Source organism: Gottfriedia acidiceleris (assembly GCF_004138285.1).
GTDB lineage: Bacteria > Bacillota > Bacilli > Bacillales > Bacillaceae_G > Gottfriedia > Gottfriedia acidiceleris_A.
On record NZ_SCFN01000032.1, the window covers coordinates 1 to 40,614 of the forward strand.

A 40,614-nucleotide genomic window follows, 5' to 3' on the forward strand; every position below is an offset into this window, starting at 1 on the left:
GGTGCAGCGCGAGCGCTGCATGGGTGGCTAAATGGCAGTTTAGTTCAATAAGAAAAGTTAGTTAACGTGTAAAAAATCACGACGTTTCTACCGTTTTTTTTATTTTCAACATGGAAGTAAAAATTACAATTTTCAAATAAAATTTTAATATTCCCCCAATAAATTCCAATATTTTTCTACTTTATCTAGCAAATTAATTCATATTATTCTTTTTTTAAAATTTAATTAGACAAAATAAAACCTTAAAATTTGTTTTTTTGTAGATACATTACGAAAAATGCTAATAAAGTTTATAAAGTTTTCCCCCAATGTACAGGAATTGAAGCCCAGCCTATAATGTGAATTGTATAAAATTAAATATTTTTAATGATTCATGTTGAAAGACAGTTCCGTGTATTAATTGTGAAGGTAAGTCATCAGCACGAAACTTTTACATTTTTACAAATATATTAATCTACTATTTAGATAGGAAAAGGGGAGGTCATATAATCGGAAAAGGAGAAACAAATTTTTTAAGGTTTGTTTTAAATAATTAAAGGAGTAGCTTTGGTAACTATTTTTCGTAAGTAATCGAGGGATAGCCTGGGGCGTAATTATGAAGAAGTTGATTTAGTTGCAAGCGCATCCACCTTTAAGGTGCAATATTCCTTTTTTCATTTAAATGCGCAGTAAAGACTGGAAGCATCACTTTGACACATGTTGAACAATCAACTTCTTACCAACTATTATTAACTTACTAATTATCGCCACCATCAACTAATAAACTACGTCAGAAATCTATACAGTTAACATTATAGTCTCAAAACAAATTACCCCAAAACATTTGCCTTTAATGAATAACAACCAATGTGTCTAGAAGGTGTCTAGAAGAATCAATTTTACTAGACAGACTCAGTCCCATGGGAGAGTAAGGATTAAGAATAATGTGTCTAGATAGTCTAGAAGTATTAAGGTAAACTTATTTATTTTAATAAAGATAATTGATGTAAAAGATGATGTAAAAACACAAATAAATTGATGTAAAAGGTTGTTAAAAGAAGTTAGATAGTAATCCTTAAAGGCATGTTTTTTGAAGGTTTTTAATTAAATGTTATTATTCTTAATATTACCTAAGAAATAACGATAAACTACAATAAATTAATTAAACCAAAAGAATTTAATGAAGAATTTTATATATGTGAGAAAATCTACTATAAAATTAGTAGGTTTTTTTATGGAAAGAAAGATTGAAGGATATCCAATACATTACTTTAGGAATGAAAGGAATCATTAATTATCGAATAGAATATGTATTTAAAAGATTATATGTGTTATATTGTTTTTTTTAAATTAGATGAGTTGTATGCTCAAATGCTTCGATAAATCATTTTAGTGTTTACTATTCCTTTATTGAAACGAGGATGCTCAGATTCAGCCCCATGGAAAGCGAGTTCCTATAGTGGAAATCAACATTCATCTTTAAATAGATACTAAGTCGCATTTTTAAATCTCTCCTACATAAAATAATAGTAAGGAGGTCATTTGAGATGGAAAAATATATTTTATCACTTGACCAAGGGACGACTAGTTCAAGAGCAATTTTGTTTGATAAAAAAGGTCAGATTGTACATACAGCTCAAAAAGAGTTTACACAATATTTTCCAAATCCAGGTTGGGTAGAGCATAATGCAAATGAGATTTGGGGTTCAGTACTTGCGGTCATTGCAACGTGCCTTGCGGAATCAAATATTCGTCATGACCAAATTAGTGCAATTGGGATTACTAACCAACGTGAAACGACTGTAGTTTGGGATAAACATACAGGGTCTCCAATCTATAATGCAATCGTTTGGCAATCAAGACAAACAGCTGAAATTTGTGAGGAACTGAAAATGAACGGTTATGATTCAATAGTTCGCGAAAAAACAGGACTATTAATTGATGCTTACTTTTCTGGTACGAAAGTAAAATGGATTCTTGATCAGATTGATGGTGCTAGAGAAAAAGCTGAAGCAGGAGATTTATTATTTGGAACGATTGATACTTGGTTAGTGTGGAAGCTTTCTGGTGGCAGGGCACATGTTACAGACTATTCAAATGCTTCTAGAACGATGATGTATAATATTCATGAATTAAAATGGGATAAAGATTTATTAAAAATGTTGGATGTTCCGGAGTGTATGCTTCCAAGTGTCCGTCCTTCTTCGGAAGTATATGCTAATACTGTAAGCTATCATTTTTTTGGAAGTGAGATTCCAATTGCTGGAATAGCTGGTGATCAACAAGCAGCTTTATTTGGTCAGGCCTGTTTTGAAAAGGGAATGGCTAAAAACACATATGGAACTGGATGTTTCATGCTTATGAATACGGGAAATCATGCTGTTAAATCAAATCATGGATTATTGACTACAATTGCATGGGGAATAGACGGAAAAGTTGAATATGCACTTGAAGGAAGTATATTTGTTGCAGGTTCTGCTATTCAATGGTTACGTGATGGTTTAAGAATGATTAAAAATGCTGTAGATAGTGAGAAATATGCTACTAGGGTAACCTCATCTGAGGGAGTTTATGTTGTACCTGCTTTTGTAGGTTTAGGAACACCATACTGGGATAGTGATGTCCGTGGCGCAGTATTTGGGTTGACAAGAGGTACATCTAAAGAACATTTTATCCGTGCTACATTAGAAGCTCTTGCATATCAAACGAAAGATGTTCTTACAGCAATGGAGGCGGATTCTACAATTTCTTTAAAAACGTTACGAGTAGACGGGGGAGCTGTTAAGAATAATTTCTTAATGCAATTTCAAAGTGATATTTTGAATGTACCTGTCGAACGGCCTGTAATAAATGAAACAACAGCCTTAGGTGCAGCATATTTAGCTGGATTAGCAGTTGAATTTTGGAAAAACCAAGAAGAAATAGCAGGTCAATGGCAAATGGATCGATGTTTTGAACAGCAAATGACAACTGAATTAAGTAATGAGCTATATTCAGGCTGGAAAAAAGCAGTTAATGCAACTTTAGCATTTAAATAAGTAACATACTTGAATATTTTTTAATTCGAAATTCTAGGACCTTCTACATGCAGCTGTAATTGTAGCGGTCCTTTTTAATTTTAGATTGTTTTCTTTTTATGACGGCTTTTTAAGACAACTAGAAAATTTGTTGAAGTGAGGTTTTACAATGGAAGAACAATTTTCGAGTTTGAATAGGAAAAAGATTAAGAAAACATTAACTGAAAAAGAGTTTGATTTATTAGTAATTGGTGGAGGAATAACAGGTTGTGGTATTGCACTAGATGCAACTACTAGAGGGATGAGTACTGCCCTAGTTGAGATGCAGGATTTTGCATCGGGTACATCAAGTCGTTCTACTAAGCTAGTTCATGGTGGTTTAAGATATTTAAAACAGTATGAATTTAAAATGGTAGCAGAGGTTGGTAAAGAACGTGCAATTGTTTATGAAAATGGTCCACATGTGACTACACCTGAACGGATGTTACTTCCCATATATAAGGGTGGAACTTTTGGTAAGTTTACTACTTCTATTGGCCTTAGATTATATGATTACTTAGCTGATGTAAAAAAAGATGAGCGGAGAAAAATGTTAAATCGAAAAGAAACTTTAGAAAAGGAACCATTAGTTAAAAAAGAGGGACTTAAAGCTAGTGGATATTACGTTGAATATCGAACAGATGATGCTCGCCTTACAATTGAAGTTATAAAAAAAGCAGTTGAACATGGAGCACAGGCAATAAATTATGTTGAAGTGACAGATTTCATTTATGAAAATAATAGAATTGTAGGAGCTAAAGTAATCGATTTAATAGCGAAAGTTCCTTTTACTATTCGGGCAAAGAGGATTATTAACGCAACCGGTCCTTGGGTTGATCAGCTTAGGGAAATGGAACGATTAGAAAGTGATAAAAATCTTAGACTAACGAAAGGGGTTCATTTAGTTATTGATCATAAAAAGTTTCCATTAAATCAGTCAGTATATTTTGATACGGTAGACGGTCGGATGGTCTTTGCAATTCCAAGAGATGGAAAGACTTATGTAGGTACAACAGATACATTTTTTGATCGAGATACCTCTAATCCAAAAGTAAGTAATGAAGATAGGGAATATATATTAAATTGTGTTAAGTATATGTTTCCAACAATAAAACTGGAAGATACTGACGTTGAATCAAGCTGGGCTGGAATTCGTCCTTTAATTTTTGAAGAAGGTAAGGATCCTTCTGAAATCTCAAGAAAGGATGAGATTTGGGAATCATCCTCTGGGTTAATTTCAATTGCAGGAGGAAAATTAACTGGATATCGTAAAATGGCAGAGACAATTGTAGACCTTATTTCAGTAGATAATAAAAATAGATTTAAAGAATGTCAGACTAAAAATTTACCAATATCCGGTGGCGATGTTGGAGGCTCTAAAGGTTTTAATTATTTTAAAAAACGATTTTCATCTGCAGGTATTGCAATTGGATTAAGTGAATCGGAATATAAAAGATTAAGTAGAATATATGGATCGAATATAGAGCATTTAATGAATATATCATTTAGTGTATTGAAAAATGATACTAATCTACCACTATCATTATTTTTACAACTAGAATATGGAATTCAAAACGAAATGATTGTAAAACCAGTCGACTTTTTTATTAGGAGAACTGGATTTTTATATTTTCAAATTGATCTTGTTAATAAGTATAAAGATGAAGTGATTCGTTATATGGCGAATAGATTAAGTTGGAATAAGTACCAAATTGTAGAATATCGTTTGGAATTAGAAGAGCAAATAAAAGTCGCTGTTACTGCTTATAATGAATGATTTTAAAAGCGATTAATAAAAGTAGTGAGGCCTTACGGTTCCTATGTAAAAACAGCATAAATAAAGAAACCCAGACTGACTAAGAGCGAACGTTGTTCAACAGTCTGGGTATTCTTATTTTTTAGATATGAATTTATTATCCGTAATCCAAAATCTCCATGGATAGTCCCTTGCCTCACCTGTGTTTTCAATTCCAATTCTAGGACCACTACTAATATGCTCTGGTTTAATTCCTTCTGTAATATACACAGGCGGCATCCAAATCGGTTTACCATATGACTCCATCGTAATATTTAATGCCTTTGTAAGCTTTCCTGGTCCATTCGTTAAATTAGAAATCGGCTGATTTTTTCGAAATTCGATCATTTTTTCAATCCCGTCCAAAGGTTCTAGTGCTCTAATTAATACTGCATTAGGTATACCAACTTCCCCGCAAACAACATTTATTAAAGTATGAGTATGCATTTGATAAGTATAGATGAATCCAGGCTCATGGAACATAATTTCAGTCCGCTTTGTACGTCGATTTTGAAAACTGTGTGCAGCCCGATCACCTGGCCCCATATATGCTTCAGTCTCTACGATTATTCCAGAAACTTCCATTTCATCAGTACTATGAACTAATACACAGCCTAAAAGCTCCTTTGCTAATTGTAAAGTTGGTTTAAAAAAGAAATCTTGTTTTAATGTCGAATTCATATAAAACTCCTCAAAATTTGTTTGATAAAAAGAGAAAATGTATTTTCTTGTCACCGTAATAAGATAATTTACCTATTCCTAATATTAAAGGAATGTTAAAAATAGATTAAATAGATTAAGTGAATCATTAGAAATTATTCATAATTACTCATTGTACAATACCCCTTAAGCTTGTACTATTTTAATTGTTATTAGAAGATTCTGAAAAGGGGTGTAGATTTATGGCAAGACCATCATACTGGAAGGTATTATCGAGTGTCTCACTTGCTGCAGCATTAAGTATGTCCATTTTTTCGACTGGAGTTACTTCAAAAGCAGCAATTCCTACTGAAAGTGATAAGCAATTAGTAGAAAGTCCTTATTTAGATTTAAACGTAGTTGATGAAGAAAGATTAGAAAAAGCTTTAAGAGACAGAGGCGTGATCAAAGAATCAGATAGCGCTGAAGTAGCTAATGAAAAAGTACAAGCATACATAAAGGAAAAACAAGGTGCATATAAAGAGAGAGTTAATGCACATTCAGATTCACAAATTGCTGATAAACAAAGAGCAACGTTAGAAAAACGTAAAGCTCAACTTTTATCACAATTAAATAAAGGCCATGAAAACTATAAAAAAGGCAAACCAACTGGTGTAGTAAAAGTTGATTCTGCAAAACAAGCTGGCTATAACGGCGGAGTACGTGAAGATAAAGTATTAGTAATCTTAACTGAGTTTGCTGATTTCAAACATAACAATATTGATAAACAAGATGGGTACATGTACACTGACGATTTCAGCAAAAAACATTACCAAGATATGCTTTTTGGAGATAAAGAGTTTACTTTAAACGATGGCTCTAAAATAAAAACGTTTAAACAATTTTATGAAGAACAATCTGGTGGAAGTTATACTGTAAAAGGTACAGTAACAGATTGGTTAACAGTTTCTGGAAATGCAGCTGATTATGGTGATGATAACCCAGCTGGAGGACATGATAATCTTGCACCAAAAGGGCCACGTGATCTTGTTAAAGAATCACTACGAGCTGCAATTAATTCAGGTATTAATTTAGCTGATTTTGATGATTTAGATATTTATGACATTGATGGAGATGGAAATATTAATGAGCCTGATGGATTAGTGGATCACTTAATGGTTCTTCATGCTGGAACTGGTCAAGAAGCAGGTGGCGGTAAATTAGGAGATAAAGCTATCTGGTCACATCGTTGGACTTTAAGTGGAGTAACTCCTTTCTCAGGAACACAAGCAAAAGTTCCATATTGGAACGGAATGATGGCTGCATATGATTACACAATTGAACCAGAAGATGGAGCAGTAGGTGTATTCGCTCACGAATTTGGTCATGATTTAGGATTACCAGATGAGTACGATACTCAATACACTGGAAATGGTGAACCAGTTGCTTCTTGGTCAATCATGAGTGGTGGTAGTTGGAACGGCGCAATCGCTGGTACAACGCCTACAAGTTTCTCACCACAAAACAAAGAGTTCTTCCAAAAAACAATTGGTGGAAACTGGGCAAATATGACTGAAGTAGACTATAAAGATATTAATGAAGAAGGTATAGCTGCTATTATCGATCAAAGTGTTACTAAATCAAACAATCCAGCGATCGTAAAAGTTAACTTACCTAAAAAAGAAGTAAAAAGTAAAATCCAACCTCAATTTGGTGCAAAGTACTACTATAGTACAAAAGGCGATGACCTTCACACTACTATGACTTCACCAAAATTTGACTTAACAACAGCTACAACTGCAACTTTCGCAGTAAAAGCAAACTATGAAGTTGAATTTAGTTACGATTATGTATATGTAAATGTTTTAGATGCAACAACTGGTGCTAAACTTGCAACAATTGATACGATTGGTGATGAAAACACTGCAGGTGGGCTTGAAACATCTAAAGGACTTTGGGTAGATAAAGTTTATGACTTATCTGCATTCAAAGGCAAAAATGTAAAAGTTCAATTTGAATATGTTACAGATGGTGGACTAGCTCCTGAAGGATTTGCTTTTGACGAAGCAAAATTAACTGTTGACGGTGCAGTTAAATTTACTGACGGTGCGGAAGGAACACCAGCATTTACATTAGACAAAGCAACTGTATCGAATGGTACTGACTTTAAAAATCACTATTACTACTTAGAGTGGAGAAACTATGCTGGCTCTGATAAAGCATTAGAATATGCTCGCGGAGTTAAGTATAATACTGGTTTAGTAGTTTGGTATGGTGATGATAGCTACACAGATAACTGGACAGGTGTTCACCCTGGTGAAGGTTTCTTAGGAGTTGTAGATGCTCACCCAGAAGCTATAATTGGTACATTAAATGGTAAACCATCAGTATCACAAAGTACTCGTTACCAAGTTGCTGACGCAGCTTTCAGTTATGACGAGTCTCCTGAATTCTACTTTAATTCACCATCTCGTGGGATCTTTGATTATGATGGACTACCTGGTGTAACAGAATTTGATGATTCACATAGTTACCAAAATACTTTAATTCCTGATGCAGGAAGAAAAGTACCTAACTACGGATTAAAATTCCAAGTAATTGGAGAAGCAAAAGATAATTCAGCTGGTGCTGTTTGGATTCATAAATAAGTTAAAGAATACGAGTCTGATATTATATCAGGCTCGTATTTTTTTATTTCAGACTGTTTAATAATGAGTATTTCAATTAGTCTCTTTTAGTAAAGTTAGTTGTGGTTGGTTTCTATTAGCCTGTTATGAGTAAGTAATTTTGAACTTTTAGCTTTTTAACATACTCATGAAGTGCAACTAGGCTTCTGTCTTCTCCTAAAGGCTCGCCAATCAGCGAGTTTTCTTTTTCGTGGTTTTTATGAACAAAATGGTTTTAATGGACTTTACGTATTTAACGTTCATAAAAACTTTTTTCAGAATTATTAAACTATAATACTTGTATAGAAAGCGTTTCCAAAAAAGGGAGGAACTATAGGTGAAATTTAAAAAGACTAGTTTGTTCGTAATGACTTCTTTAATCGTTGTAAGTCTCGCAGCATGTAAAAGTAGTAGTGTAACAACAGGAAGCAATAACTCATCTTATCCTAATAAGGCAATTTCGGTTGTAGCACCATCAGGAGCAGGCGGCGGATGGGATTTAACAGCTAGATCGTTCACTAAAGTATTAAGTGAAACAAAACTTGTTAAAGAACCTATGACTGTAGAAAATAAGCCAGGCGGTGGCGGTACAGTATTCATGGCTGAGTATGCTACACAGGATAAAGCCAATAATGAAAAATTATTCGTAAACTCACCACCTATTATTATTAACAACTTGAAAAAAGAGGGAAATAGTCCTTATGGCTATAAAAATAGTACACCTTTAGCTCAGCTAACAAAGGATTATGGTGCAATCGTTGTAAAGGCTGATTCTAAGTATAAAGATTTAAAATCACTTTTAGATGACGTTAAAAAGAACCCGAAGAATATTACTTTAGCTGGGGGATCAGCTCCAGGATCAATGGATCATTTAATCGGAATTTTACCAGCCTATAAATACGGTATTGATCCTACGAAAATTAAGTATGTATCCTATGATGGTGGTTCAGAGGCAATAACAGCTTTATTAGGTAATAATGCGGATGTCATTTCGACCGATGTCTCTAGTACGCTTGAGTTTGTTAAATCAGGAAAAGTTAAAGTTTTAGCAGTAACTTCACCTGAACGTTTACAAGGAGATGTGTTGTCTGAGTTTCCAACGGCTAAAGAGCAAGGCATTGATGCTGAGTTTATCATTTGGCGTGGGGTTTTTGGACCAGAGAAAATGTCTAAGGATGCATACTCATATTGGGAAAAAACAATTTCAAAATTAGTTGAGACAAATGAATGGAAAGAAGAAGTAGAAAAGCAAGGCTGGCAGCCGGAATATAAAGATGGTAAAGAATTTGATTCCTTCTTATCAGAACAAGAAACGCAAGTTCAAGATTTATTAAAAGCATTAGGAATGAGTAAATAGTTTAAATAAAGAAGGGGGGAAAACACTCCTTCTTTTCCATTACTGAACATAAAGAGGTGAGATACATGAATAAAAAATTTGATCGATTAGCAGCTATCATTTTTCTTATTACAGGTATTACTTTTATTTTAGAAAGTCGGAGTATAGCAGCCACTGCTTATGGAAGTGTAGTTGGTCCGAACGTTTTTCCATTTATACTTGGCTGTGCGCTTTCTTTATTAAGTTGTAGATTATTTTACGAAACATTTTTTTATAAGGGAAAAGAAAAGGAAGCAGTTCAATATAATTATAAACAATTTTTTATCATCCTAGCTTCAGCTATTCTTTATGCACTTTTACTTGAGAAAATCGGTTTTATTATTAGTTCGTTTGTATTCCTAATTGTTGCAATTCAAACAATGGAGCGTGGAAACTGGATAAAATCACTTTCGATTTCCATAGGCTATTCACTCATTATTTATTTTATTTTTGTTGATGTTTTAAAAGGTACTTTACCTGTTTGGTCAATTTGGTTTTAAGAAAAAAGAAGGGAGAGTTATCAATTGAGTACTTTTCAATATTTAATGCAGGGATTTGAAACTGCATTTACATGGTACAACTTATTGTTTGCTTTTGCCGGAGTATTAATTGGTACAGCAGTAGGGGTATTACCTGGTATTGGGCCAATGAGTGGGGTCGCATTATTAATACCTGTTACTGCTTCGGTAACTGGTTTTTTAGGACCTGAGCAAGCTGCAGGGAGTGCAATTATTTTATTAGCAGGTGTATATTATGGTGCTATGTATGGTGGTTCTACTACATCAATTTTATTAAACACTCCAGGAGAATCTTCCTCGGTAGTGACGACTTTAGATGGTTATCAAATGGCTAAAAAAGGTAGAGCGGGAAGTGCTTTGTCAATCGCAGCATTGGTTCATTTGTAGCAGGGATTTTTACTCTTATTGCACTGATTGTATTAGCAAAACCATTATCGGCATTAGCAATTAAGTTCGGTCCAGCCGAATATTTTTCATTAATGCTTCTTGGTTTATGTGCAGTAAGTGGACTAGCAGGAAAGTCGGTAACAAAAGCATTAATTATGACGATCTTCGGACTACTACTAGCTACAATTGGAATTGATTCCGTATCGGGAGTTTCTCGTTTTACATATGACATTCCATGGCTATATCAAGGGTTAGAATTTTTAACAATAGCGGTAGGACTATTTGCTCTAGGGGAAGTATTTAAAACAATTATTGAAAATGAAGTTGAAGATGGCGAGATGGCAAAGATTAATAATTTATTACCATCTAAAGAAGAATTAAAAGAAAGTGTAGCACCGATTGCTAGGGGCTCCATTTTAGGATTTTTCGTCGGTTTACTACCGGGAGCAGGTGCTATATTAGCTTCATTTTTTGCTTATATTTTAGAAAAGAAAATTAGTAAAACGCCAGAAAAGTTTGGAACTGGTACAATTGCTGGAGTTGCATCTCCTGAGTCAGCAAATAATGCCGCGTCTGGCGGAGCGATGATTCCTTTATTAACTTTAGGGATTCCAAGTTCAGGAACAACTGCAATCCTAATGGGTGCATTAATGATGTATAACATACAACCGGGACCACTGCTTTTCGATGAACATCCTGACGTTGCATGGGGGTTAATTGCGAGTATGTTTATTGGTAACGTAATGCTCATCATCTTAAACATGCCTTTAGTAAAAATATTTGCAAAGATTATCCAAACGCCGAAGAAATACTTATTGCCACTAATTGTAGCCATTTCAATATTTGGTGTTTATGCCGTTCAAGTATCTGTTAATGATTTACTTCTATTAATAGCATGTGGTATTTTTGGATATTTCCTTTCAAAAAATGATTTTCCAATCGCACCACTAGTATTAGGAATCGTTTTAGGTCCAATGATTGAGAATAATTTAAGAAGAGCTTTAACTGTATCAAATGGTGATTATAGTATTTTCTTTACTCATCCTATTTCATTAGTATTTTTAATAATTGGTGTACTTTGGATCCTCATTCCAATTATTATTAAATTAAAGGGTAAGGAAGTAGTTATTAATGTAGAAGCTTAAATTTCTAAAAAAACTCCTTTAATAAAAGGAGTTTTTTGATTATTATAAAAATATAAGGAGAAATTTTATGCGTTTACATTATAAGTTAATCATCTTTATTTCTGTTCTCATTTTAGTTATTAGTAGTGTTTTTGAAATAGTATCTCAAGAAATGTTTCTAAAAAACCTTAAACATGAAAAGGGATTAAAGGCTTTAGCTATTTCTCAAACAGTGGCAAATATGCCAGAAATTCGTGAAGCATTTTTAAGTGAAAATCCATCAGGAATCATTCAGCCAATCGTTGAAAAGATTCGAAAGAAAGTTGGAGCGGAATTTATCGTTGTTGGAAATAAAAATGAATTACGTTATTCGCATCCAAATCCATTACTAATTGGTCAGAAAATGGTTGGAGGAGATAACGATAAAGTATTTAAAGGACAGGAAATCGTATCGGAATCGACTGGTACACTCGGCCCTTCTTTAAGGGGAAAAACTCCTATTTTTGATGATAATGGCAATGTAATTGGAGTTGTTTCTGTAGGCTACTTAATAAAAGATATCGATCATGAGGCAAAAGCCTTTAGTAAAAAACTAATAAAAAACAGTATTGTCATATTACTACTTGGAATAGGGGCAGCTTTTTTAATTTCATTTAATATTAAAAAATCGATATTCGGATTGGAGCCGAAAGAAATTGGAAGGATGTACAAAGAAAAACACGCAATTTTAGAATCCATTCATGAAGGGATCATTGCGATTGATGAATACGGAGAGATTACAGTAGTAAATGAAAATGCCCATAAAGTACTTTCTATTCCTAATAATATAAAGCTTAGAGGATTAAAAATAGAAGACATTTTGCATAATTCGCATCTGAAGAAAGTAGTTGAAACAGGTAAGCCAATTTATGATTTAGAGTTTTTAATAAATGAAAAAGTAATGATTATTAATTGTATACCAATTGTTGGAGTGAATTCTAATATTGTTGGAGCAGTAACAACCTTTAGGGAAAAATCAGAATTGAATAAATTGCTAAATGAACTATCGCAAATAAAAGCATATTCAGAAGGACTTAGAGCTCAGGCGCATGAATATTCGAATAAGTTACATACAATCTTAGGCTTAATACAGCTCGAATCCTATCAAGAAGCGATTGAATTAATTTCAAAGGAATCAAATATAACTCAAAATATTATCCATTTTATTATGGAAGAAATTTCAGACCCAGTCGTTGCAGGACTTCTTTTAGGCAAAATAAGTTTAGCTAATGAGTTAAAAGTAGACTTTAACATTGATTATAATAGTAGTTTTGCAGATGTCCCAAAAGAAATAAATCGGGAAGACTTAATAACCATAATCGGAAATCTATTAAATAACGCGTTCGATGCAGTACTAGAAACGAATAAATCAGAAAAGCTTGTTTCACTATTTCTTACTGATTTAGGTAAAGATTTAGTGATTGAAATTGAGGATAATGCAAATGGAATTCCTGAAGAATTAATCGATGAGATTTTTGAATATGGTATTACTTCTAAGGAGCAATCTAAAAATTCAGGGATCGGACTTCATCTAGTTCAAAGATTACTCCAAAAATTAAACGGACAAATTACTTTTCATTCAAATGAACATGGGGGAACTACATTTATTGTTGCCATTCCGAAACGCCAAAAGGAGAGTAACAGATACGATGAAAAAGAATTTAATAGAAGTGTTAATAGTTGAAGATGATAGTAGAATTGCAGAAATTCATCAGCGATTTATTGAAAGAATAGAAGGGTTTAGTGTAATTGGTATCGCGACAAATTACCAAGAAGCAGTTGATTTGATTGAAATTCTAAAACCTCAGCTAGTTTTATTGGATGTTTATTTTCCTGATATGAATGGCTTAGATTTTTTACAATGGATGAAGAAACATTCAATTTTAGCAGATGTTATTATGATTACAGCATCCAAAGAAATCGATTCAGTGAATAAGGCCTTACATTATGGTGTATTTGATTTTATTATTAAGCCAGTCATTTTTGATCGTTTTAAAAAGTCCCTAATTCGTTATGTAAATTATTCAAATAAAGTGCAAAGTCTACAATCAAAAAGTGCTTATCTAACTCAGGAAGAAATAGATGGTTTAATCGGGAAAAATAATTCGATAATTGAAGAGCAAAGTATATACCCTAAAGGAATTGATAAGCTTACTTTAGATAAAGTGTTATTTGCGATAAAAGAAGTTCATAACGGGATGACTGCTGAGAATATAGGGTTAGAAATTGGCGTTAGTCGGACTACTGCCCGTAGATATTTAGAATATTTAGTATCTGAAGGAAAAGTATTAGCGGATTTAGCGTATGGGACGATTGGAAGGCCAGAAAGAGTTTATTTGATAAAAAACTAGATTACGTGATTTAGTAAAGTTTACTTAATGACTATGACAAACCTAACATTTCTGTAACAGGAATTGTGAAAAATCATATTAAGAGGACGGTCTAGACGCTTGGTATTCAAGCGTTTTTTTATGTTTTTTACAAGTTTGTGACAATATCAGATTATTAGAGTATCGTTTGTGAAAGCGTTGAAAACCTTACATTTGTTCTATAAAATATACTTTGCAACAACTACGGAGGGAAAGTTATGAAAATACGTTTATTAACTAAAGAAGATGCAGAAATCTATCTTAATATTCGTTTAGAAGGTTTAAAAGAGAATCCTGAAGTTTTTATTACAACTATGGATGAGATACTTGATCAAGATGACCCTATTGAATACAAAGCAGAAATATTAGATAAAGATAAAAATTATACGATTGGTGCATTTACTGACAAAGGTGAATTAATAGGAGTAGCAACTTTAAAAACATTTGAAAAGGTTAAAGCAGAGCATAAAGGGAAAATTGAGTCTGTCTATGTTTCTACTAGCGCTCGAAAAATGGGGGCAGGCTATCTTCTAGTTGAAGAAGCAATCCACTTAGCAAAAAGCTTAGGACTTGAACAACTTACATTAAATATCGTAGAAGGAAATGAAACAGCAAAAAAACTATATGAAAAACTAGGATTCAAAACATTTGCTAAAACCCCTAATAGTTTAAAATTTAACAATGAATATTGGGATCAAGAGCATATGATGCTTACGTTAATTGCAGGAAATGCTGAAGATGCAGGGAAAGCAGCAGTATGCAGGAATGGAAACTAGCCAGATCCCGACTTTAACAAAAAAAGTTTACCTAAATTGTCATTCAATCAGACAATAAAGGTAAACCTTTTTAAATTCTATTATTTAGTAAAAGTCTTTTCAATGTCATCTAACATTAAGTAAGCAGCCTTGATTCCACCTGCTGTGTTCCAAGTTACATCATTTACTTTAATGACATGTCCATTTTTAGAAGCATTTAACTTTTTGAATAAAGGATCTTCTGTAAATTCTTTTTCAAGCTTAGATCCAGACTCTTTACCGTCATCAAATGTAAAGTAGAATAGGTAATCTCCATCCATTGCCGGAATACGTTCTTTTGTTACGCCTCTTTCAGCAAAATCAGGAGCATTTTGTTCTTCAGGACGTTGGAATCCTAATTGTTTAAGAATTACACCAGAGAATGTATCTTGGTGATAGATTCGTACATCAGCACCCATGAAACGTACCATTGAAATTTTTTGATTTACTTTATCGCCTAATTCAGCTTTTAGATCTTCAACACGTTTTGAATAATCAGCTAATACTTTATTGCCTTGTTCTTCTTTGTTTAAAACCTTTGCATAGAATTTGAAATTTTCTTGCCAATCTCCACGTAATGTTTCAGCGAAAACCGTTGGTGCAATTGCACTTAATTGCTCATACACTTTTTCTTGACGCATTTTATTACCAATAATTAAATCTGGTTTTAAACCAGCGATTTTCTCAAGGTTAACTTCACTTTCTACACCTACAACTTCTACGCCATCCATATCTTTAGAAATATGATCGTACCAAGGGTTACCTGTCCATGATTTAACAGCACCGACTGGTTTCACACCTAATGCCAGTAAAGCTTCAGTTCCTTCGTTTGTTAAAATAACAACTCTTTTTGGATTAACAGGAACTTTTGTCGTACCCATTGCATGCTCGATCGTAATTGTATTTGCTTTTTTACTTTCTTTACCAGAAGCTTCATCTGATTTTTTTGTGCCACAAGCACCTAATACCATAATTGCTGCAATGAATAGAGCAATTAGTGAAGAAAATTTTAGTTTTTTCATAGAATGGTCTCCCTTTTAGTTGATAATGATTATCATTTCTCTCGACAATTAGTATTATAGATTAAGATTTGATTAGAAGTCAACAAGAAAATGAAAATGATTCTCATTGACTTGATAATTCATATCATTTAGACTAATAGAAGAGAATAGAATAGTAGGAGATATAAAATGCTTATTCACCCAAAATCAAGAGTTATCGTATTAGTAGCTTGTATCTTATTATTAGTAATTTGTTTTTTTTCTAGTATTTTACTAGGTTATACGGATACTAGTTTTACAAGTTTAATTCATTCATTTACACAATTTAATGGGTCTAATGAACAGTTAATTATTCAAAATGTTCGAGTTCCAAGAGCGATCATTGCTTCAATAGTAGGAGCAAGTTTAGCAATCGCTGGTTTGTTTATGCAGGTTTTAACTAAAAATCCATTAGCATCGCCAAGCGTTCTAGGAATTAACGCTGGTGCCTCGATGTTGATTGTACTAAGTATTACATTTTTCCATTTACAATCACCTAATGCGACTATATGGCTTTCATTTATAGGAGCTACATTATCAGCGGTATTTGTATTTGGGTTAAGTTCAATAGGAAAAGACGGAGCAACACCATTAAAAATCACTTTAGCTGGTGTTTCAATTGCAGCGATGTTTAGCTCAATTACCCAAGGATTACTGGTAACAAATGAAGTAGCATTAGAGCAAGTATTATTTTGGCTAGCGGGTTCAGTTCAAGGTCGTTCACTTGATTCTTTACATATGGTACTACCATATATCGTAATAGCTTGGGTGATTGCACTTGCACTTGGTGGAAAGATTAACACATTCATGCTAGGGGAGGATGTATCTAAAGCTTTAGGCCAAAATACAGCTTTATTAAAAGTCACATTAGTCGTTTTAGTTATCATTCTAGCAGGTGGTGCTGTAAGTATAGCAGGACCAATAGGATTAGTTGGTATAATTGTCCCTCAAATAGTTAGAATGTTCGTTAAAAATGATTATCGCTGGATGATCCCATTTTGCGGTATTTTCGGGGCAATTTTACTTCTATTAGCTGATGTAGGATCTCGTTACATATTAATGCCAGAAGAAACGCCAGTTGGTATTATGACCGCAGTTATTGGGGCTCCATTTTTTATTTATTTAGCAAGAAAAGGCGGTACAGTAAAATGAACATGATCAAATTAAGAAACAAGTATTTTTCACTACTATTTAATAAACGATCATTTTCCGTTGTAATCATTGCACTTCTTTTATTGATCAGTTCATTTATAGTGAGCTTAACACTAGGTGACCGTTACATCTCTATTCCAAAAGTATTATCTGTTATTTTTGGTGAAGGGGAAAAAATAGATGAATTATTTATTCAAGCATTTCGAATGCCTCGGATCATCGTTGCAATTTTTGCTGGAATATCACTAGCAATCGCTGGAGCAATTCTACAAGGTTTAGTTAGAAATCCACTTGCTTCTCCAGATATTCTAGGGATTACAGGTGGAGCAGGAGCTGCTGTTGTATTATTTTTAGCTATTTTTAGTAATGACCGTACGAATCAATTAACAGTTAGTATAAAATGGTTACCGTTAGCAGCATTTATCGGTGCCATCATTAGTTTAATATTTGTTTATGCTTTTGCTTATAAAGATGGTGAATTAAGACCGCTAAGATTAGTTTTAGTAGGAGTAGGTTTCTCGGCATTAGCTCAGGCAACAACTTCATTCTTTATGATCATCGGACCGATTTTTAGAGCAACTGAAGCGAATATGTGGTTAACGGGAAGCGTATATGGAGCGAACTGGGAACAGGTTAAAATCATTACTATCTGGACTTTAGTTTTTATCGTGTTAGCTTTATCGTTTATTAGACATATCAATACGCAACAACTTGGAGATGACGTTTCAACAAGTTTAGGAGTTCAAGTAGAAAAAAATCGACTAATCTTGTTATTTATAAGCACAGCATTAGTAGCTGGTGCAGTTGCATTTGCAGGAGCAATCGCATTTGTTGGACTAATTGCACCTCATATTGCTCGGAGATTAGTAGGTGCTTCTTACGGTGCATTGATTCCCTTATCTGGAATAATCGGAGCCATTATGGTTTTAGTGGCTGATACAATTGGAAGAACTGTGTTTAGTCCAATTCAAATACCTGCTGGTGTATTTACTGCTGTAATTGGTGCACCATATTTTATCTATTTATTATTTAAGAGTGGAAAAAGGTGATAAGATGTCAACGAGCGCAATCGAAACAGAAAAATTAACGTTATCGTATGATGATCGTACAATTATAAACGAATTAAATTTTCAAGTCCCAAAAGGAAAAATCACAGTATTAATTGGGGCAAATGGGTGCGGAAAATCAACATTACTTCGTTCACTTGCAAGACTACTTCAACCAAAAAGTGGAACAATCTTACTTGATGGAAAAGAAATAAGTAAGCGACCTACAAAGGAAATTGCACGCAATCTTTCAATTCTGCCTCAAAGTCCTGTTGCACCAGAAGGTTTAACAGTTTTTCAATTAGTAAAACAAGGAAGATATCCATATCAAACTTGGTTAAAGCAATGGTCAAAAGAAGATGAAGAAAAAGTAAATCATGCCTTGAAAATTACAAATATGTATGAATTAAAGGATCAATTAGTCGATTCATTATCAGGTGGACAACGTCAACGTGCTTGGATTGCGATGACATTGGCTCAGGACACAGATACAATTTTATTAGATGAACCAACAACATATTTAGATTTAACACATCAAATCGAGATTTTAGACTTACTTTACGAATTAAATGAAAAAGAACAGCGTACAATTGTTATGGTACTACATGATATAAACTTAGCATGTCGATATGCACACAACGTTGTTGCGATTTCAAATGGTGAAGTATACGCAGAAGGAGACCCAGAAAACATTATTAATCAGAACTTAATCTGTGACGTTTTCTGTATGAACTGCGATATTGTGAAGGATCCATTATTCGGAACGCCACTTTGCATACCTCATGGCCGAGGAAGAAAAATAATTTAATCAATTTTAAAAAAGGTGTCCTAAAAGTAGGGCACCTTTCATTTAGTATGAGGTGAGAAGAATGACACTATCCGTTAATAATATAAGTGTAGATATACTAGGTAATCCGATTCTTAAAAATATATCTTTTCAAATAAAACAAGGCGAAATTTTTTGTTTAATTGGTACTTCGGGAGCAGGTAAATCAACGTTACTTCGTACATTCAATCGGTTACAAACAGTTAGTAATGGAGAAATTCAATTGAATGGGCAGTCTATTCATTCAATGCCTCCTCAAAAATTACGAAAAAGTGCAGTAATGATTTTACAAACTCCTTCATTATTTGAAGGTACTGTAGAGGATAATATTTTATTTGGTTTAAAGTTGAATAGTGGGTTTGATAAGAATGAATCTAAACTTTTGGCGACTTCCTTATTAGAAAAAGTAGGACTTGAGGGTCAACTATTAGAACGTAATTCTTTTTCTTTATCTATAGGACAACAGCAAAGAGTATCAATCGCCAGAGCAATTGCGATGAAACCTAGCATTTTATTATGTGATGAAATTACTTCAGCGTTAGACCCTCAATCTACTCTACATATACAAGATCTGTTAGTAACCTTAAAAAAAGAAGAAAATATGTCTATTATTGTTGTTACACATAATATGGATTTAGTTCAACAAATAGCTGATCGAGTAGGGTTACTGATTGACGGTAAATTAGTAGAAGTGAGTCCAGTTAATGAATTTTTTAATAATCCAAGCACAGAATTAGGGAAAAATTTTCTTTCTACAATTGCTTAAAGAGGTGAAATAATGGAAGGTAATTTGCATATTACAGGAGTATCTCTGACATTTTTATTAATTATTATTGCTATCGCATTATCCTATTATCAAAAACTTGGTGTTGAAAAAGACATTGGCGTTTCTTCAGTAAGGACCGTAATTCAATTAATGATAATGGGTTATGTACTTGAATACATACTGCAAATTGAACATTTTTTAATTGTCAACATTATTTTATTTTGTATGATTTTATTCGGTGCTCATACTTCGAGTAAAAGGTCACAACAAATTGAAGGAGCATTTTTTATATCTTTTATTAGTATTCTACTAGGTGTCATGATTTCTTTAGGAGTCGTGTTGGTAGCAAACAAAATTGCGTTGAAGGCTCAGTATGTTATTCCGATTTCAAGTATGATTATTAGTACATCAATGAACGCGAATAGTTTAGCATTAACGAGACTTAGAGCAGAAATTCAGGCGAATAAAAATCAAATAGAAGCTGCACTATGCTTAGGAGCAACAACTAAACAAGCATCAAATATTGTCATAAAAAATTCGATTAAAGCTGCCTTAATTCCATCTATTGATCGAGCTAAAACTGTTGGAATCGTTACATTACCAGGCTCGATGACTGGAATGATCTTTGCTGGCATTAGTCCTTTATATGCGATTAAATATCAATTGCTAATAGAATGTATTTTAATTAGTGCAATTGCAGTTAGTGTATTCTCCTCAACACTTCTATCCTATAGAAAATTCTTCACAAAAGACGATTCATTGAAATATGAAACGTTAGTAGAACAAGGATAAGGATAATGGGAGAAGGGGGTAAGTAAAAACTTTTCCTTCTCCCTTTATGCTAAATATTATCCGATTACTCTTAATTGTACATCCATGTTTCCTCTAGTTGCTTTTGAATATGGGCATACACCGTGGGCTGCTTTCACTAGTTCTACGGCTACTTCTGTTGGAACACCTTGTACTTTTACATCAAGTTGAGCAGCTAATTTGAATCCTCCATCAGCAGGGTCTTTACCGATTGTTATGTTTGCAATTACTGATGTAGATTCTAGTTTAATTTTTTGTTGGCGAGCTACTAAATTTAATGCACTGTCAAAGCAAGCTGAATAGCCAGCGGCAAAAAGTTGTTCAGGATTTGTTGCTCCACCAGGTCCGCCTAATTCCACTGGTGGTTTAAGTGATAAATTAATAAAATCATCTGATGAAATAACTCTTCCGTCACGTCCACCTGTAGCAGTTGCTGTAGCAGTATATAATTTTTCCATTACGATCTCTCCTTAATATAAATTATCTATTTTTTACTTTCATTTGCAGATTGAACTTTCTTTAATAATTCTTTTGTTTGGCTTAATATTGTTAAAAATTCCTCTTGAGTAGTATTACTTTCCTTGAAAAATTTCTCAGGTATACAGAAAGCTTTTTCTTTTAATTTAGTACCTTCTTCAGTTAGTGTAATAAATACTTTTCTCTCATCACTTGAATCACGGTTACGGAAAATTAGTCCCGCAGATTCCATTCGTTTTAGCATTGGTGTCAGAGTTCCTGAGTCTAAAAAAAGAGTCTCCCCAAGTTCTTTCACAGTTTGTTGATCTTTTTCCCAAAGTGAAAGCAATGCAAGATATTGTGGATATGTTATGCCGATCTCATCTAAGATTGGACGATATAATTTAGTAATTTCTCGAGAACAAGCATAAATTGAAAAGCATAATTGATTTTCAAGCAAAAGCTGATTTTCTTTATTCATTGATCAACATCCTTCTATATTAGTTGTGCACAATTTAATATGACACAATCATAATTGATGAGAGATAATTTTGCAAGCGATAATAACGATTATTTTTTACCAATTTTTTAATTTTGATTATTAATTGAGCAGGTTTGAAGTGAAAATCAGCTTATTCACAATAAAAAAGCCAGTCAATGTTCAATACATTAACTGGCTGTAAATTTAATTTTTTCTAGACCTAGAAATTAATGATGTTATTTGTAGCATTGTAATTGGTAAGGATGTTTTTTTATGATATGCCAAAAACTTAGGCGTCCAAGAATTAACATATTTCTCTTTAAAGCTTCTTAAACCTTGAAAGTGATATAAAAATTGTCCATATTGATAAATTTGCGCTGCAATTTTCTCACTTGTAAATGAATACTTAGATAGACCCACGTTTGCTAAAGGTGTCATACCGACATTAAAATAATGAAAATTTCTAGACCTGAACCATTCAATTAAGTTAACAAACATAAAGTCCATAATTCCTTTTGGAGCGTCAACTTTATGACGCATTAAATCAATTGAAATCGTTTGATCATTATAGTTTGGCATAATAGATGCAAAAGCAATCATTTTATTTTCATTATTTTTAATAATAGCTACAGGTGCAAGTTTGATGTAATTCTCATCAAAATAGCCAAGTGAAAACCCTTTTTCTTTTCGCCCTTTCAGCCACTCTTGTGATAATTCCTTTAATTCCATAAAGAATTCATTAGAATAAGGTGGTTCAATCATATCAAAACTATACTCTTCGCGTTCAAATTTATTGTAAAGTGCACGAATTCCTTTATTACGTTTTCCTGATAAAGTGAATGTTGAGATATCAGTAAATCCTTCTTCACCAAGTTTAAAGAAATCAAAACCGTTTTCATGTAAATAAGATAGTGAATTTGAGTTTACTTGGTAGAAGACGAGTGTATACCCAAATTGATCAGCATAGTTTAATAATTCCTCAATAGCAGGATATAAACGAGATTTTTCACCAACCGGATCACCTAAAATAACTAATTTGTCTGCATATGGCTGAAAAATAAATAATACTGTCTCATCCTGAGCCCAGAATAAATATTTATCATGTAAAAAAACCAAATGTGAAAGCTCTGTACCACCATACTTATTAAAATGTTCTTTTATTTTTTCTTCTTCAGCTTTCGTATTTATAAATTCAAATTGTTTTCTTTTAACTTTAAAAAATGCGATATAAAAAAATAGTAAAGCAGCTGCAAAACCAAGAACTGCACTAATAACGATATCTCTCGAATTCACAAGTATATAAGGTAAATATTTAGCAGGTATTTTCACATTTGTTTGAGGTAGATTGATATAAGCAATAAGTAAATAACTACCTAAAAAGAAAAATAAAATAAAATTATCAACAATAAGCTTACCCCAAGTTAAAACGAAGCTTTCTCTATAAAATTGTTTCTTTGAAATAAATAATATAAAAGCAACTGTTAATACAAAAAGAGCTTCTTCATAATCTAAACCTTTTGAATACGTTGTAACTGCCCCAACAATTAACATGAATAGTGTAATATACCATGCTCTTTTATCTTTATAATCAATTCCACGAGAGAGTCCTAACAAGGTAAAGCCTGCTGTGACCGAGATTAAATGTGAAATATTAATAATTGTCGAAGGTAAAATTAAATTTAAAAGACTAATTCTAAAAAGCATGCTTGGCACAGCAGCAGAAACTAATAGAATTACGCCAGATAAAAATACCAAAATCGTTAAAAGTTTATGCCCCAAATAAGTAGAAATTTGATTTGGAATATTATTAAATGATTGATTTATTTTATTCCATAATAATTTAAGAGCTAAAATAATACCGCAAGCAAACGGGAAAAAGAAATAACTGAAACGATAAATCAATAAAACAAGAAGTGTCGTTTCCTTATCGATTCCAAAGTATGTAAAACCTAGTAGGAAAATAAAATCAAAAGATCCAAGACCGCCTGGAATCATACTTAAAAGAGCTGCAACAGAGGCCACTAAAAAAACAGGTAATACCTCTATGAGTGAAATATCGATATGTAAAAATAAACAAATGAAGTAAATGAATAATAAAATAAAAGACCATTCACATAAGGAAATGACAACTAGTGAAAGCATATATTTTGCGGAAAAATTCTCCGAGAAAAAATTACGTTTTAAATAAACGACTAAAAACATAACCGGGAAATAACAAATTGCAATGATAATAGCGATATATAAATACTTATATTCATTTAAAAATGATAAATCAAATATTCCAGTAAATAAAACTAAGCTCAATATCGATAATCCAGAAAGTAAGAATATCGTTACACTACTCACTGCTTTAACAATTTCTGGACCGGTACGATCTTTTCGATAAAATAGAGTTCGAATGGTAGTACCTGCAACCCCACCAAGACCAATTAGGTTTGAGGAAGTATTCGCAAGCCAAGCTACCATTAATATTTTTCGAAAACTGAAATCTAATTTTAATAGTCTTACAAGTACGAAGTCATATAAAAACATTGGAGATACGGCTAATATACCTAATGCAAAAATCAAAAAGTACTGTATTAATGTAAGAGACTCCATATAGTTAAAGAACATTTTAAAGTCGAAGTTTAAAAGTACATTTTTTCCAACAAATATAAATGTAACAAGTAATATTGAGATGAAAAATAGTTTAAATAAACCTACTTTACTAATCCGAATCTTATTCATAAGACACTCCTGAAGTTAATATTCAACAAATAAAATAATAGTTATTAGCTTTAGTATTCCATATTATTCCACTATTTAACAAGAAGAATATTAACACGTCTTAGAAAATTTAATAACTTATTATTTTGGAGATAAAAAGTTAATTAGATTTTAATTTTCAGGACGATTTTGCGATTAGCATTAATGAAAATAAGACGTAAATTTTCACTACCGATGCTCGTTTTCAGTGGAGCGAGACCCAAGACTCCTCGTCGTGCCTACTGGGGCTCAGGATTCCCCATTTTCCATAGGAGCCATGGCAGTAAAGTTCAATAATGAGAGTACTATTTTATGATTTATAGAATATTTATAAATGATAATATTTAAATGGGTTTTATATAAAAAAGGGGCCTCTTATTTGGAGGAGTAAAGAATTACAAACCTCTTGTAGAATATTTAAATGATCAAATAAAAGAAATTGTTAAATAACGATTAGAGCATCTAACACTAACTTTTTTCTAGTTGACTTTATAGCTGAATAAGAGTGTAATCGATGATGCAAGCTAAGGAGAGTAAGAAAGAAGTATTTTAATTTGATAGTAATTTTACGGGACTTTTTCAAGGGGGAATTATAATTGAATATAACAAATTTTTTAATTATCCTTGGATTCATTTTTTTTGCCTTAATACTTTTAGTTTTAATAATAGGTACACTATATTTGTTTTTTATAGATCGCAGACAGAAGCAGCATCCAATACTCCGTAATTACCCAGTAATAGGACGAGTTAGGTACTTCTTAGAAACTATTGGACCTGAGTTACGTCAGTATTTATTTAACAATGACCTAGAAGGTAAACCTTTTTCTAGAGATGAATATGAACATATTGTCAAAAAAGCAAAATATAAACGAGATGTCCTTGGGTATGGTTCTAAAAGAGATTTTGAAGAAAAAGGGTATTATATTAAAAATTCGATGTTCCCTAAACTGTCAGAAGAATTAAAAATGGACGAAAAAATAAATGTAACAACAAACCGATATTTATTGATTAAAGAGCCTTTATTTACCCAGAAGGAGGAAAGATTAGAGAAGAATGATTCACTTGCATTTTTATTGGATGATAGTGATGCAATTGTGATAGGTAAAAACACGAGGTATCCTTTTATTGTAAAAGGCCAGATTGGTATGTCTGCTATGAGCTATGGATCCTTAGGTGAAAAGGCTATTACTGCACTCTCAGAGGGATTAGCAATTGCCAAGGGGACATGGATGAATACAGGTGAGGGTGGTTTATCTGAATACCATCTAAAGGGTGGTGTTGATATTATCATGCAAATTGGCCCAGGTTTATTTGGTGTTAGAGATAAAGAGGGGAATTTTAATTGGGATGCCATGAAAGAAAAAAGTAAAATTCCTGAAGTAAAAGCTTTTGAACTTAAATTAGCTCAAGGTGCTAAAACACGCGGTGGACATATTGATGGGGAAAAGGTAACAGAGGAAATTGCAAGAATAAGAATGGTAGAACCGTTTAAATCTATTGATAGTCCTAATCGTTTTCGAGAGTTTCAGGACTTTCCTTCTTTGTTTGACTTTATAGAACAAATCCGAGAACAAACAGGAAAACCAGTAGGAATGAAAGTGGTTATTGGAAGTGGTCATGAAGCTGATGAATTAGCAAAACATATAAAAAGTACTGGGAAAGGCCCTGACTTTATTACAGTAGACGGCGGTGAAGGGGGGACAGGTGCCACATACCAGGAACTGGCGGATAGTGTAGGGTTGCCAATTAAATCTGCATTACCATTAATGGATAATGCTTTAAGAAAATATGGCGTACGTGACCAAGTTAAAATAATAGCTTCAGGAAAATTATTTTCGCCTGATCGAGTAGCAATTGCACTAGCAATGGGGGCTGATCTTGTTAATATCGCAAGAGGATTTATGATTACGATTGGTTGTATCCAAGCATTAAAATGCCACTCCAATGCATGTCCAGTCGGTGTGGCCACAACAGATCCTGATTTACAAAAAGCCCTTGTCATTGATGAAAAAAAATATCGAACAGCTAATTATCTAATTTCAATGCGTGAAGGTTTATTTCGGTTAGCTGCAGCTGCAGGTTTGGATTCCCCTGTCCACTTTCAAAGTGAACATGTCGTTTATAAAGATGAAAAAGGGAAAGTGTGGTCACTGAAGGAAATTTATCACTCAATGGTAGAAAAAGTAGATTAATAATAGTACCTTTACTATACGTATTTTTCGCCGCTAGACCGGACTTTATCAGAAATAGTTTTTTAGGCTCTTAATAGTTGAACAAAGATAGACTACTTAGGTAGTCTTTTTGTGCGACGGGCAGTCGCATAGGGTGCTGACCTAGTCAGCGCCCTTCATTTATTTAGACAGAGAAGTTTAACAACCGTTAAGATTGTAGTTTTCACCTAAAAATTATTAAGTCGTGCTTATAGCCTATTCCGCAAACTCCCAAATCTACATATATTATAAAGATTCGAAAGCCCAAAATAGCATAATACGTTATTCAAAAGGGAGGAAAGTTATTATGACCATCTACAACCATGTACCTTATATTTATAATGAATATTATAGAAATCCACAGCAAGCTGTAAATCCACAACAAATTCTAACACTAATAAACCCAGCTGTTAGTCACGGATTAAAAGAAGCACAACACCTTGGCTATCAACATGCATTAACAGAAGCAGTTGCTATAGGATATTTGATGGGAAAAGGTTACGATTATAATACTGCTTGGAAAACTGTTGAATCTTGGTGGAGACCACCGGGAACGCCTTTACCTACTCCATATTAAAATTTAAAAAGTTGTTTGAATATTTTCATAGCTAAAGAGTATTTTTGAGGAATCATTATTTTAGGAGATTCCTTTTTTGCGTTTTTGGATGTATATATAATATTTGATTTATTTTTTTTGATTGGAATTGGTATTTTGATTTTCCGAATTGGAACAATATTGGATTAGGTTGCTCTTTACTTATATCATCTAGTTTTTAAATAAGATTTAAGTAATTAGGATTCTATTATAGTACGTATCTAAAGTATAATTTAGTTGTACAAAAGAAATCGACTGCAAAGTCGATTTTTTTTATTGAGATAATTGGTAGGTATTTTGAAGAAGGGATTTGTAAACGAACATTGAATGATTAGTTACATATGAAAAAAATGTAAAATTTTAGATTTGAGTGAATACAAAGGAGGAATCTAACCTGAGCGAACTTGAACTGATTAATACATACAAAAACGAGCTTCAAAATTACTCTTCGGAACAGTTAAGGTATAAATCTGAAGAGGCGGTTTGGTCTATTGGTCAAATGTATGACCATTTAATTATTTGTGCCCATGAATATCTCGATAGCATGGAAACTTGTACCACATTAAATGATGAACAACCCTTTGGGAAAACGGAATTTGGTGAGCATTTATATAAGATTGGGGGATTTCCACCAATTAAAATTAAATTACCAGATGAACTAAATGATCCACCTAATAATTCAGATAGTAAGGACGAGCTGATCAGCAGAATCGATCAAGTCATTCTAAGGTTGAGCCATTGGGAATCGAAAGTGGATAATATAAACCCAAATTATAAAGTCAAGCATGGAGGGTTCGGCTGGCTAAATGCAAGGGAATGGTATGATTTGGTTTATATGCATTTTCGTCATCACTTGCGTCAAAAAAGTGAGTTAGAACAAAGGCTTGTTAAGTGACGGGCCTCAGGTGTGTCTTTTGAATGCATTCTTTAAACTAACCGAAATGATAATTTTTATAAATTTAGTTTTTATTATTTTACGAAGAAATAAGGATTTTAAATAGATAAAAAAATAGATAAAACAAAAAGACAAATAATAATAGGGGATGAACAATGAATAAAAATCGGTTGGAAGCTTTTAGTGACGGTGTACTTGCTATCATTATTACAATTATGGTCCTAGAGATTAAGATTCCCCACAGTCCGGATATACATGACTTAATACAACTTTTCCCAACCTTTCTTAGTTATTTACTTAGTTTCATTTATGTAGGTATTTACTGGAACAACCATCATCATATGATACACACTATTCAAAAGGTGACAGGATCAATAATGTGGGCAAATCTTCATTTGCTTTTCTGGTTATCCTTAATTCCTTTTGCTTCTGGTTGGATGGGAGAAAACCATTATAAGCCTTATCCGACAATGCTTTATGGGGTAATACTCTTAATGGCCGCAATAGCTTACTTCATATTACAAGGTATAATTATCCAAAAAGAGGGAAAGAATTCAAAGTTAAAACAGGCTGTAGGTAACGATTGGAAGGGAAAAGCTTCAGTGGTTTGTTACTTATCTGGAGTTTGCACCTCTTTGATTTGGCCTTGGTTCGCTCAAATAATTTATGTAATCGTTGCAATTATGTGGTTATTACCGGACCGTCGAATAGAGAAAGTTATGCAAAGTAAGTAAACAAGTTGTTTTTTTACAATGATTTTGTTTTAAATTAATGACTTTATAAAAAGTGAGGGAGTTAATTATGATGATAAAAGGTTTCGGGGGAATATTTTGGAGGACTAAAAATCTGGATGCTTTAAAAAATTGGTACAGTAAAGTATTGAATGTTGAAATAGAAAATTGGAATGGGACTATTATTAAACCCGATTCTGAAAATGAAACGATCTTTTCTTTCTTTACTGAAGATGACAGTTATTTCCCATCAGAACAGCAAGTGATGTTAAATTTTCAAGTTTATAATCTAGACGAGATGATTAAGCATCTTGAACAAGTGGGTGTACCTCTTGCAAAGGAAAAAGAGATTAGTGATTATGGTAAGTTTGTTTGGATTAAAGATCCAGAAGGTAGATTGGTTGAACTTTGGGAAAAATAACCTGCGCTTGAACTTAAGAAAGGATTGCTGCGGCAATCCTTTTTTCTTTTTCACGAAGTGGTGGTTTGGATTATCTAAAATCAACTAGGAAAAGATTTTTATACTTATCATAATGGTCTTTTATTGGCCCAGTATATTTAAACAAAAGACATATTAGTTTCTTTAAGAAGTAAAATAGTTTACAATTTAGTAGTTGAATTGTAATTTAAGTAATATACATAAAATTAAATGACCATAGATCGCTGAGTTCAATTGAGTGTTTCTTCTATATATAAAGGGACATTTCAATTTTGAAGCGGGGGAACCAATTTTTGTGCAATTGTACTTTGGGGTGAATCCTTTTTAGGTAGGGCTACTTTTTAGGTCCGAATCCGACAGCTAACCTCGTAGGCGTGTAGGGAGAAGGTTTCCAAAATGATGTCTTATTAAGGCACTGGAGATTTTCCCAGTGTCTTTTTTGCATTCAATTTTGATAAATGAAGAAGTAAGTGGGGGTTATGAGGTGCTAGAAATGTATATATTTGGTGGGATTCTTATTTTAACTATGTTAATGGCAGCATTTATGACTCGTAAGGATTCTGTAGTAGATGATGAAAATGGAAAAGATAGATGTGGAAAGTCAGGGAATAGGAAGAGAATCGTTAGAGAGAGAAAATCAGGTAAAGTCGTGAGAATAGATTGAGTATTGTAGAAGATCACGAATTAAAAATAAGTCGAGAAAACTTTTAAAACTTCCTTAAGAGAGTGGTCAATTAAGCCATTCTCTTTTTTTGTAGTTAGTTTTGGTTTCTTAATTCATATTTAGTTCATAATGAGTTTATATAATATGTACATAATTATTTGTAAATGTAAGTAGGTGAATTTATTGAATCATGTAAAAGTATTAGTTGTCGATGATGATGCAAATATTCGGGAGTTAATCTCTATTTTTTTAAGTGGTGAAGGCTATACGGTTATTGAGGCTGAAAATGGTCAAGAAGCATTAACGTTACTGGAAGAAAATAATATTCAAATAGTAGTAGTTGATGTGATGATGCCTGAAGTAGATGGATATGAGCTGACAAAAGAAGTTAAAAAGTATTATGATATTCCGATTTTAATGGTCACAGCAAAAGGTGAATCTCAAGATAAATTAAAGGGCTTTGATCTTGGGGTAGATGATTATGTTGTAAAGCCTTTTGATCCTTTGGAAATCGTAGCCCGTGTCAAAGCTCTATTAAGAAGATTTCAATTACTATCTGATAAAAATATTTTTGTAGGTAATTTAACAATTAATCAAGTTAAATATGAAATTTCGGCGAATGATCAATCAATTACGTTACCATTAAAGGAATTCGAATTATTGTTTAAGCTCGCAAGTCAAGCTGGAAGAATTTTTACGAGGAATGATTTGATTGAGCAAATATGGGGACTTGATTATGAAGGAGATGAACGCACAGTTGATGTGCATATAAAGAGAGTACGAGAGCGACTAAGAGAGTTAAAGGCTACAGTCGAAATCGTTACAATAAGAGGTTTAGGCTATAAATTAGAGGAAAATCACACATGAAAAGCATGTATACGAGATTGGTTTTAATCTTTATTTCAGTTATTTTGCTGAGTTTAGTCATTACTTTTTTTATCGCTTCAAAATACTTTATAAAACACGTTGAAACAGAAGTACAAAGTGATTTAAAAGATGTTGGTGAAAATTTTATTTCCATATACTCTAAACCAGATAATCAAAATGGAGTAGATGCGACATTACAGATTCTTAGTAAAAATTTTTATATAACACTGTATGATGAGTCGGGTAAAATCGTTTTAAGAAATACAGCACTAAAAAAGAACAACATAAAAAAAGTACAAGTATTAAACGTACTAAACAAAAGTAATGTTCAAACAAAAGGTAATCCTTATCTCATAGGCCTCCCTTTTGAAAAGGCTGGGCATGAATATGCATTATTTATTCAGCCCAATATTGATCGTGGGTTCTTTAAAATGCGTAGAGTTTTATTTTTTAGTTTGCTTACAACATTAATAATTGGATCAGTGACATTTTTATTTGTTGCTAAGTTATTAGTAAAGCCAGTAAAAGAGCTAATTCGTGCTACAAAAGAACTGGCAAAAGGTAACTATGACGTACAAGTAACGATTAAACGTAAGGATGAAATTGGACTACTCGCTTCAAACTTTAATCTGATGACGAATAAATTAAACAAGCTAGAAGAAATGAGAAGTGAATTTGTTTCAAATGTTTCTCATGAAATTCAATCACCGCTAACATCTATTAAAGGATTTGCAAAGGTTTTAAGAAATAAGCAATTAACTGAAGAGAAAAAGGAACATTATTTATCCATTATTGAGGCAGAGAGTGAACGTCTTTCTATGATGAGTGAAAGATTATTAAAGCTAGCTTCATTAGATTCTGAGCAACATCCATTCCAGCCTACGACCTACAAATTAGATGAACAAATTCGAAAAATTATATTGGCATTAGAGCCACATTGGGAAAGTAAAAAGCTTCAATTAGTATTAAATTTACCACAAACAGAAATAGTAGCAGATCGTTTACTTCTTGAACAAGTTTGGATTAATTTACTTCAAAATGCGATTAAGTTCTCAAATATAGCTGGGTACATTAAAGTAGATATTTTGGAATTGGATCATAATATTCATGTCCTCATTAGCGATAGTGGATTAGGAATAAGTAAGGAAGATATTGAACGGATATTTGAACGTTTTTATCAAGCAGACCGTTCTAGAAATAAAAAAGGAACTGGGCTTGGTCTTTCGATTGTTCAAAAAATTATCGAAATACATCATGGGAAAATAGAAGTTGAAAGTGGTGTTGGAAAAGGAACCAGCTTTACGATTATCCTACCGAAGAGCTTGTAAAATTAAAAAGTTCAAATTATGTTCTTAATTGTTCATATTCTGTTCATATAGATTTGATAAACTAACCACGTATTAGAATTGTAACCAATCGAAAGGGGAAATAAATACATTATGTTTGCTGGCTTAACGAAATTAAGTTTGAAGAACACAATATCAGTTATTATTTTAAGTGTTCTTGTTTTAATAGGGGGAATTTATTCTGCCCAAAAAATACAAATTGAAACATTTCCTGATGTTTCATTTCCAGCTGTCGCAATACAGGTAGTATACCCTGGTGCATCATCTGAGGATATAGAAACTGAGGTCACTAAACCAATCGAATCAGGTTTAATGAAGCTTGAAAACTATGATCAGTTAACAAGTACTTCAAGTGAAAATATGGCTTCAATCTTTTTGATTTATCCTTTTGGATCGGATATGGATAAGATTGAAAAAGACGTTGATAATGTAATCAATAAAACAAAGTTACCTGAAAAAGCAGAAGCGACAGTTCAACGAATTGCGATGGATTCTGCTCCTATTTATCAAGTTGCAATTGCAAATAACGGTCAAGTAAAAGATTTGCAACAATCAATTGAAAAAGATTTACTTCCCCAAATTAAAAAAATCACTGGCGTTAGTGATGTAAGTCTTCAAGGAACAAAAGATGAAGAAATTCAAATCGTTGTAGATAATAAAAAAGCTGAAGAAAAAGGGATTTCTTTAGACACTATTAAAACAGCAATTCAAGGTCTAGATTACGCAGTGCCATTAGGGTCTGTTGAGAATAATGGAAAAACAGTATCTGTTCGAATGAAAGGTACGTTAAACTCAGTCGATCAAATCAAAAAAACAGTTTTATCTAGTGCAGCTGCCCAAAGTACACAAATGGGTACGATGACTCAGGGGGCACAACTAGGTAGAAGTGCAGGACAAGCACAAACAGTAATGCCAAAAAATGTTACTGTTGCAGACATTGCAGATGTAAAAGTAGTATCGGTTCAAGATCAAATTTCTAGATATAACGGTAAAGAAAGTTATATTTTATCTGTTTCTCAAACACAAGATTCAAATACAGCGGATGTAGCAACATCTGTTAAAAAAGAAATTAAATCATTTAAGAAAGACAATAATGTAGAAACGCATGTCATTATGGATAACGGTAAAGAAATCGAGAAATCCGTTAGTTCTTTAATTAAAGAAGGTCTATTAGGTGCGTTATTTACAGTAGTCGTTATTCTGTTATTCTTAAGAAACATTAGAGCGACAATCATTTCAATTTTATCACTACCAATTTCAATCTTTGCAACAATATCAGTATTAAATTCATTGGGTTATACTTTGAACATTATGACTTTAGGTGGTCTAGTTGTTGCAATTGGACGTATTGTTGATGATAGTATCGTTGTAATTGAAAATATATACAGATGGAAACAACAAAAAGGTAATCAATATAAGAAAAAAGAAATGGCATTATATGCAACTAAAGAAGTAATTGGTGCCATTGCATCATCTACATTTGCAACTGTAGTAGTATTTTTACCTTTAGCATTTGTAAGTGGTATTATTGGAGAATTCTTTAGACCATTTGCTATTTCAGTAGTAGTTTCGATTTTAACTTCTCTAATTGTTGCGATCATTTTAATTCCAACATTAGGAGCAAAATTCTTATCAAAACCATTAAAAGAGCACAGTAATGATACTCGTTTTATGAGAGGCTACGAAAAGTTACTTCGTTCGGCATTAAAACGTAAATTGATTGTTATCTTATTATCAATCGTTTTATTAGCTGGTTCATTATCGATGATTCCTTTATTAGGATTCTCGTTCTTACCTGGTAGTGTAAATAAAACACTTCAAGTGACAGCAACTCTACCATCAAATAGTACTGTGGACCAATCAAATATAGTTGCAAAAGAATTAGAAAAATACTTTGCAGATTCAGACCTAATTGACAGTGTACAAGCTACTGTTGGTGGTAAACGTGATTTTATGATGAATATGGATGGTGGCAAAAATAAAGCAATCTTCCAAATCAATCTAAAAGATGGAAAGAACATGGATAAAGAACTTTCAAAAATCAATAAAGAAGTTCCTTCTATTGTTGATGCGAAAGTAAAAGGTACAACAATCACAGCAAAAGAACTTTCTCAAAATGGTCCTCCAACAGGGAACAATATTGATGTAAATTTATATTCTGCTAACTTTAATGATCTAAAAGAAGCAGCATCAAAAATTGAAAAAGAATTAAATAGTGATGATCGTCTGAAAAATGTTTCTAATAATTTAAAAGATGTACAACCTAAATTAGAAATTACATTAAACGATAAAGCACGCGATGAAAATATTTCAATGTTCCAAGTTATGGGAGCTATTAATGAAAAAATTAACGACGTTGAAATTGGTGATTACGATTTAAACGGAGAAACAAATAAGCTTACTGTAGGTTATAAAAATAAAGCAACTTCAAAAGAAGATATTGAAAAAATTAAATTTATGACTGCAACAGGTCCGAAAGAAGTAAAAGATTATGTTACAATTTCTCAAAAGGATGCACCTGTTTCAATCAACCATGAAGATGGAAAAATGTATGCATCAGTAAGTGCGGTTGTAAAAGGTAAAGACACAGCAGCAATTACAAAAGAAGTAACAAATCACTTAAATAAAATTGATTTACCAAAAAGCGTTGATATGAAAATCGGCGGCGGTTTAGATATGATTACAGATGGATTCAGTGATTTAGGATTAGCAATGGTAGTTGCTGTTGGATTAGTATTCTTAATCATGAGCATGACATTTGGTGGTTTAAGAACACCGTTTGTTATTTTAACATCATTAATCTTTGTACCAGTCGGAGCTTTCTTAGCGTTATTTATTGGCAAGCAAACACTATCAATGAGTGCAATGATTGGACTATTAATGTTGATCGGTATTGTAGTAACGAATGCGGTTGTATTATTAGACCGTGTCGAACATAACCGTAAAAATGGATTAGATATAACTGACGCATTAATTGAGGCTTCAAAGACAAGATTACGTCCAATCCTAATGACAGCATTAGCGACAATTCTTGCATTAGTACCAATGGCCCTTTCAAATTCAACATCTGGCTTAATTTCGAAAGGTTTAGCAGTAACTGTAATTGGTGGTTTAACAACTTCAACATTCTTAACACTAATCATCATTCCAGTTATTTATAAGTTAGTAAGCAAAAAGAAAAAGATTGAAGAATAATTGATGAAGTGTGCCTCACATAAATAGTGGGGCACTCTTTTATATTTAAAACAAAACTCTGTTAAATGAAAAACTAAAAAAGAGCTTAGGCACAAACGCTGCCTAAGCTCCTCGTATTATTTAGGTTCATAATCAAAATGTAATTCATTATTTTCATTTACAATTACGTTTAAATTATAATCTTTAAAATACCATAAATCTGTTTCGTTTATAAAATAGACAACGTTATCAATAGTAATAGATTCCCCGATGTCTACAGGTTGTTCTTTAGTAACTCCTAAAGAATAGCCTTTATGTATTGTACTATTTCCACCGTATCGCGCGAAAAAACGAATTGTATCTCCTTCTTTTACATTCATCTCATCTTGAAACCATTTTAATGCATCTTCAGAAATTGTAATTTTCATTGTAACCGACCTTTCTTTATCTTATAAAAATATTATAGTATGAATGTGAAAAACTATACAGAAAAGTGATGTTAAGTGTAAAAAGTGCTGAACGAAATCGTAATTAGAATAAGAGAAGAAAACCCTCATCAGGTTTTCTTCTCTTATTGAAGTATTTTGGGACAGTCGCTTAAGACTAATCTATTTTATTTTTTGAAAAATGATAGTATGTTGTTTTTAAATAGAATAAATAGTGAAATGACGACAAATCCATAATAGACGATTTGTTCAACTAGTGGTGTAGCATCTACAAATGAGAAAATTCCTTCAGTAAATACTTTTCCACCAAAGAAAATTAATAGAATACCTAGTAAAGTAAAAATGACTTTAATATTTAAATTAATTGTAGTTTTGATAAATAAATATGCGATTAAGACAGCTGCAATAATACCTAGTAAAATAGAAATCATACCAACAAAAGCGATGGATTGTGCATTTGACAAAACAAACAGTACAAGCTCTAAGCCTTCACGGATCACAAACACGCTTGCCATTAAAAATAATGAAATACTACTATCTTTAATTTTAACTTCTGATTTTAGCTTATCTGAAATATTAATGCTACTTTGACCACTTAACCAATAGATAAAATAGAAGATTAGCGATGCTGCAATTAATTGGATTACACCTTCAATAGTATGTTCAACATTTCCATCTAGTTCACCGAATGTTGTAAATAAGAAAAATCCGGCAAAAATACTAACTAATACTCCAAGTATTGTACCGTAAATTACTGACTTAATTAAATGCTCTTTTTTACTCTGAATTAAAGTGATGAGTAAGAACCCGATTACTAAGGAAACCTCAAGGCCTTCTCGCAAAGCTATTAAAAAATTAGCATTCAACTCACTATCATCCTCCCGAATATATTTAAATCTACTAACTAGACTATTCGGTAATAGTAGAAACGGACACTATTTTATTAATAAATAGGCATAATAAGTTATGTGGTAAAATTAATTAATATAAAATAGCCTAAAATGTGAATTTTAGAAGGGGAAAAAATGGAATCTTTTACAAGTAGAGCGATTGAAATTATTAAAAATATACCACCAGGAAAAGTAATGACTTATGGTCAAGTTGCAAAATTGGCAGGAAGTCCAAGAGGAGCTAGACAGGTTGTAAGAATCTTACACTCGATGGGCCAAAAATACCAATTGCCATGGCATAGAGTTATAAATGCTAAAGGTGAAATAGGAATCCAAGATGAAGAAGGATTTTTAAGGCAAAAGCGTTTCCTCCAAAACGAAGGGGTCAAATTTGCAAGCGAGAGAACTATTAACTTGAAGGAATATCAAGTAAGTGTAGTTCTTGAGAAAGAAGATGTGGATTTAATTTAGGATGAAAGAAAAGGTGCATTTTAACTAGATAGATTTAGAATGGGATTGCTACTCAAAATTCATTAGTAAATGGATTTTGGGTATTTTTTTCACTAAGAAAAATGGTGAATACTCGATGTTGTAGCCAATTCTATAAATAAAGTATACGTGCAACTACGACTCTGTCTTCACTTAAAAGCTCGTCAATCGACGAGTTTTCTTTATTTGAAAATCACTATAATTAAAACATTGTTACGCACAATGTTGTTGTGAAATTGGAAGAATGTTATGTCAAAAGTGTTACCCTTGAATACTTTACAATGAAACATTGTTTTGTTATACTCGTGTCAGGAGGAATGTCATATGAGTGAAGAATTAATTTCCAAAAAAGACTTACTACAACTTACAGGCATATCGTACGGACAACTTTATAGATGGAAAAGGAAAAACATTATTCCTGAAGAGTGGTTTATGAAAAAATCAAGCTTTACTGGACAGGAAACGTTTTTTCCAAAACAGAAAATTTTGGATCGGATTGAAAAAATAAAAGAGTTGAAGGATGATCAATCATTAGATGATATTGCTAGAGTGTTTTCAATCAATGAAGAAATCGTTTCTGATCGTGGGAATGCTACTTTATCTTTGGAGCAAATCCCTAAACAAGTCGTACAAATATATCAATCACTTTTTCCAAATACTAAATTAGAGCATTTAGGTACGGTTCAACTATGTTCATTACTTTTTGTAAACGAGTGGCTTTCAAAAGGGAGTGTAACAATAGATGAAATAAAGCAATTTTTAAATTTGGTTGAAACGCATAAAAACCAAATTAACTTGGATGAAGCGACTGTCATTTATATTCGGAAATTTGGTATGGGTACATGGATTATTGGAAATCAACATGAAACGTTTGTTGATCAAAAGGATTCGATCTTAATCAATGTTACTCTCTCGAGCTATTTAAATAAATCGATTAAATAAATTAATGGAGGAGAGATTATAGTGAGCGTGCAAGCAAAGCAGGATGCGATTATTAACGGTTCTGGAACAATTGGTACTGGCAAATACGATGACGTTAGAATTAGTGGAAGCGGACGTATACTTGGTGATATTTTTTGTCATGAAGTGAAGGTAAGTGGCTCAGCAAAATTCAATGGAAAAGTCGAAACTGAATATTTTAATTGCAGTGGAAGCGCTAAATGTCTAAGTGATGTTGATGCAAAAAAAATAAGTGTCAGTGGATCGGCTTCGATTGATGGTAAAGTTTCTGGTGGAGATGTGAATGTTAGCGGTAGCTTTAAAACAAAGGGTGACTTAAATGTTCAAAGTATTAATGTTTCAGGCTCAATGAAAACGACAGGAATAGTGAAGGCTGAGGTAATTACTGTAAAAGGATCACTTTCTACAGAAAAAGGATCTGAATGTGAAGTATTTACAGCTAAAGGTCACTTGTCAATGAATGGTTTATTAAATGCAGAAAACGTAAAAATTACTCACGGTGGATTTGGCTATTTACCTCATAATGGATTTAGCTATATACCTGAAATTGGTGGAGAAACGATTGAAATTAGTCGATTCGATGACAATAATATATTTTCACGTGTTTTTACTAAACTTTTTAATAATCGATTGAACTTCAAATCAGATGTAATTGAGGGAAGTGCTGTAAAGATTGATTATACGACAGCGAGCGTAGTACGAGGAGATGCTGTAACAATTGGACCAAAGTGTGTAATCGACCTTGTGGAATATACAGAAGATGTTCAGATACATCCTTCAGCAAAGGTAAAGGATGTAAAGAAAATAGAACTATAAGCGGCTTAAGGGATATCCTGAGTTGCTTTTTTTTGTTTCCGTAAAAACGGGTTTTATAATAAAGCTGCGAGGCAGTTAGAATTGAAAGTTCTAATAAGATGCAAGCTTTCTCTTTATTTCGGTTATTGAACTATAGTTAGTAGAATGTTAAGATAATAATGTGCAAACGGTTGCAATGAAATTGTATTTATTTTTTATTGAAGGCTACTAATATAGTCAATATTGAAAACGCTTTTATGTATTTGGAGGAGAGAGATTATGAAAAATCAAAGTTGGTGGAAGGAAGCGGTTGCTTACCAAATTTATCCACGTAGCTTTATGGATTCAAATGGTGATGGAATTGGCGACTTAAGAGGTGTAATTTCGAAATTAGATTATTTAAAGGAACTCGGTATAGATGTTATTTGGATTTGTCCATTTTACAAATCACCAAATGATGATAATGGTTACGATATCTCGGACTATCAGGACATTATGGATGAGTTTGGCACAATGGCTGATTTTGATGAGCTATTAGAGAATGTTCACGAAAGAGGAATGAAGTTAATTTTAGATTTAGTAGTCAATCATACTAGTGATGAGCATCCTTGGTTTTTAGAATCTAAAAAATCTAAAGATAATCCTTATAGAGACTACTATATTTGGAGAGAAGGAAAAAAATCAGGTCATGAACCAAATAACTGGGAAAGTATTTTCGGTGGATCTGCATGGGAATATGATGAAGCAACAGAAGAATATTTCTTACACTTATTTTCAAAAAAACAGCCTGATTTAAATTGGGAGAACAAAGAAGTAAGACAAAAAGTATATGACATGATTAATTGGTGGTTAGATAAAGGAATCGACGGTTTCAGAGTAGACGCAATCAGTCATATAAGAAAAAGACCAGGTTTTCCAGATATGCCAAATCCAAAGAAAGAGAAATATGTGGCAAGCTTTGATATGCACATGAATCAAGAAGGAATTCACAAATATCTGGATGAACTAAAACGTGAAACATTTGATAAATATGACATCATGACAGTCGGGGAAGCAAATGGTGTAACAACGAAAGATGCACACCTGTGGGTTGGAGAAAAAGAAGGTAAGTTCAATATGATTTTCCAATTTGAAAGTTTAGATCTTTGGAAGAAAACAGATGAATCTGAAACTTCGATCGCCGATTTAAAAGAAGTACTTACTAAATGGCAAACTGGTTTAGAAGGATATGGATGGAATGCTTTATTTATTGAGAACCATGATATACCTAGAGCAGTCAGTACATTAGGAAACGATGATGAAGCATTTTGGAAAATTTCAGCAAAAGCTATTGGGGTAATGTATTTCTTTATGCAAGGAACGCCATTCATTTACCAAGGGCAAGAAATTGGAATGACAAATGTTCATTACACATCAATCAACGATTATAATGATGTAAGTGCAAAAAATATGTATAATACAATGATTGAAAATGGTTCAACTGAACAAGATGTTCTAGACATTTTATGGAAAACAGGCCGTGATAATTCTCGCACACCTATGCAATGGAACAGTACAAAGAATGCTGGATTTACAACGGGTAAACCTTGGCTTAAAACGAATGATAACTTTAATGAAATAAATGTTGAAATTCAAGAAAAAGACGCAGACTCTATTTTATCATTCTATAAAAAGATGATTACTTTACGTAAAGAAAATAAAGCACTAGTTTATGCACCGTATGAATATCTAGACGTTAAAAATGAACCTGTTTATGCATACACTCGAAATGGTGAAAAAGAAACATTCTTAGTGATTACTAATTTATCTTCAGAGAAACAAAAATTTATTCTACCGAAAGAACTTACGAAAAAAAATGTACAATTAAGTTTAACTAACCTTGAATTAACAGATCACCAATTAGTTGAAAACATGGAATTTAAACCTTTTGAAGCTAGAGTTTATCGCTTAATTTAATTTTGTTAAATGGTATTTACAAAACAGACTGTCGAATGACAGTCTGTTTTCACGTTGTTGAAAAACAATCTTGTCAATTAATTACCAAATTTTC

Annotated in this window: 33 protein-coding genes, 1 pseudogene and 1 riboswitch; of the genes and pseudogenes, 27 read left to right on the plus strand and 7 right to left on the minus strand. The window is 32.7% G+C overall.

All coding sequences use genetic code 11. The annotated features are described in order from the left end of the window. The first annotated feature begins 1,526 nt into the window (after positions 1 to 1,526). Together glpK and EP747_RS22720 are read left to right on the plus strand one after the other, a co-directional pair. Entirely contained in the window at positions 1,527 to 3,017 is a 1,491-nt protein-coding gene (gene glpK / locus EP747_RS22715) for a glycerol kinase GlpK (protein ID WP_129692263.1), read from the plus strand. Positions 3,018 to 3,165: 148 nt separating this feature from the next. Further along, on the plus strand, positions 3,166 to 4,812 hold the full coding sequence (locus EP747_RS22720) for a glycerol-3-phosphate dehydrogenase/oxidase (RefSeq protein WP_129692264.1): 1,647 nt from the start codon (positions 3,166 to 3,168) through the stop codon (positions 4,810 to 4,812). Between the two features lie 114 nt (positions 4,813 to 4,926). On the opposite strand, the gene EP747_RS22725 is transcribed toward EP747_RS22720, so the two are convergent. Continuing rightward, on the minus strand, positions 4,927 to 5,511 hold the full coding sequence (locus EP747_RS22725) for a DNA-3-methyladenine glycosylase (RefSeq protein ID WP_129692265.1): 585 nt from the start codon (positions 5,509 to 5,511) through the stop codon (positions 4,927 to 4,929). 221 nt (positions 5,512 to 5,732) lie between these two features. On the opposite strand from EP747_RS22725, the gene EP747_RS22730 reads away from it, so the two are divergent. The 7 genes and pseudogenes from EP747_RS22730 to EP747_RS22760 all read left to right on the plus strand — a co-directional run bounded on the left by EP747_RS22730 (position 5,733) and on the right by EP747_RS22760 (position 14,723). Then, complete coding sequence (locus tag EP747_RS22730; RefSeq protein ID WP_129692266.1) at positions 5,733 to 8,117, plus strand: immune inhibitor A domain-containing protein; 2,385 nt, start codon at positions 5,733 to 5,735, stop codon at positions 8,115 to 8,117. A gap of 355 nt (positions 8,118 to 8,472) precedes the next feature. Then, positions 8,473 to 9,492, plus strand: a complete 1,020-nt coding sequence (locus EP747_RS22735; protein ID WP_419179338.1) for a Bug family tripartite tricarboxylate transporter substrate binding protein — start codon at positions 8,473 to 8,475, stop codon at positions 9,490 to 9,492. A gap of 65 nt (positions 9,493 to 9,557) precedes the next feature. Further along, positions 9,558 to 10,010, plus strand: coding sequence for a tripartite tricarboxylate transporter TctB family protein (locus tag EP747_RS22740; protein ID WP_129692267.1), 453 nt, complete (start codon positions 9,558 to 9,560; stop codon positions 10,008 to 10,010). 24 nt (positions 10,011 to 10,034) lie between these two features. Further along, a pseudogene (locus tag EP747_RS22745) lies at positions 10,035 to 11,560 on the plus strand (tripartite tricarboxylate transporter permease). A gap of 67 nt (positions 11,561 to 11,627) precedes the next feature. Then, the gene (locus tag EP747_RS22750) at positions 11,628 to 13,262 is read left to right on the plus strand and encodes an ATP-binding protein (protein WP_129692268.1); all 1,635 of its coding nucleotides are present in this window, start codon (positions 11,628 to 11,630) and stop codon (positions 13,260 to 13,262) included. Then, on the plus strand, positions 13,228 to 13,929 hold the full coding sequence (locus EP747_RS22755) for a response regulator (RefSeq protein WP_129692269.1): 702 nt from the start codon (positions 13,228 to 13,230) through the stop codon (positions 13,927 to 13,929). The genes EP747_RS22750 and EP747_RS22755 overlap by 35 nt, the downstream gene beginning before the upstream one ends. Positions 13,930 to 14,165: 236 nt before the next feature. After that, the gene (locus EP747_RS22760; protein ID WP_129692270.1) at positions 14,166 to 14,723 is read left to right on the plus strand and encodes a GNAT family N-acetyltransferase; all 558 of its coding nucleotides are present in this window, start codon (positions 14,166 to 14,168) and stop codon (positions 14,721 to 14,723) included. Between the two features lie 80 nt (positions 14,724 to 14,803). On the opposite strand, the gene EP747_RS22765 is transcribed toward EP747_RS22760, so the two are convergent. Further along, the gene (locus EP747_RS22765) at positions 14,804 to 15,763 is read right to left on the minus strand and encodes an ABC transporter substrate-binding protein (protein ID WP_129692271.1); all 960 of its coding nucleotides are present in this window, start codon (positions 15,761 to 15,763) and stop codon (positions 14,804 to 14,806) included. Between the two features lie 168 nt (positions 15,764 to 15,931). Between EP747_RS22765 and EP747_RS22770 the strand changes: the two genes are divergently transcribed. From EP747_RS22770 to EP747_RS22790, 5 genes are all read left to right on the plus strand, one after another. Continuing rightward, positions 15,932 to 16,933 carry a FecCD family ABC transporter permease gene (locus EP747_RS22770; RefSeq protein WP_129692272.1) on the plus strand — a complete coding sequence of 334 codons (1,002 nt, stop codon included), beginning with the start codon at positions 15,932 to 15,934 and terminating at the stop codon, positions 16,931 to 16,933. Further along, entirely contained in the window at positions 16,930 to 17,982 is a 1,053-nt protein-coding gene (locus tag EP747_RS22775; RefSeq protein WP_129692273.1) for a FecCD family ABC transporter permease, read from the plus strand. The genes EP747_RS22770 and EP747_RS22775 overlap by 4 nt, the downstream gene beginning before the upstream one ends. 4 nt (positions 17,983 to 17,986) lie before the next feature. Beyond that, positions 17,987 to 18,787: an ABC transporter ATP-binding protein gene (locus EP747_RS22780; protein WP_129692274.1), complete on the plus strand. Its 801-nt coding sequence runs from the start codon at positions 17,987 to 17,989 to the stop codon at positions 18,785 to 18,787. A gap of 61 nt (positions 18,788 to 18,848) precedes the next feature. Then, positions 18,849 to 19,571: an ATP-binding cassette domain-containing protein gene (locus EP747_RS22785; RefSeq protein WP_129692275.1), complete on the plus strand. Its 723-nt coding sequence runs from the start codon at positions 18,849 to 18,851 to the stop codon at positions 19,569 to 19,571. A 12-nt stretch (positions 19,572 to 19,583) separates the two neighbouring features. Continuing rightward, complete coding sequence (locus tag EP747_RS22790; RefSeq protein ID WP_129692276.1) at positions 19,584 to 20,363, plus strand: ABC transporter permease; 780 nt, start codon at positions 19,584 to 19,586, stop codon at positions 20,361 to 20,363. 56 nt (positions 20,364 to 20,419) lie between these two features. Here EP747_RS22790 and EP747_RS22795 read toward each other — a convergent pair whose 3' ends face one another. The 3 genes from EP747_RS22795 to mprF form a co-directional block, all read right to left on the minus strand. Continuing rightward, the gene (locus EP747_RS22795; RefSeq protein ID WP_129692277.1) at positions 20,420 to 20,839 is read right to left on the minus strand and encodes an organic hydroperoxide resistance protein; all 420 of its coding nucleotides are present in this window, start codon (positions 20,837 to 20,839) and stop codon (positions 20,420 to 20,422) included. A 26-nt stretch (positions 20,840 to 20,865) separates the two neighbouring features. Further along, positions 20,866 to 21,318, minus strand: a complete 453-nt coding sequence (locus EP747_RS22800; protein ID WP_129692278.1) for a MarR family winged helix-turn-helix transcriptional regulator — start codon at positions 21,316 to 21,318, stop codon at positions 20,866 to 20,868. Between the two features lie 204 nt (positions 21,319 to 21,522). Beyond that, positions 21,523 to 24,045: a bifunctional lysylphosphatidylglycerol flippase/synthetase MprF gene (gene mprF / locus EP747_RS22805; RefSeq protein WP_129692279.1), complete on the minus strand. Its 2,523-nt coding sequence runs from the start codon at positions 24,043 to 24,045 to the stop codon at positions 21,523 to 21,525. Between the two features lie 614 nt (positions 24,046 to 24,659). Here mprF and EP747_RS22810 point away from each other — a divergent pair. The 9 genes from EP747_RS22810 to EP747_RS22850 all read left to right on the plus strand — a co-directional run bounded on the left by EP747_RS22810 (position 24,660) and on the right by EP747_RS22850 (position 35,005). Further along, positions 24,660 to 26,255: an FMN-binding glutamate synthase family protein gene (locus tag EP747_RS22810; RefSeq protein WP_129692280.1), complete on the plus strand. Its 1,596-nt coding sequence runs from the start codon at positions 24,660 to 24,662 to the stop codon at positions 26,253 to 26,255. 325 nt (positions 26,256 to 26,580) lie between these two features. Continuing rightward, positions 26,581 to 26,850, plus strand: a complete 270-nt coding sequence (locus tag EP747_RS22815) for a hypothetical protein (protein WP_129692281.1) — start codon at positions 26,581 to 26,583, stop codon at positions 26,848 to 26,850. Between the two features lie 388 nt (positions 26,851 to 27,238). After that, a complete protein-coding gene (locus tag EP747_RS22820) occupies positions 27,239 to 27,763 on the plus strand; it encodes a DinB family protein (RefSeq protein ID WP_235832976.1) in 525 nt (174 codons plus the stop codon). A 155-nt stretch (positions 27,764 to 27,918) separates the two neighbouring features. Beyond that, positions 27,919 to 28,497 (plus strand): TMEM175 family protein, encoded by a 579-nt coding sequence (locus tag EP747_RS22825; protein ID WP_129692282.1) that lies wholly within the window; start codon positions 27,919 to 27,921, stop codon positions 28,495 to 28,497. Positions 28,498 to 28,567: 70 nt separating this feature from the next. Further along, complete coding sequence (locus EP747_RS22830; RefSeq protein ID WP_129692294.1) at positions 28,568 to 28,915, plus strand: VOC family protein; 348 nt, start codon at positions 28,568 to 28,570, stop codon at positions 28,913 to 28,915. A gap of 267 nt (positions 28,916 to 29,182) precedes the next feature. Then, positions 29,183 to 29,322, plus strand: a riboswitch (cyclic di-AMP (ydaO/yuaA leader). A 41-nt stretch (positions 29,323 to 29,363) separates the two neighbouring features. Next, on the plus strand, positions 29,364 to 29,597 hold the full coding sequence (locus tag EP747_RS22835) for a hypothetical protein (RefSeq protein WP_129692283.1): 234 nt from the start codon (positions 29,364 to 29,366) through the stop codon (positions 29,595 to 29,597). Positions 29,598 to 29,780: 183 nt separating this feature from the next. Beyond that, positions 29,781 to 30,464 (plus strand): response regulator transcription factor, encoded by a 684-nt coding sequence (locus EP747_RS22840; protein ID WP_129692284.1) that lies wholly within the window; start codon positions 29,781 to 29,783, stop codon positions 30,462 to 30,464. Next, on the plus strand, positions 30,461 to 31,792 hold the full coding sequence (locus EP747_RS22845; protein ID WP_129692285.1) for a sensor histidine kinase: 1,332 nt from the start codon (positions 30,461 to 30,463) through the stop codon (positions 31,790 to 31,792). The genes EP747_RS22840 and EP747_RS22845 overlap by 4 nt, the downstream gene beginning before the upstream one ends. A 111-nt stretch (positions 31,793 to 31,903) precedes the next feature. Continuing rightward, positions 31,904 to 35,005, plus strand: coding sequence for an efflux RND transporter permease subunit (locus EP747_RS22850; RefSeq protein ID WP_129692286.1), 3,102 nt, complete (start codon positions 31,904 to 31,906; stop codon positions 35,003 to 35,005). A gap of 116 nt (positions 35,006 to 35,121) precedes the next feature. On the opposite strand, the gene EP747_RS22855 is transcribed toward EP747_RS22850, so the two are convergent. Beyond that, positions 35,122 to 35,412, minus strand: coding sequence for a HesB/YadR/YfhF family protein (locus EP747_RS22855; RefSeq protein ID WP_098231157.1), 291 nt, complete (start codon positions 35,410 to 35,412; stop codon positions 35,122 to 35,124). A gap of 185 nt (positions 35,413 to 35,597) precedes the next feature. After that, entirely contained in the window at positions 35,598 to 36,296 is a 699-nt protein-coding gene (locus EP747_RS22860) for an FTR1 family protein (protein WP_165347238.1), read from the minus strand. A gap of 159 nt (positions 36,297 to 36,455) precedes the next feature. Between EP747_RS22860 and EP747_RS22865 the strand changes: the two genes are divergently transcribed. From EP747_RS22865 to EP747_RS22880, 4 genes are all read left to right on the plus strand, one after another. Next, a complete protein-coding gene (locus tag EP747_RS22865; RefSeq protein WP_129692288.1) occupies positions 36,456 to 36,791 on the plus strand; it encodes an MGMT family protein in 336 nt (111 codons plus the stop codon). A gap of 342 nt (positions 36,792 to 37,133) precedes the next feature. Continuing rightward, positions 37,134 to 37,751, plus strand: a complete 618-nt coding sequence (locus EP747_RS22870) for a DUF4004 family protein (protein ID WP_129692289.1) — start codon at positions 37,134 to 37,136, stop codon at positions 37,749 to 37,751. Positions 37,752 to 37,772: 21 nt separating this feature from the next. Then, positions 37,773 to 38,585: a polymer-forming cytoskeletal protein gene (locus EP747_RS22875; protein WP_165347240.1), complete on the plus strand. Its 813-nt coding sequence runs from the start codon at positions 37,773 to 37,775 to the stop codon at positions 38,583 to 38,585. A gap of 258 nt (positions 38,586 to 38,843) precedes the next feature. Beyond that, positions 38,844 to 40,520: a glycoside hydrolase family 13 protein gene (locus tag EP747_RS22880; RefSeq protein WP_129692291.1), complete on the plus strand. Its 1,677-nt coding sequence runs from the start codon at positions 38,844 to 38,846 to the stop codon at positions 40,518 to 40,520. The last annotated feature ends 94 nt before the right edge of the window (positions 40,521 to 40,614 follow it).

Excerpts from the sequence above, each read along its gene's own strand:
- EP747_RS22730 (WP_129692266.1), top strand. The coding sequence starts at position 5,733 with ATGGCAAGACCATCATACTGGAAGGTATTATCGAGTGTCTCACTTGCT.
- EP747_RS22850 (WP_129692286.1), top strand. The coding sequence starts at position 31,904 with ATGTTTGCTGGCTTAACGAAATTAAGTTTGAAGAACACAATATCAGTT.
- EP747_RS22815 (WP_129692281.1), top strand. The coding sequence starts at position 26,581 with ATGACCATCTACAACCATGTACCTTATATTTATAATGAATATTATAGA.
- EP747_RS22855 (WP_098231157.1), bottom strand. The coding sequence starts at position 35,412 with ATGAAAATTACAATTTCTGAAGATGCATTAAAATGGTTTCAAGATGAG.
- EP747_RS22755 (WP_129692269.1), top strand. The coding sequence starts at position 13,228 with ATGAAAAAGAATTTAATAGAAGTGTTAATAGTTGAAGATGATAGTAGA.
- EP747_RS22845 (WP_129692285.1), top strand. The coding sequence starts at position 30,461 with ATGAAAAGCATGTATACGAGATTGGTTTTAATCTTTATTTCAGTTATT.
- EP747_RS22750 (WP_129692268.1), top strand. The coding sequence starts at position 11,628 with ATGCGTTTACATTATAAGTTAATCATCTTTATTTCTGTTCTCATTTTA.
- EP747_RS22830 (WP_129692294.1), top strand. The coding sequence starts at position 28,568 with ATGATAAAAGGTTTCGGGGGAATATTTTGGAGGACTAAAAATCTGGAT.
- EP747_RS22720 (WP_129692264.1), top strand. The coding sequence starts at position 3,166 with ATGGAAGAACAATTTTCGAGTTTGAATAGGAAAAAGATTAAGAAAACA.
- EP747_RS22880 (WP_129692291.1), top strand. The coding sequence starts at position 38,844 with ATGAAAAATCAAAGTTGGTGGAAGGAAGCGGTTGCTTACCAAATTTAT.
- EP747_RS22760 (WP_129692270.1), top strand. The coding sequence starts at position 14,166 with ATGAAAATACGTTTATTAACTAAAGAAGATGCAGAAATCTATCTTAAT.
- EP747_RS22765 (WP_129692271.1), bottom strand. The coding sequence starts at position 15,763 with ATGAAAAAACTAAAATTTTCTTCACTAATTGCTCTATTCATTGCAGCA.
- glpK (WP_129692263.1), top strand. The coding sequence starts at position 1,527 with ATGGAAAAATATATTTTATCACTTGACCAAGGGACGACTAGTTCAAGA.
- EP747_RS22795 (WP_129692277.1), bottom strand. The coding sequence starts at position 20,839 with ATGGAAAAATTATATACTGCTACAGCAACTGCTACAGGTGGACGTGAC.
- EP747_RS22785 (WP_129692275.1), top strand. The coding sequence starts at position 18,849 with ATGACACTATCCGTTAATAATATAAGTGTAGATATACTAGGTAATCCG.
- EP747_RS22775 (WP_129692273.1), top strand. The coding sequence starts at position 16,930 with ATGAACATGATCAAATTAAGAAACAAGTATTTTTCACTACTATTTAAT.
- EP747_RS22740 (WP_129692267.1), top strand. The coding sequence starts at position 9,558 with ATGAATAAAAAATTTGATCGATTAGCAGCTATCATTTTTCTTATTACA.
- mprF (WP_129692279.1), bottom strand. The coding sequence starts at position 24,045 with ATGAATAAGATTCGGATTAGTAAAGTAGGTTTATTTAAACTATTTTTC.
- EP747_RS22870 (WP_129692289.1), top strand. The coding sequence starts at position 37,134 with ATGAGTGAAGAATTAATTTCCAAAAAAGACTTACTACAACTTACAGGC.
- EP747_RS22725 (WP_129692265.1), bottom strand. The coding sequence starts at position 5,511 with ATGAATTCGACATTAAAACAAGATTTCTTTTTTAAACCAACTTTACAA.
- EP747_RS22825 (WP_129692282.1), top strand. The coding sequence starts at position 27,919 with ATGAATAAAAATCGGTTGGAAGCTTTTAGTGACGGTGTACTTGCTATC.
- EP747_RS22800 (WP_129692278.1), bottom strand. The coding sequence starts at position 21,318 with ATGAATAAAGAAAATCAGCTTTTGCTTGAAAATCAATTATGCTTTTCA.
- EP747_RS22780 (WP_129692274.1), top strand. The coding sequence starts at position 17,987 with ATGTCAACGAGCGCAATCGAAACAGAAAAATTAACGTTATCGTATGAT.
- EP747_RS22865 (WP_129692288.1), top strand. The coding sequence starts at position 36,456 with ATGGAATCTTTTACAAGTAGAGCGATTGAAATTATTAAAAATATACCA.
- EP747_RS22770 (WP_129692272.1), top strand. The coding sequence starts at position 15,932 with ATGCTTATTCACCCAAAATCAAGAGTTATCGTATTAGTAGCTTGTATC.
- EP747_RS22790 (WP_129692276.1), top strand. The coding sequence starts at position 19,584 with ATGGAAGGTAATTTGCATATTACAGGAGTATCTCTGACATTTTTATTA.